The organism is Haloferula sargassicola (assembly GCF_040362925.1).
GTDB lineage: Bacteria > Verrucomicrobiota > Verrucomicrobiia > Verrucomicrobiales > Akkermansiaceae > Haloferula > Haloferula sargassicola.
On record NZ_BAABRI010000001.1, the window covers coordinates 57,672 to 114,261 of the forward strand.

The following is a 56,590-nucleotide window of genomic DNA, read 5'->3' on the forward strand; positions in this document are numbered from 1 at the left end:
CCGCCTTTAAGCTTCTTTCCGTGGAGACACACGGTGGCGTGTCCGTCCTTGAGGGCCTTCGCGAGGTCGATCTCCCCGCCGTCCTTCTCCGTGGTGTTTTCGAAACGACCGGTGTCCCAGACGATCACCTGGCCTGCGCCGTATTCGCCTTCCGGGATCGTGCCTTCGAAGTCGGCATAATCGAGTGGATGGTCTTCCACCTCGATCGCGAGCCGCTTTTCCCTCGGGTCGGTGGAGGGTCCTTTCGAAACCGCCCATGACTTGAGCGCGCCGTTGCATTCGAGACGAAAGTCGAAGTGGTGCCGGCTGGCGTCGTGTTCCTGCACCACGAAGATCGGCCTGCGGTTCGACTTCGAGTTCGCGGCGGGCTCGGGCGACTTCTTCAGGTCGCGCTTGGATCGGTAGTCGTCGAATGCGTGTTTCTTGCCCATGGTTTAGCCAAGATAGCGCATCTTCGGGAGATGTCAGGGACTGACGACCTGCGTCAGGTGTTCTTTCGTGGTCACCCTGAAAAACTTCCGTGCCGCATCGGCAGCCGTGCGGTAGGTCTGCGGCCCGGTGAGGGCGGTCTGGCCGGGGATCGCCTCCCAACTGGAACCGGGATCGAGGGTCTGAATCGTGGCTGAAACTCCGGGGTTGGGAGTGAAGCTGAGGGTGAACGTTCCGTTGTCCGCCGCGGGTGAAAGGCCGGGGGCATCGACCGTGGGGACGAGGATGAAGTCATCGATGCCGACATAGGCCTGGTTGGATACGCCGGACACAGGGAAGACCCGCAGGCCGACTTCTTCGATCGAGTTAAGGAATGCCGCCGACGGCGTAAACGACCGCGGCCCGGTTTCCTCGAAATAATACCAGAGATCGTCGAAGCGGATGCGGAGGCCATACCAATCGGGCTCGGTGCCGAGGTCTTCCGGAAGGTAGAGTTCGGAAAAGTAGTATCCCGGCCCGGCCGGGCCGTTGGCGTAGATGGCAAGATCGATGTTGTCGATTTCCGCAGGATCAATCGACACCGAGACGTCCACCGCCGAGATCTTCACGCTGCCGTAGTCTCCGACAAGAGCACCCCCGGCGGTGAATTCGTCGGCGAAGAACCAGACGCCCTCCCCACCGAGGAAATAGGAGTAGGCGTAAGGGTTCGGATCGACTTCGGTGTCCGCCCAGAGGGGAGGAGCCACCAGCTCGTCGTCGTAGGAGTAGAGATTCCAGGCGTCGTTGTTGTTTTGGGTGGGGAAGGTTTCCCAGGCACCCGCCAAGGCGTCGGCATGGGCGAAGGGGACGATGAGGAAGAAGAGAAGGCAACGCATGTCATGGACCGACGGGAGTCGGGGCGGATTTATTCACCTGGGACGATTCGCGCCGGCGGAAGCCTGCGCTCCGATGAGACAATTCTGGAGCACCGATCCAGGGTTTCCGGATTCTGGGAGAATCCCTGAATCCGTGGTTTGCATTTACTAACGACTCCACCCGCGGCTGGCGTAGTCGGAGGCGGTGAGGACGACGAGGATGAGCAGCCAGATCAATCCGGCCGTGGCGAAGAGGCGGACGCGGTTGGATTGCTGGTGGAGCTCCATGAAAAACCACGCGATGAGGCCGGCTTTCGCGGCGGCGATGCCGAGGGCGACCGGTGCGTGCAGGACGCCGAGCGGCAGGAAGTCGGCCGCGACGGTGAGGGCGAGGAGAGTCAGCAGGCCGGTGAAGACCCGCAGGCAGGTTTTCGTGTAGCCAGTCATGAGACGAGATAGAGAAGAGGGAAAAGAAAAACCCAGATGATGTCGACGAAGTGCCAGTAGAGCCCGGTGATTTCGACGGGATGCGAAAGATCGTCGCGATGCGGCGTGCGGAACCACAGCCAGCTCAGGAAAACGATGCCGGCCGTCATGTGCAGCGCGTGCAGTCCGGTCATCGCGAAGTAGAGGACGAAGAACAATCGCGCCTGCGGGGCATGCGGGCCATCGAACTCGAAGCTGGCGTTCGGCACGAGGTTCTCATGCGCTTCGAGGCCCCATTCGGTGAACTTGATGCCGAGGAACACGATGCCGAGAACGATCGTCGCGGCCAGCCAGGGCCGGACTTTTCCACTCTCCCGCGCGGCGCCGACGGCGAGGGCCATGGTGAGGCTGCTGCCGAGGAGGATGAAGGTATTGAGCGCGCCCAGCCCCATCTTGAGATGGCCGCTGGCCTCGGCGAAGGCATCAGGGTAGTGGCTACGATAAATACCGTAGGCGAGGAACAGGCCGCCGAAGAACAGAACCTCCGAGGCGAGGAAGGTCCACATGCCGAAGTAGTGGGTTTCGGACTCGTAGGCGTGGCGTTTGGCGGTGTCGCTGCTCATACGCGTTCCTCCTGCGGTTGCGATTCGCGGTCCGGGGGATAGTGGTAGGGGCCGCCATGGACCTCGGGCTGTTCCGCAAAGTTGTGTTTCGGCGGCGGCGAGGTGGTGGTCCATTCGAGGCCCGTCGCTCTCCACGGGTTGTCGCCCGCGGGTTTTCCGAAAAACCAGGACCAGGTGAGATAGACGAGCGGCAGCAGGTAGCCGATGGCGAGGATGGTCGCGCCAGCGCTGGATAGGACGTGGAAGATGCCGAACTCCTCGGGGTAAGCCCAGTAGCGCCGCGGCATGCCCATGTAGCCGAGCAGGAACTGGGGGAAGAAGGTGAGGTTGAAACCGAAGAAGATGGTGAGCGCGGCGATCCGGGCGAGGTTCTCCGGATAAAGGCGGCCGCTGATTTTCGGGAACCAGAAATGCAGACCGCCGAGGAAGGCCATGACCATGCCGCCGACCATGATGTAGTGGAAATGCGCGACGACGAAATAGGTGTCGTGCAGGTGGACATCGACCGCCAGCGTGGCGAGGAACAGCCCGGTCAGGCCGCCGATGACGAACAGGCCGATGAACCCGAGCGCGTAGAGCATCGGCGTCTCGAAACTGATCGAGCCGCGGTGCAGGGTAGCGGTCCAGTTGAAGACCTTGATCGCGGATGGAACCGAAACCAGGAAGCTGAGGAAGGAAAAGACCAGGCCCGCATAGATCGACTGGCTGCTGACGAACATGTGGTGGCCCCAGACGAAAAAGCCGAGCACGGCGATGGCGATGCTGGACGCGGCGATGAATCGGTACCCGAAGATGTTCTTCCGCGAGAAGCAGGTGATCAGCTCGCTGACCACGCCCATGCCGGGCAGGATCATGATGTAAACCGCGGGGTGCGAGTAGAACCAGAACAGGTGCTGAAAGAGCAGCGGATCGCCGCCCAGCGCGGGATCGAAGACGCCGACGCCGAACAGCCTTTCCACCGCGATGAGCAGCAGCGCGATGGCCAGCACGGGAGTGGCGAGGACGAAGATGAGGCTGGTGGCATACATCGACCACACGAAGAGCGGCAGCCGTCCCCAGCGCATCCCGGGCGCGCGGCGGCGGTGGATGGTGACGATGAAATTCAGGCCGGTGGCAATCGATGAGAAGCCGGAGATGAAGATCCCGGTCGCCATCAGGATGACGTGGCTGTTTGTATAAGTGCTCGAATAAGGCGTGTAGAAGGTCCAGCCGGTATCGACGCCGCCGCGGACGAGGGCGAAGAGCGTGAGCGCGGCACCGGCCATGAAGAGATACCAGCTCGCGAGGTTGAGGCGCGGGTATTGGAGGTCGTCGGTGCCGATCATCAGCGGAATCAGGAAATTCCCCAGCACCGTGGGGACGGCGGGGATCAGGAAAAACCAGACCATCACCACGCCGTGGAGCGTGAAGAGCTTGTTGTAGGTGGTGGAGGTGAAGAGGTCGCCGGGCGGGGTGGCGAGCTCGGCGCGCATGAGGCCCGCGGCGGTGCCGCCGATCAGGAAGAAGATCGTGATCGAGATGAGATAGAGGATCGCGATGCGTTTGTGGTCGCCGGTGAGGAACCACGATCGCAGGCCATGGGAGATGTTGAGGTAATTCGTCATCGGGGGTTGTCCGCGCGTGACTTGAGATAGGCGATGAGGGCAAAGAGGTCGTCCTCCCCGATCTGGCCGTCGAAGGAGGGCATGACGTCGTCGTAGCCGGCGACGATCTGTTTCTGCGGAAGCAGGATGGAGTCGCGGATGTAAGCGGCGTCGGCCTGGACCGAGGTGCCGTCCTGAATATGGACGACCGAGCCGTAGAGGCGGTTGAGCGAGGGGGCGTGGACGGTGGAGCCGGCCTCGTGGCAGCCGCTGCAGCCGTGGTCGTGGTAGAGCTGTTGGCCGCGCGCCGCGAGCGTGGGCTTGGCATTTCCCTGCTCGAGCCAGCGGGCATAGTCGGCCGGTGGCATGACCACGAGTTTCCCGCGCATCTGCGAGTGCTGGTCGCCGCAGTATTCGGCGCAGTAGATCGGATAGGTGCCGGGTTTCTCCGCTTCGAACCAGGCGGTGACGTAGCGGCCCGGGACGAGGTCGTGTTTCATCCGCAGGGCGGGAACGTAGAAGCTGTGGATGACGTCCTCGGAGATCATCGTCAGCCGGATCGGCGTGCCGGCGGGGACGTGGAGTTGGGCGAGTTCGGTCGGGCCGTCGTCGCGGTAGAACTCCCACATCCACTGCCGGCCCGTGACGTAGATCTCGAGGGCGTCGTCGGGCGGCGAGGCCATCTTGAGATAAGTCGACGCGCCGAGCGCGAAGATGACGGTGAAAGCGAGCAGCGGGATGGCGGTCCAAGTGATCTCCAATCCGATACTGGTTTCCGCGGCGGTGTGGGTGGCGGGCGAGTTGCGGCGATACTTGATCAGGAAGAATCCGATCACCACCACGAGCCCGAAGACGACCAGCGCGCTGAGACCGGTGAGGCCCCAGAAGAGCCAGTCGACGGGCTTGGCGAAGCCTCCGGCATCCGGAGGCAGGATGGCGGTGGGTAGGTTCATGATTTGCGGCGTTCGCGGTGGAGCGAGCGGATGACGAAGAGGGCGAGCGCGCCGAAAGTGAGTCCGCAGCCCGCCTTGATAAGTCGATTGATGGCGAGGCCGTAGCGGCCGGTCAGTGGGTCGTAGTTGCAGCAGAGGAGAAGAAGGTGGTCGGCAGGCGAGCCGATGGTGCCGTCGGAGGCCTCGACGAGGGCGAGGCGGAGGTCCGTGGGCGGGTATTCGATGCCAAGAAAGTATCTCGAAATGGTGCCGCCGGGGGTGAGGACGAGGACGCCGGAGGGGTGGGCGAATTCCTTGCCGTCGTCGGTCGGGACGAAGCCGAAGCCGGTGGTGTCGGCGAGTTGCTGGATGGCGTCGGGGTTGCCGGTGAGGAGATGGAAGCCTGCGGCGGAAGAACGGCGTCCGTAGTAGGTGACGTAGGACTTCTTCTTTTCGGCGGCGAGAGACGGAGATTCACGGGGATCGATGCTGACGAAGATGACGTCGAAGTCGGTGCCGACGCTCATGCGGATGTCCTGAAGCGAGCGGACGAGGCTTTTCATGACGACGCCGCAGAGCATCGGGCAACGGTAGTAGCCGAGGACGAGGAGAGCGGGGCGCTTTTCGGTGAGGGAGAGAAGGGAGACCTGGGTTCCGGTGGAGTTGGTGAACGTGAGATCGGGGAGTTGTTGGCCGAGATTTTGGGTGAAGTCGGTTTGAGGCGGGGCGGCTTGGAGAGGGTGGAGAAAAAAGAAGGCCAGGAGCGTGGCTTTTCGGAGCGCTGGCTTTAGCCGGCGCGTCACGGTGGAAATCGCGCGGGCTAAAGCCAGCGCTCCGATCGAGAGGCTTTTCATGGCGCGGGTGGGACGTTGGATGGACGCCAGGTGGGCAGTTGGCCGTCGGTGGCGATGCGGTCGATGGCTTGGTCGATGGGGATGGCGACGATGCCCTTCCCGCGGTCGATCCAGCGCGGGCCGGTGAGGTTCTTCGCGAAGCGCTCGTGGAGCTTCCGGCGGCCGGACTCGATGTCGGTGAGATAGGTCGGGCCGTGGCCGATGCCTTCGACAACGGGAATCGAGGCGCGGTCGAACTGATAGATGAGGGCCATGACGCCGAGGATGGCGAGCAGGCCGAGCAGCAGCGCGCCGAAGGTGATGACGATCGGCCGGACGGGGAAGTCGGTGGTTTCGACGCGGTCAGACATGGGTCGTCTTCCAGCCGAGGCCGGCGAGGGTGAGGGTGATGCCGACGGGATAGAGCAAGGCGGCGGCGGAGGCGTGGACGGCGCCGGGGGCGACGAGCCAGACGAGATAGAGGAGCTGGCACCCTAACAGCACGCCGGCGAGCACGGCGACACGGCGCGGGCGGAGCTTGAAGGGTGTGAAGATGAGCAGGAAAAACGGCAGCGCGAGGTGACAGAGCGCGAGCGTGATGACGACGCCGGTCCAGAAGGGCGTCGAGCGCAGGCGATACCACTCGATTTCGTGCGGCTGATCGCCGGACCAGATGATGAGGAACTGCGCGAAGACGACGTAGGACCAAAAGACGATGAGCGCGAGAAGTAGGTTTGAAAGCGGGCGGGCGACGGATTTCTCCGGCGGGTCGCGGTGGACGGCATCGAGCACCAGTGCGGCCGAGTAGCCGGCGACGGCTTGGGCGACCATGAGGATGGCGGGAAAGGCGGTGGAGATCCAGTGGGGCTCGAGCGCCATGATCCAATCGACCGCGAAGGGGAACATCGCGAGCGTGAGCGTGAGCAGGCCGATCACGCCGAGCCTGGGCGTGGCGGTGCCGCGTCGGTCGGCGCGGACGGTGACGATGGCGAGCGCCGCGATGACGAGCAGGACGATGCTTTCCCGGATGATGAAGGGAGTGATCGAGAGATAAGCGGACTTCTTGGCGAGGATGGAGCCGGGCTCGGGTTCGGCTCCGGCCCACTCGGGGAAAAGCACCGGCAGCACGAAAAAGAGCGGCACCAGAAGCGCGAGGAAGACCGGCAGGGTGGCGGCGAGCGCGGTGAGCGATGGGCGCAGGCGGTCGCCCCACCGACCGCCGGTGGTGAGGTGGATGAAGCGCATGGTGAGCGCCCCGGCGGAGATATGCACTCCGGCGAGGACGGCGACGAGCCAGGCATTGGCGAGAGTTTCAGCCATCGGGCAGGGCGTTTCGGGTTTCCTCGTCGAGCGAGCTGAGTGGCGTGTGCTGGCTGAGCTGGAGCGCGCGGATGTAGGCGGCGATCGCCCAGCGGTCGCGGCTGGGCACGCGGGAGGCGTAGGAGAACATGACGCCGTATCCCTGCGTGATGACTTCGTGAAAATAGCCGACCGGCGCGCCGCGGAGGCGATCGGTGTGGAAGGACGGCGGACTCGGGAATCCGCGCTGCGGGACGATGCCATCGCCGTAGCCGTCGTCGCCATGGCAGACGGCGCAGAAGATCTGATAGCGCTCGTGGCCGCGGTCGAGCAGGGCGCGATCGATGGGCATCGGCAGCGTGCTGAGAAGCTGGCCCGCCGCATCGCGTGACGTGAGCTCGTCGGTGGAGTCGCGGGTGAGCGTGCCGGCGGGCGGGTTCCGGGCGACTTTGCCGTCGTCGAAGAAACTGGAAGTATCGTAGGTCCGCTTCGCGGGGTCCTCGCGCATCTGGTCGCAGGCAGCGAGAACGAAAACCATGAGTGGAAGCAGGGCTTTCATTTCGGCACGGCGGTGACGGTGAGGGCTTGCTGCGATTCGAGAAAACGGCGGGCGTTTTCCGGCTGGAAATCCGCATCCGCGGCCTCGATGCAGAGGAAATAGCGGTCCTGGCTGGCGCGGGAGAACTCGGCGAGGTTGAAGACCGGATGATAGGGTTTCGGCAGTCGCGAGGCGATGAAGACGCCGAAGAAACCGGTGACCGCGGCACCGAGCACGGTCAGCTCGAAGGTCGGCGGGATGAAGGCCGGCCACGAGTGGAGCGGGCGGCCGCCGATGTCGATGGGGTAATCGACGACGCTGGCATACCACTGCATGAAGTATCCGCCGACGCCGCCGAGCAGGCCGCCGAGGAACATGAAATACGGCAGCCGTGAGCGGCGGTGGCCGAGGGCTTCGGTGAGTTCCTCGACCGGATGGGGCGCGTAGGCGTCGAGCGGGGAAAATCCGGCATCGCGCGCGGCGCGGGCGGCGGCGAGGAGATGCTCCTGCGTTTCGAAGGAGGCGATGATGCCATGGAGGTCGTCCGGTTTCATGACGCGTCCTCCTTTTTCTTTTCATGGATGAACTCGCGCATCTCGGACATCGAGATGACCGGCAGCGAGCGGACGAAGAGGAACAGCAGCGTGAAGAAGAGCCCGAAGGTGCCGGCGAGCGTGGCGTAGTCCCAGAAAGTGGGCTTGAACCCCTGCCACGAGGACGGCAGGAAATCGCGCTCAAGGCTGGTGACGACGATGACATATCTCTCCAGCCACATGCCGAGGTTGATGACCAGCGAGAGGATGAAGAGGATGAACGGCGACTGCCGTACTTTGCGGAACCAGAGGAACTGCGGTGAAAGGCAGTTGCAGACGATGAGCGCCCAGAACGAGACGGCCGCGGCGCCGCCGAGACGGTTGGCGGCCATGTAGCGTTCGATGGTTTCCCCGCTGTACCAGGCCATGAACATCTCGGAGAGGTAGCCGTAGCAAACGATCAGGCCGGTGAGCAGGAGCACCTTGGCCATCTTGTCGAGGTGGGCGTCGGTGATGTAGTCGTGCAGCCGGTGGAATCGGCGAAGCGGGATGCAGAGCGTGAGCACCATCGCGAAGCCGGAGTAGATCGCGCCGGCGACGAAGTAGGGCGGGAAAATCGTCGAGTGCCAGCCGGGGAGATTGGCGTAGGCGAAGTCGAGGCCGACGATGCTGTGGACCGAAATGACAAGCGGCGCGGCGAGCGTGGCGAGCACGAGATAGACGCGCTTGTAGTGTTCCCAGTGGCGGGCGGAGTTGCGCCAACCGAGCGCGAAGATGCCGTAGAGCCGTTGTTTCCAGCGGGGCTTCGCGGTGTCGCGCAGCGTGGCGAGGTCGGGCACGAGGCCGAGGAACCAGAACAGCAGCGAGACGGTGGCGTAGGTGGAGACCGCGAAGAAATCCCACACCAGCGGGCTGCGGAACTGCGGCCAGAGGTTCATCGTGTCCGGGTAGGGGATGAGCCAATAGAAGTACTGCGGACGTCCGAGATGGAGCAGCGGGAAGAGCCCGGCGCAGGCGACGGCGAAGAGGGTCATCGCCTCGGTGAAGCGGTTGATCGAGGTGCGCCAGTCCTGATGCAGCAGCAGCAGGATGGCGGAGATGAAGGTGCCGGCGTGGCCGATGCCGATCCACCACACGAAGTTGATGATGGCGAAGCCCCAGGCGACCGGGATCTGGATGCCCCAGATGCCGACGCCTTTCGTGAACAGCCAGACGACGCAGAACTGGAGCAGGATGAGCAGCGCGAACGAGACGGCGAAGCCGAACAGCCAGCCGCGGCCGGGGCGGCTCAGAGCGTTGCCGGCGATGCGGTCGTTCAGGTGGGAAACGGAGGCGTCCTTCCCGAGGAGTGGCGTGTCAGACGGCATCGGGAGAATGGTGGATGAGGCGGGCGCCGTAGGTGGTGCGCGGGCGGGTGTTTTCCGAAGCGAGCAGCGGGTAGTCGCGCGGCGAGGCCTTGCTACGGGAAACCTCGGAGTTCGGATCGGCGACATTGCCGAAACGGATGGCCTGCGCGGGACAGACCTGCTGGCAGGCGGTGACGATCTCGCCGTCGCGGACGTCGCGTTTCTCGATGGAAGCCGTCTGCTTGGCGCGGTTGATGCGCTGGACGCAGTAGGTGCATTTCTCCATCACGCCGCGCGAGCGGACGGTGACGTCGGGATTGAAAGCGAGGGCGAATGGCTCGCGTTTCGTGCGCTGCGGGTGGTAGTCGAGGAAATTGAAGCGGCGGACCTTGTAGGGGCAGTTGTTCGAGCAGTAGCGGGTGCCGACGCAGCGGTTGTAAACCATCTGGTTGAGGCCGTCGTGGCTGTGCGCGGTGGCGGCGACCGGACAGACGACCTCGCAGGGTGCGTGCTCGCAGTGCATGCAGGGCACGGGCTGGTGGAGGAAGCTCGGGTGGGCGGGGTCGCCGGCGTAGTAGCGGTCGAGCCGGATCCAGTGCATCTCTCGGCCCTTGATGACCTGATCGCGGCCGACGGTGGGAATGTTGTTTTCCGCCTGGCAGGCGGTGACGCAGGCGTTGCAGCCGATGCAGGTGTTGAGGTCGATGCTCATGCCCCACTCGTAGCGGTCGGGCTCCTTGAGCGGGTAGAGCGTCTCATCGCGTTCGGGTTTCTCTGCCTCGTGGGCGATAAATTCCGGCTTGCTACGAAACTCATCGTAGGTGGCGGCGAGGACGAGCGGGCGGCCGTGCATCGTCTGGTGCCGCTGGGTGACGGGAAGCTCGATGCGCCGGCCGAGTTTTTCGATCGTCGCGCCGCGGCGGGAGGTGGCGAGGAAACCGGTGACGTCGAAGCCGGAGTCGGCGACGAGGGCGCCGCCGAGCTTGCGGCCATAGCCGAGGTGGGCGGTGAGGCAGTCGTCGGCGTGACCGGGCTGGATGAGGACGGGGCCTTCGGCGCTGGTTTCGTGGATGCGGACGCGGATCAGGTCGCCGGATTCAAGCTCGTGCTTCTTGGCGAGCGCGGGAGAAAGGAGGAAGGCGTTGGTCCAGGTGAGGGTGGTGAGCGGGCGCGGGAGTTCGCGGAGCCAGGGGTTGTTGGCGTGTTCGCCGAAGCCGAGATAGGGGTCCGGGGCGAGGATGAGGTCGAGGCCGTCGGAGCGGGCGGGGATTTCCGGAGGGGAAACCGTGGTGTCTGTCGGCCGAAGGGCGGTGTTGGGGATGATGCCGGAGCGCAGGGCGGATCGCCAGGCGGGCTCGTCGAGGTTCCAGGTCTGCTGGACACGGTTGGGGCCGTTCGTTTCCCAATCGGCATCGCCGGCGAAGAGGGCGAGGAGTTGGTGGAGGGAGCGGCCTTGGTAGAAGGGCTCGATCAGCGGTTGTACGATGGACGCCGTACCGTCCCAGGCGCGGAGGTCGCTCCAGTGTTCAAGGAAATGGGTGGCGGGGAGCTGCCACTGGCAGGCGGTGGCCGTTTCGTCGGGGTGGAGCGACCAGGCGGCGGTGAAGGGGACGGTCTGAAGCGTCTGGGCGGAGAGGCCGGGGACTTCGTGGATGGGATTGATGCCGAGGAAGACGAGGGATTCGGGTTCGCCGGCGTGGAGGGCGTCGATCCAAGAGGGCGGCGGAGGAGCGAGTTCGTCGGAGCGGATGGGTGGGAGGACCGTGCGTGCGCGGCCACCGGGGGCACCGAGAATGAGGGCGGCGGGGGCGTTGAGGGCTTCGGCGAGTGGTTGCGGTGGATGGGCGAGGAAGTCGGCAAGTCTGGATGGCGCGACGGGCCAATGGTGATCGGCCATGCTGCCGGTGACGCTGGGGCAGCTTTCGACGACATGGAGGCGGTTCGGGTTTTCCGGCGCGCGGCGGGACGTGAACTCGCGGGTGTGACGGAGGGCGTCGGGGTGGTCGGTGAGGAAGTCCTGGCCGATGGAGACGATGACGTCGGGCTGCGAAAAATCGTCGAGGTATCGCGGGAGGCGCGGATAGGGGTCGTGGAAATGGATGGTGGCGCGGGGGAGTTTCTCGCGGATCTGGTCGAGCTGGCGGATCGTGGTGGGCGAGGTGGTGGGGGCGAGGACGAGGTGGATGCCCTCGCCCTGCGGGTGCTTCTTGATCTCATTTCGCCAGGCGGCGGCGAAGGCGGACCAGGTCGTCGGGCGGTTTCCGTGAAGCGGGGCGGTGCAGCGGTCGGGATCGTAGAGGGCGAGGATGGCGGCCTGCGTGACCGCATCGGTGGCGCCGAGGGAGGAGGGATGGTCGGGGTTTCCCTCGATCTTGGTCGGGCGTCCGTCGTTCGAGCGGACGACGATGCCGCGACCGTATCCGCGGAACGAAATACTGCTGGCGTAGTAGCTCGGAACGCCGGGCAGCGCTTCTTCCGGCGCGCGGACATAGGGTGCGATGTCGCGTCGTTTGTGCGGCTGGCAGCCGGTGAGGCCCGCCAGCGAGAGCGAGGCGGCGGCGAGCTTGAGGAAGGATCGGCGCGAGGTGTCACTTGGCCAGTCGGCGGCGCCGGATGGGAATTCGTCGCGGAAACCGGGGGAGTGGAAGAGTTCGTCCAGCGTCCGCCACAGGGCCGGACCGTGTTTTCCCGACAAGCGCGCGAGGTAGCGCTCGGGAAGGTCGATCGGCGGTGGTGGGAGGCTGGACATGGTGGAATTCGGGGAACAACGAAAAGGGCGAAAGGGGCGAAATTTGAAGAGGCGGGTGGGTCGCGGGTTTTGTTGTTAGATCAATGGTGGCAGGTGGCGCAGTCGGTGAGGCCGCGGGTTTGGACGCGGTAGGTCTTGAGGAGTTCGCGGCTGGTGTTTTCCGAGACGGGCTGGATGGCGGCGGCGAGGTCGTAGGTTTCCTCGGGCGGGCGGAGGCGCGGGCCGGGGTGCTCGTGGCATTCGAGGCACCAGCGCATGTGCAGGCTGTGGGCCTTGGAAACGGCGGGCATCCGGTCGACGCGGCCGTGGCATTGCACGCAGCTCACGCCCTTGTTCACGTGGGCGGCGTGGTTGAAGTAAACGTAGTCGGCGAGGTTGTGGACGCGCTTCCAAACGATGGGCTCGTCGTTCAGCCAACTGCGTCGGACGGGCTCGAGCATCGGGCTGTCGGTGAAGAGCTGCGAGTGGCAGGTCATGCAGACCTCGGTCGCGGGCAGGCCGGCGGTGGGGGAGCTTTCGACCGAGGAATGGCAGTAGCGGCAGTCGATGCCCAGCTGATCGACATGGTGCTGATGGGAGAACTGGACCGGCTGCTCCGGCGGGTTGCCGATGCCGGTGTTCCAGTCCGAGCGGGGCAGGACGAACCACGTGGTCGCTCCGGCTACGGCGATGAAAGCCCCGGTAGCGAGAAGCCAGCGGAGCTTGGAATTGGCGCGGGGGCCGAAAAGGGGGCTGTGCGAGGGTTCCGTCACGAAGGGTGAAGAAGGGCCGACGGAGTTCCAGCAAGGGACCCGCCAGATGAGGGCTCCGTCGAGCCACCCGCGGCGATGGTTGCTGGCTTGGCGGTTTGCGAGGTGAGGGGAGTGCCCTGATTTGCCTAAGCAGCTTTCGGAGGAATGCAGGAAGCACCAGGAATCGTGCGAATCGAGCGATGTGCACGGGAAGCGGAGGAAGCGGGAGCCGGCATGAAACCCACCTTGCGATCAGACCCAGCGCAGGGTTTCTCCTCCTGGCTCCAAGACCGTGAGGGCGATCATGACGGGACGCCTTGGAAATGCGCCCTCAACCATCCGCCGGAAGTTTGCTGGCGGAACGCCCGCGGCGAATTCGCATAGAGGGCGGCTCTTCTGATGATGAAAATCCGTCACTTCCTGCTCGGCATTGGCATCCCTATCACATCGGTCGTCACGTCGACGGCCTCTCCGGTAAGAGCGGTCTTTGTTGGCGGGGATTTCTATGTGCCTTCCTCTGCCAAAATCGAAGCGGCCAAGGCATCGGGCTTCAATACCCTGCTTTTGTTCACCCTGCACTTCCGGGCCAATGGCGACGTTTATTACAACGATACGCTGATCGTGGAAAACGGTGTCTATGTCGGGGATCCGAACTGGGGCGCATCGTTGGCGGCGTTGAGACCCACCATCAACCGCATCGAAATGTCCATCGCAAGCTGGGGCGATCCATCTTTCAGCTACATCAAGGATCTGATCGATGCCGAGGGCACCGGTCCAGACAGCATCATTTACAAGAATTTCCTCGCGCTGAAAGACGCCACGGGCGTGGATGCGATCCTTTACGATGACGAGCAGACCTACGATGTCGCTTCGGCCGTTGAACTCGGCAACATGATCGCCGGCATGGGCATGAAGGTGACGCTTTGTCCGTACACCGCCCAGTCCTTCTGGACGAGCGTCAAGTCACAGCTCGGCGACAAGGTGGATGCCGTCTATCTGCAATGCTACGATGGCGGGGCTTTCAACAATCCTGCGACGTGGAACGCCGCCTTCGGCGGATTCAAGGTTTATCCGGGCCTGTGGGGGAATACCAGCACCCCGCCGACCGTGACCTCGCGAATGCGCAACTGGCAGCAGAGTCTGGGCATCGAGGGCGGCTTCATGTGGCTTAATGGCGGGCTGCCGAACGACGGAGCCAAATGGGCCCAGGCGCTTGCTTATGGTCTGGAACCCCTCAACGGCTTGGTAGCCGCGGATTTCGGTGTGAATTACCTCGGTGTAGGATTCACAGGGAACCAGGGTTTTGGTTATGGCTCATGGGTGACGAGCACGGAAGGGGGCGGCAGCTACATAAGTGGAGATGCCGAACCTCGTTTCGCCATCTGGAACAGCGCCGCAAACGGCACGTCCTCCGCCGTCCGCCCCCTGGATTCACCTCTGGAGGAGGGGCAGTGCCTGATGGTGCGGCTCCAGATGACCAATTTGGACTCTCCTGCCAACACCAACCGTTTCGAACTCAGGGATGAGGCGGACCATATCCTGTTCAGTTACTGCCACCAAGGCGGAGACAACGCGGACGGTCACTACATCGATGCCGGTGGCACCCACAGCGCGCCCGGTTTTGCCTATCACTACCAGCAGCTGGACAGCTTCCAATTCACCCTTGATAGCCCCACGACCTTCACTTTCACCGATCTCACCACAGGTAGCAGCGTCAACGGGGTGTTGTCCGGGGCTCCGGTCTCGAAGGTTGCGTTTGTGAGGGCGAATGGTGCCGTGGCTCCCGGCAACGGTCAGGATTTCAAGTTCAACGGCTTGGTGGTGTACACGCCGACCGCCTTATCCTCAGGCATTGAGAAGGCACCCGCAGGCTGGACGGTCAATTTTTCCGCGACGCCCTGCCTGGACTATCGCATCCAGCGATCTTCCGATCTTGATGGAGACTGGACTGATATCGGCACGGTCTTTTCTTCGCTCAACCAATCATCATTCACCGACATCAGCGGCCCGCGGGACGGGGCGTTTTATCGGGTCGCCACTCCTTAAGTTGTCCCGTGGGAAACCGTTCTTTGCAGAAATCGAGTTGTCTTGTGGACTTCAAGCTGCGATCGAACCCCTTTCCACGAAATCCAGATCCCCTTTTCCCGCCCACCGGTCCGGCCCAACTATCGCCCGCCCAGGGCAAATCCCGGCCTCCATCCGGATAAATGAAATCGCTCCCGGGACCGTCTCCATGGATGGTTTTCCCCAATCGACACCTCCGCTTCTCCTGTGAAAAAGCCCCTCCTCACGGCGATTCTCGCTCTGCTGATCGCCTTTTTTGGGTCGGTATTCCTCAGACCAGCCCAGCCGGATTCCTTGGCATCGGAAGAGGCTTTTGGGGCCAAGACTCAGGAAAGATCCGACATCCCGCCCGCATCACGTGATCCGCGTTTGGCCGAAGCCGTAGCTGAGTCGAGCCGTCTCAGCGCCCGACCCGGACCGGTTTCGATCGGAAATTCCGTCCAACCGGCGCATGCGCGGGCGGAAAGGGTGCCGACGCTTTCCACCACCTCGGGATCGAACGATCCCGCTCCGCTCGCGGTTTCCGAAAAATGGCTCGACGAGATGGTGGATGCCGAGGGCGGCAAGGTGCGTTTCGCGCTGCCGGGCGGCGGCGAGGCAACGGGCTCGATCGATCTCATCGAGCGCACGCCGGATGGCGGGGTCCTGCTGGTTCAAGGCAGGCTCGCTGCACCCAGGGCAGGCTTTTTTGCGTTCAACCGCCAGACGATGCCCGGCGTGGCGGGGGCGTTTTTCGGGCATGCCCGATTCGACGAAGGCAACCTGGCCTATCGCGTCGAACCGATCGGCCCCGACGGTGCCCCGATGCTCGTCCAGCGCCGCCGCGACCAGGTGATCTGCGTGGGACTGCCACCCATGGATGCGGAAAATCCGGCGAAAGCCCAGGCTGCGAAAGGAAGCGCCGATCCCCAGTATGCGCCGCAAACCCATCCCACCGACATCCCCATTCCCGGCTCCCAGAATGGGATCGTGCCGTTGCAGAGCAAGCCGGGTGCGCTTGGTGTGATCTTTCTCGATTTCGAGGGCGGACCCGGCCCGTGGTACGGCTGGGGCGATTTCTACGCGCAGCCCGCCAACGTCAGCAACGACCAGATCAAGGAAGTCTGGCAGCGGGTTTCGGAGGACTTCCAGCCGTTCAATGTCAACATCACCACCGACCGTGCGGCCTTCCTCGCCGCGCCGCTCAACAGCCGGCAGCGGGTGATGGTCACGCCGACCAACAACCCTGCACCCGGTGCCGGCGGCGTGGCGGCGTACTGGTCGTTCAATTCCACCAGCGATCAGGTGTGCTGGGCTTTCTACACCTCCGGCAAGGGTTCCGCGGAAGTCATCTCCCACGAGGTCGGCCACACGCTCGGGCTTTCCCACGACGGCGACACGGGGAGCGAATACCACGGGGGATTCGGCACCGATCCGGTGGGCTGGGCACCCATCATGGGCGCGGGCTACTACAAGAACCTCACGCAGTGGTCCAAGGGCGAATACAACGCTCCTTCGAACACCGAGGACGACCTGGCGATCATCACGAACAACAACAACACCATCGATTTCCGCGACGATGACTATGGCACCACTTTCGCCAGCGCCGGCTACCTCGAAGTCATGGCGGACGGTTCGGTCTCCAACGAGGGCATCATCGAGGTGCGCACCGATGTGGACGCCTTCCGTTTCACCAGCACCGGAGGCACCGTGACGCTGACGGTCAACCCCGTCGCGCAGGGGCCGAACCTCGACATTCTCGCCGAAATCTACACCAGCTCGAACGTCCTTGTGGCCTCGGACAATCCGGACATGGACGTGAAAGCCACGGTGTCGGCCAACCTCGCGGCGGGCGATTACACGCTCCGCGTGAGCGGCGTCGGGCGCGGCAACCCGCTGGAGGACGGCTACACCGATTACGCCTGCCTCGGCGCCTATCTGATCACCGGCTCGGCCAACGACACGGTGAAGCCGGACCGCTTCACGATTCAGGAAAACGTGCCGCTCAACACGACCGTGGGGACGATCGTGCCCCGCAAGGCCCACGGCGGGAACTCGCTCGCCTACACGATTTCCGGAGGAAATCCCGCTGGTGCGTTCGCCATCCATCCCTCCACCGGCTCGCTGCGGGTGGCCAATGCCTCGGCGATCGATTACGAGGCGCTTTCCACCCAATGGGACGATCCCGCGACGATCGAGCTGTTCGTGACGATCACCGATGCGGCGAATCCGTCCCTCAACGAAACCATCCGCGTGGTGGTGACAGTTCAGGATCTCAACGAAGCTCCGCAGATCGTGGGTGGCCCGATCATTGCCTTTTCCCGCACCCGCCCGGGCGCGGAAATCCTCGATCTGCAGGGAACGGATCCCGACCGTTTCGATTTCATCACCTACTCGATCGCCGGCGGGAACGACGACGGCGTGTTCGGCATCGATCCCACCACCGGTTCGCTCCATTTCGAGAAGCTCCTCGACCTCGAGACCGAGGCGAGCTTTCCGCTCACGCTCCGGGCGTCGGACCAGCGCGAACCCGTGCTCCATACCGATGTGGGCGTCACGGTGACGGTGAAACCGCCGGCCGGAGTCTATGTGCCCGGCGGCATTCCCCGGACCTATTATCACGACATTACCGGCGGCGGGCTGTCCGCCCTCACGGGTGCGGCCAAGTTTCCGGACAATCCGGATGCCGAAGAAGCGCTCTACGCTTTCGACGGCGGAGATCATGGCAACGACTACGGCAGCACGGTCAGGGGTTTCCTCATCCCGCCGGTCACCGGAGCCTACACGTTCTGGATCGCCTCGGACGACGCCAGCGAGCTGCGCATCAGCACGAACTCGAATCCCGCCGGCGCCTCGGTCCGAGCCTCGGTGAACTCGTGGACCGACCGGTACGAGTTCGATCAGGACGCTTCGCAAAAGTCCGCGGCCATCAACCTCACCGCCGGCAAGGCCTACTTCATCGAAGCGCGTCACAAGGAGGGCAGCGGAGGAGACCATGTCGCCGTCGCCTGGCAGGGCCCCGGCATTTCCCGCGAGGTGATCCCCGGCAGATTCCTCGCACCCTGTTCCCCCGTGAACCGCGCTCCGGGCGTGCGCAACATCACACTGCAGGTCCGGGGCAATGCCGTGACCGGCGCCACGGTCGGAACGGTGGAGGTTTCGGACTTCAATCCGCTCGACCGTCACACCTTCCGGCCCGTCAGGGGTTCCGGTTTTCCGCTTTTCGATGTCGACCCCGCCACAGGCCGCATCTTCGTGAAAGACGCTGCGGCACTCGAGGCCGCGGCGCTGGGCAGCTACGAACTGGTGGTGGAGGCCTCCGACGATGGCTACCCTTCCCGATCGGGCCAAGGCTCGATCACGCTCAACCTGATCGAGGCCTCGTCCATCGCCGTCGACGGGATCGTCCGTCAGACCTGGCGGGGAGTCGATGGCGGCATCGCCCAGCTTCTCAACCATCCGGGCTACCCGTATCATCCGGATCTCAGCCAGACGCTCGATTCGTTCGATGCGGGATCGCAGAACTTCGAGTTCTACGGCTCGCGCATCCGCGCCTACCTGGTGCCGCCGACCTCCGGCAATTACCGGTTCTATATCTCGAGCGACGACCAATCGACTCTCGAGCTAAGCACCAGTTCGAACCCCAACGCGGCCACGCAGATCGCGAGCGTCAACAGTTGGACCGACCCGCACGTGTACGACAAGGAAGCCAACCAGACCTCGGCCGAACGCTCGCTGATCGGCGGTCGGCGGTACTACATCGAGGTCCGCCACTTCCAAGGCGTGGGCGGCGACAATCTTTCCGTGGCTTGGACCGGGCCGGGCATCTCCACTCCGACCGTGATTCCCGGCAGCGCGCTTGATCCTTTCAACATCAACGAGCTTCCCACCTGGAACGGAACGAGCACGTTTTCCGCCGTGGCGGGCTCCCGCAGCGGGACCTTCGTCGGCACCTGCACGGCGGTCGATCCCGAAGGGGAGGCCGTCAACTACTCCATCCGTAGTGGAAATGATGCCTTCGCGATCGATCCCGCCACCGGTGAAATCACGGTGGCCGATGGGGCCGCCCTGGTCCCCGGCCGCGATGAGGCCCTGTTGGTGAACGCCCAGGACGGAGGCCTCGGTGGCGTGTATCCGCTGCAAAGCCGCAACCTTTCAGTCATCATTCACGTCCCCGCGGACGCCTATGCCATGCGGGTCCGTCACGATGCCTACACCGGCTCCACCATCGGCACCCTCGTCACGCCGTCCTCAGGAAACACCTTCCAAGTCACCGGCGGCAGCGGGGCTGCTTTGTTCGACATCGAAGCCGGCACGGGGCGGGTGAAAGTGAAGGATCACGCCGCCTTGTCCGCCGCACCGCTCGCGAGCCGGACGCTCGTGGTTTCCACCTCGCTGGATGGCACGATCACCGTGACGATCGAAATTCTCGATGCCGGGTTCACCGACATCGCCGGCGTCGTGCGGGATGTCTTTACCGACTACGGTGCCACCCTGGCCGATCTGCCGAGCGACCCGCGCTTTCCGGATCATCCGACCTACAGCCGCGTTCTCGGATCCCTCGATGCCGGTTCGGAAAATCGTGACCAGCTCGCCACCCGGATCCGCGGTTACATCGTCCCGCCGGTGACGGGAGCCTATCGCTTCTACATATCGAGCGATGACGAATCGTCGCTGATGATGAGCACAAGCGAGAATCCGGCCGCCGCCACCCAGATCGCGGAAGTCGAGTCCTGGGTGGGGCCGCGCTCGTGGACGGACAAACCGAGCCAGGAATCCTCCACCCGCGTTCTGGTGGCCGGTCAGCGCTACTATTTTGAAGTGCGGCATCATGAGGGCTGGGGCGATGACGATCTCGCCGTTGCATGGACCACGCCGGACATTCCTTCTCCCGTCGTCGTCCCGGGCAGCGCAATCCAGCCGTTCAACGTCAATGACTCACCTCAGTGGTCGGCCGGCGCCAGCGCGTTCTCGGCCAGCTATGGGGCAGATCCCGGGACATCCGTGGGCTCGATCGCGGCTTCCGACCCCGAGGGAGACTCGCTATGTTATGCCATCCTCAGCGGAAACTCCGCCGGCGCGTTCGCCATCGATTCCACCACCGGGGAAATCACCGTCGCGAATGGAACCGCCCTGCCCGGCGGAGAAATCGCGAGCCTCACCGTCGGCGTGCAGGATGCCGGCATCGACGGCGTTTATCCGTTGCGGTCCGTGACCCGGACCGTCTCTATCCAGATCCTGTCGTCGATCGAAGGCTGGCGTCAGCAGCAGTTCGGCACGGATGCCGGGAACCCGACGGTCGCCGGCAATGACGCGGACCCGGACCATGATTCCATTCCCAACCTGGTGGAATACGCGCTCGGCCTTGATCCGCTCGCTCCCGATGCGGCGGTGGGCACCGTCGATCTGAACTCGATCGATTCCGACCGCTATTTCCGCCTCACCGTTTCGAAAAACCCGGAAGCGACCGATGTGACCGTGGCCATTGAGGGCAGTCACGATCTGGGAGGGTCGTGGAGCACAGAGGCCACCACGATCGAGGTCAACACCTCCATTCTGCTACGGGCGCGTCTCAGCACGCCCATCGGCTCAGGCGCTCCGGGCTTCCTGCGGGTGAAGGTCACCGAGCCCTGAATGGGAAGTAAGGAGGGGTCAGGTGCGGCTGAGATCGTGGTGGCGGAGGGGGAGGCTGCGGACGCGCTTGCCGGTGGCGGCGAAGATCGCATTGCAGACGGCCGGTGCGGTCGGTGGCAGGGCGGGTTCGCCGAGGCCGGTGGGCGGGTATTTTGAATCGACAAAGGCGACTTCGACTGCGGCGGCATCGGGCATGCGGAGGACGGGGTAGTCGCTGAAGTTCGAGTTCTTGATGGCTCCGTCGGCGATCGTGAGTTCCTGGAACCAGGCGGCGCTGAGGCCGTCGAGCATCGAGCCGCAGACCTGGTTGAGCGCGCCGCTGGGGTTGAGGACGGGGCCGACGTCGACGCCTGCGGTGAGGCGGGCGACCTTGAGTTTTCCCTCGGGGCTGACGGTGACCTCGGCGACGACCGCGACGTATCCCTGGTGACTGTAGTGAAAGGCGATGCCTTGTCCGCTGCCTTTGGGGAGCTTCTTGCCCCAGCCGGCTTTTTCGGCGGCTGCCTTGAGAGCTCCCTTCATTCGGCCGGCGTGGTAGCCGTCGACCTCGTCCCGGTCGCCGAGCAGGGCGAGCTTGAACTCGAGCGGGTCCTTGCCGGCGGCGTGGGCGAGTTCGTCGATGAAGCCCTGGATCGCGAAAGCCAGCGCGCAGGAGCCGGGGGCGCGCCACCAGCCGAGCGGGACGTTGCTCGGCATGACGGTTTGCGTGAGGCGGAAGTTCGGGACGAAGCTCGCGGGAAACTCACGGCCGTTGATGCCGGCGCCGTTGCCGGGGCGATCGCTACTATTGACGCCGTAGGTGATGAAGTGGTCGGTCCAGTGGGAGATGCGGCCGTTTTCATCCACCGCTCCGCGGAAACGGTGCCAGCCGCCCGGGCGGTAGCAGTCGTGCCGGAGGTCCTGCTCGCGGGTCCAGGTCAGCTTGACCGGGGTGCCATCGAGTTTCTTGGCGATGGCGGCGCACTCGAAGAGGTAATCGTTCATCAGGCGCCGGCCGAAGCCGCCACCGATGCGGGTCATGTGGAGGGTGATCTTTTCCTTGGGCACGCCGAAGATGCGCGAAACGCCATCGACCGCGCTGCCGCCGTTCTGGGTGGGTGCCCAGAACTCGAAGCCGCCGTCGCGGAAAACGCCGGTGCAGTTCTGCGGCTCGAGCGTGTTGTGGGCGAGGTGCGGGTAGCTGTAAGTGACATCGAGCGCGCCGTCGGGCAGCTCGGCCGGGCCGCTTTCGTGGAGGATGGCGCCGCCGTTTCCGGCGAGGGCTTCCTCAGCCGCCTTGGCGTGGGCCTCGCTGCTTTCACTTTCCTTGCCGCCGGTGTCCCAGGTGACCTTGAGGGCCTTCAGCGCTTTCATCGCGCGCCAGGTCGAGTCGGCGACGACCGCCACGCCCGGCAGCAGGCCGTAGAGGTCGCCATTGCCCTCGATGACGAAGGCATCGCTGACGCCGGGCATCTTCTGGATCTCGTCGAGGTTGGCCGCGGTCGGCTTGCCGCCGAAAACCGGGCAGCGCAGGTAGCAGGCGAACTTCATGCCCGGCTGGACCTGGTCGATCCCGAACAGCGGTTTGCCGGTGACGATCGCGCGGTTGTCGACGCCGCCAATCGGCTTGCCGAGAAGCCGGAAATCCTTGGGGTCCTTGAGCTGGACGGTCTTTTCAACCGGCACCGGGAGCTTGGCGGCGGCGCTGGCGAGTTCGCCGTAGGAAATGGTCCGTCCGTCGGCGTGGACGACCTGTCCGGCGTCGGCGTGGCACTCCTCGGGGGAGACGCCCCATTTTTCCGCCGCGGCGGCGACCAGCATCGTGCGCGCGACCGCGCCCAATCTACGGAGCCTGTCGTAGTTCGAAGGGACCGAGGTGCTGCCGCCGGCGGTCTGGCCACCGTAGACGGGATCGATCGAGGCCTGCTCGACGGTGACGGCCGGCCAGGGGATTTCGAGTTCCTCGGCGAGGATCATCGGCAGGGTGGTCTTCACTCCCTGGCCGATCTCCGGCTTGTGGGCCATGAGGGTGACCTTGCCGTCGGGCGTGATGCGGATGAAGGCGCTGGGCGAAAAGGTGCCGTCCGGGATTTCCTCAGCGCGGGTGTAGGAGGCGAGGATGAATCCGCCGCCGGCGAGGGCGGACACCTTGAAAAAGGATCTGCGGTTGAGCGTGTTCATCTTCCGGCGGCGGTGAGGATGGCTTTGCGGATGCGGTCGTAGGTGGCGCAGCGGCAGACGTTTCCGGCCATGGCCTGGTCGATCGCGTCGGCATCGGGCTCAGGCGTGTTTTTCAGCAGCGCGGCGGCGGTCATGATCTGTCCGCTCTGGCAGTAGCCGCACTGGGCGACATCGAGGTCGCACCAAGCCTGCTGGAGCGGGGTCAGCTGGTCGTCCTCCGCGAGGCCCTCGATGGTGGTGATTTCGTGGCCGACGCCGGCGGAAACGGGGAGTGTGCACGAGCGGACGGGCTGGCCGTCGAGGTGGATGGTGCAGGCGCCGCACTGGCCGATGCCGCAGCCGTATTTCGTGCCGCAGAGGCCGAGGGAGTCGCGCAGCACCCAGAGCAGCGGCGTGTCGTCATCGACCTCGGCCTCGCGGGCCTGGCCGTTCACCGTGAGTTGGAAGAGGGACATGAGTGGCGGAAATGATTGGGGGAGGAGTAGCGGAAGAGAGGGGGAAGGGCACGGGCAAAGAGTCGAAAATTCCTCCGCCCGATCTGCAATGAGGTCACACCGAACCGATAACGGGGGGCAGCAGACGTTTCAGTCCTGCGGCACGAACTCCTGCCGCAGGAACATCCGGGGGTTCCGGGCGGAATCGATGCGAAGACTGCGAACCTCCCTCGGGCCGGAACGGCCAATGGATTCTCCGGGAAGGAGGTCGGCAGGTTCCAGCTCGTTCCATTCGCGAAGATCGTATGATTTCCTGATTTCAACGGTAAAATCAGTCGCACCAAAGCGAAGCCCCGACGAAAAGATCGACTCGCGGAGTTCGGGCGTGAGGCAGTCGATGGGAGGTGCCGCTGGATTTCCGCCGAGTGCGTATTCGAGGAAGTTGTCGAGACCGTTTCTATTGTCATCTCCATCCTTTGTCAGCTCGGGGAAAAGAACGGAAAAGGACACGTCATGTCCGCCTTCGAGGGGGCCGAGATCGATCGTGCTTCCCTGAATCCGCGGTTGCCCGGCGAGATCGGTGGCGGTGGAAGGTTCAGTCAGTTCGCCGGCATCGATGGCAATGCTTCCGTTTCGCAGTCGGAAATCGGCGCCTTGCTGCGGGTCCAGCGTGGGATGAACGGGCACGAGGAAACCTGGCATTTCATCGTGGTTGTCTCCAGAGTCGATCCCGATGGCGGGATTCCATGCCACGGATGATCCACTCCCGGCGATCAAGCAGTGGGCAAAGGTCGGCGTGGCTCCGTTGACGTTTTCAACCGATGAAGCCGGCGTATTGAAACTCCCGTTTGCCGAATTGTCCCAGATGATCGTGTTGCGGCAAACGGGATGAGCGTTGTCGAGTTGGAGTGCCCCGCCACCGAGGTCGGCGCTGTTGCCACTCAGGGTGCAATTGGTAAAGGAAGGTGAGGCCCCGTAGTCGGCCTTGACGGCCCCACCCGTCGTGGAAGCAAGGTTCCAAGCGAAAAGACAGCCTTCGATGCCAGGGGATGAGGTGCCGAAGGTGAGGTGGATGGCCCCGCCCGGTCCCGCGGCTCGATTTTCCCGGAACTCGAGGTGGAGCATACTACCCCCGCTGGAGGAATGGTGGATGGCCCCGCCGGAGTCCTCGGCGAAGTTCCCTTTGAAGCTGCAGGATTCCAGCTCCGAGGTGGACCAGAGGCAGGCGATCGCGCCTCCACTTTGTCGGGAGTGGTTTCCCGTAAACATGGAGTCGCGAACGGTGCCGTCCGACTGATCGTGGTGGATCGCGCCTCCGTCTTCATAGGCGAAATTGTCTTCGAAGATGGTGTCGGCCACGCTGAGGTCTGAGGACAGATTGGCGATGGCACCGCCCTTGTCGGCACGGTTTTCGGAGAATCGGCAGTCCGAGATCGAGATCGGCGATCCATTGTTGAACATGGCACCGCCGTCGTCGCCCGCACGATTGCCGAGGAACTCGCAGCGCACGAATACGGGGGAGGAATTGCTATTGTAAACCGCGCCGCCGCGGTAGGTGCCCGAAGTGCTGCCGTTTCCCACGAAAATGCAGTCTTCGAAAAGAGGAGACGATATGCTGGAAAAAACGGCACCGCCGATGTTTCGGGCGATATTCCCCCCGAAATGACAGTTCGTGAACTTAGGTGACGATTCGATGATCTCCACGCCTCCCCCATCGAAGTCGGCGCGATTGTTTTCGAAATGACACGAAATGAAATGCGGAGATGAACGGTTGGAGCAGGTGACGGCGCCGCCCATGATATAGGAATAGCCATCGACAAAACGACATGAGGCGATGATGGGCGAAGCGTCGTTGCAGACGAGTGCCGAGGCGCGGTAGTCGGCAAACGTGCCGGAGGGCGGGGGCTCGCCGGGAAGGACAAAGCCGTCGAGGATCGCACGCTCGCCCACTGCGGTCGCGCTGACGATCGGACGAGAGGGAGCCCGGAGAGACGGATCGGAGTTTCGCGACAAGATGGTGGGATGGTCGTCCGGGTTCCGGTCCTCCCGGCGGGTTTCGGAGCCGGCGAAGCCACCGTAGACGGCCAACCCGTCGGACAGGGCGAAGGGTGATCCAGATTCAACACTTTCGTCGGGAAAATGAGAGCCGCCGCGCACCCATATCTCGCGGGGAGGGCCGGTCGTGGTTCCTTCGGATTCCTCGAGGATCTGGTGAAGGCTGGTTGCGGCATCCGACCAGGAGCTTCCGTCTTCAGAACCCACGGCGGTCGGATCGACCCGGATCACGGGAGAGATCGTTTCCACGGTGAGAAGCAGGTCATGGATGGCCGAGCCCTTGGTTGTGCGCAACGTGATCCACCCGCTGCCGATGGAACCCGTCGGCTCAAGCGAAACACGACCACGGGAGCTGACCTCCGCCGTGAAGGCGGCGCCGGGCGAGATTGTCAGAATCGAGCTGGAGTCGAGCTCCGTTCCGTAGGTCTCCGGCAAGTCGAGGATCGCCTCGTAAATGAGACCCGCCCGGGCAAGCAAAACGTGGTGGGTAGGCGTCTCCTCGTGGGGGATGAGACGGTGGGTGCCGAATTCGTAAGCACCGATGTCGATGCCATCGTTGTCGTCGATCCGAGGGAACCCGTCGAGGTCCAGGGCTGCACTTGCGACCGACTCATCTCCCGCTCCGATTGCTGGAGAGTCCGACATCAGATGAAGGTCGCCGCCTGTGTCCGGGGCCTCGACGGGGAGAATGGGAGAGAGGAAGCGAGGATCGATGTCGAGGTTGTTTCCGCGATCGGACCCGAAAGCGGAGTCCCAGTTTCCGCTGCCGCCCGAGTTGGCGACGATGCAGTGGGAAAACGGAGTGAAATGGGAGCCGTTGAAGTTGTAGAAACTCGATGAAGGGCTGGTGGTTGAACCGCCGCGCGCCGAGTTCTCCCAGAGGATGCAGTTGGTGAAGGTGCCCTTGGAGAAGATATTGAAGATGGCTCCGCCTTCGCTGCCCGCCCGGTTGCCGGAGATCGTCAGGCCCGTGAGTATCGGCTGCGAGTAGTAAAGGACCATGGCACCGCCGTCGCTGCCGGCGTGGTTGCCGGATATCAGGCAGCCGAGATAGGTGCTGGAGGTGGACTCGTTGTAGATCGCGCCGGCGTCAGCCCCGGCCTGATTGCCAAGGAAACGGCAGCGCTCGAGTCGGGAGGTTCCTCCTGCGAAGTGGGCTCCGCCCGCGTCCCAGACGGCCGAGTTTTCAATGAGACGGCAATCGACCACCGTCAAGTCGGATAGGGAGCTGGAAATTCCACCTCCATCCCGGCCGCTGGAATTTCCCGAGACACGGCACCTTTCCAGCGAAGCGGTGGTTTCGAGGAAACGAACGCCGCCGCCGCGTTCGGCAGCGTAACAGCTCTCAATCACGCATTCGCGGAGCGCGAGCGTGGCCGAGTTGGCCAGGATCCCTCCACCTTCCAGGTCTTCATCAGTGGGACCATCGGCTTGACCTCCTGTGACCGTGAAACCGTCGAGATGACAAGTCGTCCCGAAACCCGAGGCGCGAACCACGTGGTAGCTGTTGTCGGAAACCATCTCGGGATCCCCGATTTCGCCCGAGAGGATGGTCAGGTTCTTCGCAGTGTCGCGTTGTTCTCGGACCGACTCGTTTCCGGCGAAACCACCGTATAGGGAAACGCCGTCTGCCAGCTCGAACGACTTGGTGCGATCGTTATCTGCGGTCGGACGATAGGTCCCGCCGGCAACCCAGACCTCGTCGCCCGGTTGCGCAGCTGCAAGCGCCTCGCTGAGTGTGGAGTAAGCTTGTTCCCATGAGCTGCCATTTCCCCCACCGGCGACATCGACATCGACGAAACGGGTCGCACCTTCCGCCTTGGTCAGCATGACGACCAGGCCAACTTGAAGGAGGAACGATGGCTTCATGCGGATCACTCCTTCTTCTTCAATAACGGAAACAGCACCACATCGCGGATCGTCGGGGCGCCGGTGAGCATCATGATGAGGCGGTCGATGCCGATGCCGATGCCGCCGGCGGGGGGCATGCCGTGCTCGAGCGTTTCGATGAAGTCGTAGTCGATCTTCTGTTCCTCCTCGCCGCCGGCCTGGTGCTCGAGGCGCTCGCGTTGGACGTCGGGGTCGTTCAGCTCGGAGTAGCCCGGGCTGATTTCCTGGCCGTTGATGATGAGCTCGTACACTTCGACCGTCTTGCCGCCGGGCGTGACCTTGGCGAGCGGGATCAGCTCGCTGGCGACGCGGGTGACGAAGCAGGGGTTGAAGGTGTGTTCCTCGACCTTCTTCTCGAAGACCTGCTGGACGACCTCGTAGTCCTCCATTTCATCGGAGAGCTGCACGCCGAGTTCGTCGCACTTGGCGCGGCGCTGCTCGGGGGTGATGTCGAAGAAGTCGTTGCCGGCGACCTCCTTGACGAGGTCGTGGTAGTTGGCGCGCTTCCACGGGCGGGAGAGGTCGATGGTGCGCAGCACCTCGCCGTTCTCGTCCTTGTGCTCGATCTGGAGGCCGCCGCAGAAGGTCTCGGCGAGGTGGCAGACGAGGCTTTCCACCAACTCGGCCATGATCTCGAAGTCGGCGAAGGCCTGATAGGCCTCAAGCATGGTGAACTCCGGGTTGTGCCGGCGGGAGATGCCTTCGTTGCGGAAGTTGCGGTTGAGCTCGAAGACCTTGGTGAAACCGCCGACGAGCAGGCGCTTGAGGAACAGCTCGGGCGCGATGCGCATCGTGAGCGGCATGCCGAGCGCGTTGTGGAAGGTCTCGAACGGACGCGCGGCGGCACCGCCGGCGACGCTCTGGAGCATCGGCGTCTCGACTTCGAGGTAGCCCTTTTCGTGGAAGAAGTTCCGGATTTCCGCGACCATCCGGGAGCGGGTCACGAAAATGGCGGCGCTCTCCTCGTTCGACATCAGGTCGAGGTGGCGCTTGCGGTACTTGATTTCGCGGTCGGCGACGCCGTGCCACTTGTCGGGCATCGGGCGCAGCGACTTCGAGAGGATGGTGAAGTCGGAGACCTTCACGGTCGGCTCGCCGGTGCGGGTGATGAAGGTCTCGCCCTCAATGCCGATCCAGTCGCCACGGTCGAGGCACTCGAAGATGGCGAGCTGTTCCTCGCTGAGGGCCTTGACGGCGATGAAGCCCTGGATCGCGCCGAGCACGTCGGCGATGTGGAAAAAGCAGGACCGGCCCATGTTACGCAGGCCGGTGATGCGGCCGGCGACCTTGACCTGCAGGCCCTCGGAAAACCCGGCACGCAGGGCGTCGAGCGAGTGGGTCGTTTCAAAAGCCGCCCCGAACGGGTCCACGCCTAGTTCGCGAAGCTTGGCGAGCTTTTCGCGGCGCACGGCGATCAGTTCGGCTTCGGTCGATTGGCTTTGAGGAGCAGTGTCTTCGGACATGGCGGGGGTGGGATTAGAGCATCCCATCCCGGACGTCCAATGTTGAACGCGGAAAATCGACGGAGCCCGGGACCGACGCAGCGGCTGCTGCCGACCCATGTCGGCTCAGTCGGCTGCGGGCCCTTGGAACCGCAGTTCGATCTCGGTTCCGCCGCCAGCGTGGAGCCGGCCGGCGATGGAGCCTCCGTGGTTTTCCATGATCCGGCGGCAGATCGAGAGGCCCATGCCGCTGCCCTCGGTATCGCCGGTGTTGGCGCCGCGCTCGCCGTGGCGGAAGATGCGCTCCAGCTCGCCCTCGGCGATGCCGCGGCCGTTGTCGCGGACGAGAATCGTGGGACCGTTCCCGGAGGTGGAAACCACGGTGATTTCCGGCGGCTCGTCGCCGGCATATTTGACCGAGTTTTCGATCAGATTCCCGAACAACTGGACCAGCAGGACTTTCCGCCCGAGCACCAGCGGAAGCGGCCGCTCGACGTCCACCTTCGCTCCCGCCTGACGAAGGCGGCTGGCGAGACCGGCGAGGGTTTCCTCGAGCACCGCTTCGAGGTCGAGGGGCTCGAGAGCCGGATTTTCCTGCTGCGACAAGGCTTCGGCGTGCAGGTCGCGGATCAGGCGGCTCATGGGGCCCAGCGAGTCCAGCAGCGGCCCGACCTGGGTTCTGGCTTGGTCGAGGTCGCCCCGATCAAGCGTCTCGCGCAGCAGCTCGGCGGCGAACAGCGAACCGCTCATCGGGTTCTTGAGGTCGTGGGTGACCACGCCGGAAAAGGCCTCGAGGTTGCGATTGCTGCGGCGGAGGGCCTCCTCGACCTCCCGGTTCCGGGCGAGCTGCCGCTCCAGCCGCTCGTTCACGCGCCGCAGCCCCGGCAGCTCGAAGGCCTTCGGGGCGGCCCGCACCAGGGCGATGACCGTCGCCCACGACACGACCGCCGTGACGACCTTCATCAGAGCCGAGAAGCGGTAGATCGGGTGGTAGAAAATGATGGCTTCCACCAGATGGGTGGTGCCGCAGCTGAAAATGAAGGCCGCGAAGAGCCAGAACAACCGGGGAAAGGCGAGTTCGGATCGTTTCACCCACCAGAAGGCGGCCAGGGCGATCGGGATGGCCGAGTAGGCGGCCATGATCGAGACGTCGGAAATGATGTGGGTCCAGCCGTGGGCGGAGGTCCAGTGCCCGCAATGCCAGCGCGCTGGGAAATCCGAAGTATCGAAGAGTTTCTCGAGGAAGGCAGGCATAAGATCCTGAGTTTGCGATCGGGCGCGATGCTAGCAGAGAGCCGGGATTGCGAAACCGGATTCAGCTCGGATCGAGAAGACAAAGCACGCCGGTCCTGAGTTGCGGATTGCAATTTGCGGAAGGGTCCCGAGCATTCTGCCTTTTCTTAGGGGATCGCACACATCGCTCAGTGCGCGGAAGATCCCACAGAATCGAGGATTTCTCGGAAACGCCGACTTGGCGCAGCGGTTGCGAGGTGGGGAGGCGCTATGTCAGATTTTCAATCACCTTACGCACCTGAGGGGAATTCCCCGGAACATCCGCGCGGCGAGCATCCCAGCATCTCGTCGATTTCCTCCTCCGAACAAAGCCGGCTGAAGCGCGCCGCCGAGTGCGCCAATCACCGGCTTCACAAGCTTACCTGGCCCGAGATTGCCGTCGCGGCGCTTGCCGGCTTTGCTGTCGGTTGGTTGGTTGCATCGCCGCGACGGCATCCATCCCTGCATGACATTCTCGACGACTCGCTGCGCCCGTGGGCTTCCCGAGGACTGAGCCATGCCTCCGACTCGATCCGCCACAGCCGGCCCTTGAACCTGGTGCAGGAAGGAATCTCCAAGCTCCGCGCATCCTGATCCCCGCACTTCCATGAGTACGATCGATCCCAAGGAACACCCCGAAAAGTGGCTCGAGCAGAAGGCCGGCGAGGGAGCCGACAAGGCCCGCTCCTGCTGCGATGAAATCAAGGAAGCCGCTCGGGAAAATCCCGCTCAAGCCTTGGCCATCGCCTTCGGAGCCGGCTATCTCGCACGAAGCCTGCCGATTTTTCGAACCGCTTCGCTCACCTTGCGCGGCAGCCTTCATCTCTTGCCCTATGTGCTCGGTATCCTCGGCGCGGCCCGGGTTTACGAGGTGGTGCGCGATGAGTATCTCGAAGATAAACAACCGCAGCCCGAGGGGCCGGAGGTCGCGCCGTAGCGCGTCATTTCACCGCCCTGAAGCGGCTTCACGCCCGCGGGGTGGGTGCCAGTCAACTTTCCACGGGCCACCTCCTCGTCGGGGGTGGCCGGTTTTCGAGTAGGGGCATTCGGAAACGACGGTAGCTCTGCGGTCGGATCTTGCGTCAGGCGAGCGCCTCCAGCTCCTCCCAGCGGGCGTAGAGGCGGGCGGTTTCGTCGCGGGCGCGGTCGAGGTCGGAGACGATCTGCGGGACTTGGTCGAAGTGCTCGGTCTGGAAGATCGGGTCGTTGAGCTTCAGCTCCAGCGCCTCGACTTCCGACTCGGCGGCGGTGATGCGGTCTTCGATGCCTTCCAGCTCCTTTTTTTCCGCCAGGGTCAGTTTGCGCGGCTTGTCGGCGGGCTTTTCCGCGGCTTTGCGGCGGGCCTCGGCTTCGCGTGCGGCGGCCTGGGCCTGGGCGCGATGGACGGCTTCGCGCTGCTGACGTTTTTCGAGATAGTACGAGTAGTTGCCGGGCGTGATGTGGACGCCGTCGTCCTCGAAGGCGATGATCCGGTCGCAGATGCGGTCGAGGAAATAGCGGTCGTGCGAGACGACGAGCACGGTGCCGTCGAAGTCGGCGATGGCTTCCTCGAGCATGCGCAGGCTCGGCAGGTCGAGGTCGTTGGTCGGTTCGTCGAGAACGAGCAGGTTGCCGCCGGTCTTGAGCACCTTGGCGAGCATCAGGCGGGCGCGCTCGCCGCCGGAGAGGAGGTCGACGCGCTCGTTGATACGGTCGTCGGAGAAAAGGAAGCGCCGCAGGTAGCCGCGGGCGCCGATGAGCTGGTCGCCGAAGTGGAGTTTTTCATTTCCCTCGGCCACCTCGTCGAGCAGCGAGCCGGAGCCGTCAAGGATCATGCGGGCCTGGTCGATGTAGTTGATGCGGACGCGCTTGCCGAGCTCGGCCTTGCCCTCGCTGGGGGCGAGCTGGTCGAGGCAGAGCTTGAGCAGGGTGGTCTTGCCGACGCCGTTGCGGCCGACGATGCCGGTGCACTCGCCGGCGCGCAGCGAGAGCGTGAGGTGGCGGAACAGCCAGCGCGGCGAAGTACTGGATCCGACGTTGATGCCGGCGTCCTCGAGTTCCACGACCTTGTCGCCAAGAGGTGGCGGCGGCGGGATGAGCAGGTCCATTTCCCGCTCCTCGGGCGGGGCCTCCATGCCCTCGATCTCGTAGAACTTGTCGAGCCGGTGGCGGGACTTGGTGGTGCGCGCCTTGACGCCGGCGCGGACCCACTCGAGCTCCTCGCGCAGGAAGCGCTGGCGGCGGCGCTCGGTTTGCTCGGCGATCTGCTGGCGGATTGCCTTCGACTCGAGGAAGGCGGTGTAGTTGCCAGGGTGCGAGTAGGCTTTTCCCTGGTCGATCTCGATGATGCGGGTGGCGATGACGTCGAGGAAATAGCGGTCGTGGGTGACGAAGATGACGGCGCCGGTGTAGGTCTTGAGGAACTCTTCGAGCCAGCGGATTGAGTCGGCGTCGAGGTGGTTCGTGGGCTCGTCGAGCAGCAACAGGTCGGGTTGCGAGGCGAGCGCGCGACAGAGGGCGACGCGGCGTTTTTCCCCGCCGGACAGCGGACCGGTCTGCGACTCCAGCGGCGGGGTGCCGAGCGCGTTCGAGAGCGACTGGATGCGGGCGTCGAGGTTCCAGCCATCGGCGTGGTCGATGAGGTGGAGCAGGTCGGCCAGCTCGGCCTCGGAGCCGTCGCCATTCTCGTAGCGCTGGATGGCGGTGACGACGTCCTGCGCGCCGGCGGCGATGTTTTCGTGAACGGAGATCTCCGGATCGAGCTCGAACTCCTGGGGCAGGTAGCCGACGCGCAGCTGGCGCTGGCGGGAGATGTCGCCGGAGTCGGCTGAGTTCTGGCCGGCGAGGATTTTCAGCAGCGAGGTTTTCCCGCAGCCGTTGCGGCCGACCAGGCCGACTTTTTCGCCAGCCTCGACGGCGAGCGTGACGCCATCGAGCAGGATCTGGTGGCCGTAGCTGAGGCGGAGGTCTTTGGCGGAGAGGAGCGACATGGGTGAATGAATGGTGGCGGATCGCGGCGTCGGGGCGAGGGTGTTAGTCGCTGCGGGTCCTCCCGACAAGCGTCCCGCCCCGTGATGGACAAGCCGTTTTCCGAAAAAATCAAGAAGCCCGCCCTGCCGGTGATCGCCGCGCTGGGGGTGGTGTTCGGGGACATCGGGACGAGCCCGCTTTATGCCTTCCGCGAGTGCTTTGGGGGCGCGGGCTCGGCACCGGTTTCGCCGGAGAACTTGAGCGGGGCGGCTTCGTTGATCGTGTGGTCGCTGGTGTTCGTGATCTCGCTGAAGTACCTGATTTTCATTCTGCGGCTGGACCACCACGGGGAGGGCGGGATCCTGGCGCTGGCGACGCTGGTGGAGTCGAAGGTGGAGAAAAGCCATACCGCGGCCCGGTTCATTCTGTTGGGGATTGCGGGTTCGGCGCTGATTTATGCCGATGGCATGCTGACGCCGGCGATCTCGGTGCTGGGCGCGGTCGAGGGCTTGGCGGTGAGCGCGCCGGCGGTGGAGCATTGGATCGTGCCGCTGACGGTGGTGATCTTGTTGGGCCTGTTCGCGGTGCAGGCGAAGGGGACCGGCACCGTGGGGCGGTTTTTCGGGCCGGTGATCGGCCTGTGGTTCGCGAGCCTGGCGGTGCTGGGCGTGCGCGGCATCCTGATGGATCCGTCGGTGCTCGCGGGTCTGAGCCCGCATGCGGGCATCACGTTTCTGATCCGCGAGTGGCAGCATGGCCTGCCGGTTCTGGGTGCGGTGTTTCTGGCGGTGACCGGGGGCGAGGCCCTCTACGCGGACCTCGGGCACTTCGGTGCGCGGCCGATCCGGCTGGCGTGGTTCATCGTGGTGTTTCCCGCGCTGGTGCTGAACTACCTCGGCCAGGCGGCGCTGCTGTCGGTGGCGCCGGCGGCCTTGAAAAACCCGTTTTACCTGCTGGCGCCGGACGCGCTGAGGTTTCCGCTGACCCTGCTGGCCACGGCGGCGGCGGTGATCGCCAGCCAGGCGCTGATTTCCGGGGCTTTCTCGCTGACCAGCCAAGCGGTGCAGCTCGGCTGCCTGCCACGGATCCGGATCCGCCACACCTCGGCGAAGCAGCAGGGGCAGGTGTTCGTGCCCGGCGTCAATGGAGCGCTCGGGGTGGCCTGCGTGCTGGTGGTGCTGGGGTTCCGCTCTTCGGGAAACCTCGCGGGCGCCTACGGGATTGCGATCGCCCTGACGATGGCGATCACCTCCGTGTTGTTTTTTTCCGCCGCGCGGCGGGTCTGGGGGTGGCCGCTGGGGAAGGCGCTGGCGGTCTCGGCAGCGTTCCTGGTGGTCGACCTGGCCTTCCTCGTGGCCAACAGCACGAAGATTCTCCAAGGCGGTTGGCTGCCGATCGGAGTGGCCGTTTTCATGATGATCATGATGACGACCTGGCTGTGGGGGCGGCGTCGGACGCGCTTGCGGGAGCAGGAGGAGGAAACCGACATGGAGGCCTTCCTCGGTCAGGTTCAACGCGGGGAAATCCAGCGGGTCGAGGGGTTGGCGGTCTACCTGAACGGCTTCGCCGACACCATCCCGGGCGCGCTGCTCCACAACCTGAAGCACAACCATGTGCTGCACGAGTGCGTGGTCATGCTGCACGTGGAAATGCTCAACCGGCCGCGGGTGTTCGGCCACGAGCTGGGCTTCGCGCATGAGGAATCCGGGGCGGGGATCCACCAGGTGACGCTGCGTTTCGGCTTCCTCGACGAGCCGGACATCCCGGCGGCGATGGAGCGCTTCCTGCCGGAGGAGCTCGGCTTCGAGCCACGGGCGGCGAGTTATTTCCTCGGCCGGGAAACCTACGGCGTGCCGCCGCGGGAAGGGTGGCCGGGCAGGCTGCGCTGGCGGTTTTTCAACCTGATGTCGCGCAATGCCAGCTCCGCGGTCGATTACTTCAATCTGCCGACCAATCGCGTGGTCGAGCTGGGGGCGCGGATGTCCTGCGACGAGGAGTGAGGGCGGAATCGCCGGGTTGAGGATTGAAACATCCGGGCGGGCGCGGCGTTTAGGAATCGATGCGTATCTGGACGGTGCTGGTGATGATTTCGATGATCGGGCTGTTGTCCGCCCAGTGGCGGCGCGAGCCGCCGGTGCATGACCCCTCCACCGTGGTCCGCGAGGGCGGGGATGCCTGGTGTTTCGCGACCGGGCATGGGGTCGCGGTGCTGAAGCAGGATGGCCGAAACTGGAACTACGCAGGTTCGGTTTTTCCCCGCGGAAAATATCCCGAGTGGCACCGGGAGAAGGTCCCGGGAAACGAGGGGCACCTGTGGGCACCGGACGTGATCGAGCTGGGCAACCGCTGGTGCGTTTACTACTCGGTCTCGACCTTCGGGAAAAACACCTCCGCCATCGGCATGGCGAGCCGCAGGAAGCTGGGACCCGGCACCGAGGCCGAACCGTGGGAGGACCAGGGGATGATCATTTCCTCCGGCCGCGGCGACCCATTCAACGCGATCGACCCGGCGGTGATCGAGGACGGGCTGAAGCTGTGGATGAGCTTCGGCAGCTTCTGGGACGGGATCATGCTCATCGAGCTGGACGCGAAAACCGGTCTGCGAAAGGGCCATCGCAAGCCGATCCCGATCGCCAATGCACCGGAAATCGAAGCGCCGTTCATCTACCATCAGGACGGCTGGTTCTACCTCTTTGTGAACTGGGGCCTGTGCTGCCGGGGAAAGGACAGCACCTACGAAATCCGGGTCGGTCGCAGCAGGGACATCGAAGGGCCCTACCTCGACAAGGACGACACGCCGATGACGGCCGGCGGCGGCACGCTGGTGCTGGGCAGCAGGGGGCGTTTCATCGGTCCCGGCCATGCCTCGATCTACCAGAAAGGTCGCAAGCAATGGCTGGTCCATCATTACTACGATGGCGAGGACCGCGGACGGTCGAAGCTGCGTTTGATCGAGCTGGAGTGGAAGGACGGCTGGCCGGAGGTGGAGAGGTAGGAGTCGTCGGGCCCCGGCACGATCGATGCCGGAAACTCAGAACCGCAGGCCCAGGCCCACGGTGAATCCGAGGGCGTCGATGCCGGGGTTGGGCGAGGTCTGGCCGCCGTTGGAGTGGTGGACGAAGTAGGCACCGCCGAGGACGGAGAGATTTTCGCACAATTCGCGTCTCAGGCCCAGATTGGCGAACCAGTTGAGCGTGAAGTCCTGCCCCTGACCGCCGGGGACATTCGTCGAGTCGGTGAGTCCGAGTCCGCCGCCGATCGAGAAAAAGGCGGAGGTCTGCTCGTCGGGGAACCAGTATTCGATCGAGGGAGCGCCGGACACGCCGAGGTAGCCGGTTTCCGGGCCCACGGTGAAAAGCTCCATCATCAGCGAGTAGCGGCCCCGGACAATCAACCGGGCGCCGTTTTCCCCCTCCCACCAATGCAGCTGGGCAGGTGTGCGGAAAGTGAGCTGCGTGGGGACGATCTCATAGTCGATCGGCGTGTTCGAGCCGACGTTCCAGAGGTAGCCGGTTTCCAAAGTGAACTCCCAGGATTCGGAGGGGTGCTCGGCGGCCTGCTGGAATCCCGGGCCGGGAATGCAAGCTGTGGACATGCTTTCGCGGGTAACGGCGGCGGTGTCCGCGGCGAAAGAGGCCGTGGCGCCAGCGGCAAGGAGAATGAGCGGTTTCATGCAGAAATCGGAAATCGGAAATCGGAAATCTTCAATCGGCAATCGAATCACGGCGTATCGTCCTCATCGCCGGGAACCGGCGGGATGAGGTCCTCGCGGAGCAACAGGCGCTCGATGTCGAGGTCGTCGAGGAGATCTTCCGGCGTGCGGACGACGGTCACGGCGTAGGGCGTGAGGCGGTCGAGCTCGGCGACGGTGCAGTGGACCATGGTGGCGACGATGTCGGCGTCGTATTTCTCGCGGTCGAACAGGTTGGTGATGCGAAACACCAGCCGGCCGCGGTCGAGGTCGAACTCGAAGCCGCCGAGATTCAGCGTCTTGTTGGCGCGGGCGAGCAGCTCGAGCACGGAGTGCTGGTGGTCTTCATCGACCGGCAGCGGCACTTCGCCGATGATCGCCAGCGCGTTGAGTGGCGGATAGGCTTGGGCGATGATCTCGATCCGCGTGTGGTGGCCGGTGAAGGCGGCGCGCAGGACGTCCTTTCCCTCCACCTGCTCGCAGTGCCAGCTGTTGCGCCCGAAGGCTTCTTCGACGGAAAGGATCTGCAGCGAGGGTGGGCGCATGGCGGGAGCTTGGAGGAGGGGATCGGGAAGGGAAATGCCGAAATCTGCCGCAAAGCCGCGCCGAAGGGCCGCCTGCGGGCTTGCTCCCTTGGAAATGCAGGGCTAGCGTCGCCCATCGGATCCGGGTCCGTCGCGTCGGGCCCACCCAAACTCGAAAAAAACAACCTGAGATGAAGAAAACCCCAATTGTCCCGGCCAAGCGCCGTGGTTTCACCCTGATCGAGCTGCTGGTGGTGATCTCGATTGTGGCCGTGCTGGCCGCGATGAGCTTTGCCGGTGTCACGGCTGCCATGAAGAAGACCCGGACGACGACTTCCCTCACCTATGCGACCTCGGTGGAGAAGGCCGTGAATGACTTTTATACCGACTACAACCGCCTGCCGGACTTCACGCAGGACGAGATCAAGACCGACTCCGCCCAAGGCGAGGATTTGCTCAAGGTTCTCATGGCGGAGGAAGACGGTCAGCGCGATCTCGATAACAGCCGCAAGGTCCGTTATCTGGAGGTTCCGGAAGGCAAGGCGAACCGCAATGGCCTGATCCGCAGCACCGGTGGCCGCCAGGGTCCGAAGGCGCTCTACGATGCATTTGGTCAGCCCTACACCGTGGTGCTCAATCTTGACTACGAGGACGAACTTGGTTTCTCGATGGGTGGCAAACAGTACCGCCTCCGCGGCAAAAACGTGGCGGTTTTTTCGCCGGGTGCTGATGGCGAAGAGGGCACGTCGGACGACGTCGCCACCTTCCAGAAGAAGCACTAAGTCCTCTCGACCGATTGATCCCCGCCGGCCAAGTGCCGGCGGGGATTTTTTATGGAGTGATAGGCCGGGGGCGGCGGGCAAAGGGGCGGCGGGCATCGACCGCCGGGCAGGTGGGTGGAGCGGGCAGTTCGGGGCGTGGCTTCGAGGTGGCCTCGGGTTGAAGAGCCGCAGGGGGGCGAGGTGGCCTGCTCTCCAACCCGCCCGAACAACTGCGGGCGCGCGCCGCCCCCGTCCGGCGGTCAGAGCCCGCCGCCCCCGTCGGCGGTCAATGCCCGCCGCCTCCGTCTCAGTATCCCGTGAAATGTGCGAGCTTCTCGCGCAGGGTCGTGCGACCTCGGAAAATGAGGCTTTTTACCGAGGAAACGGAGGTCCCGAGCACCTGGGCGATCTCCTCGTAAGGCAGCGACTCATACGCGTAGAGCACCACGGCCGCGCGCTGGTTTTCCGGCAGCTCGGCGATGGCGTGGTCGATCTCGTCGTGCATCTCGTTGCGCAGCGTCTCCGAGTCCGGCTCGATGCGGGCGTCGGCCGCGGTTTCCGCACCGAATTCCTCGCTGCGCTGGTCGGCGGAGACTTCCTTTTTCCGCGAGCGGCGGCGGCTTTCGTTGTAAACGAGATTGCGGGCGATGGTGAAAAGATAAGTCGTGAACTTGGCCTCGGGCTTCCAGCGCTTGGCGTGCTTCCACACGCGCAGGAAGACCCGCTGGGCGAGGTCCTCGGCCTCGATCGGGTCGTTGAGCATCTTGGCGATCATCCCGATGACCACATGCTGGTGGCGCTCGACGAGGGCACGGAACGCCGCCTCGTCGCCGGTGGCGATGCGCGACATCAGGGCGATGTCGCGCTCGTTCTCGGGGTCGATCGACTGGGATTGGGGCTCCGCCATGGGGAACAGCCCGGCGTTCGGGGCAACGGCATCCATGCTTCACGCCGACAACCCGGGGGCGAGGATGAAGTTGCGAGCTCAGTCGGTGAAGTAGGCGATCTGCTCGCCGGGGCCATGGACGCCCTCGATCAGGATGCCCTCGACGTCGGCGGTCTTCGACGGACCGGTGACCCAGATGACGTTGCGGCTCGGGCCGAGCTGCGCGAGGGCGTCGGGGATCGAGCGGTGGATCTGCGACCTGCTCAGCACGGCGACATGGACCCACGGGGAAAGCGCGGCGAGTCGGTCGGCGGTGTGGGCGTCATCGAGGATGATCGAGCCCGTTTCCGCGATCGCTCCGGAGGCGCGGGTGATCCCGAAACGGTAGTCTTCGTAATGGGCGCGATCGTAGCGGGTGAGCACCTCGATGCCGGCTGCGGAAAGGGCTTTTCCCAGCGGAATCATCAGCGTGGGATCGCAGTAGCCGGTCGTGCAGCCTTGCTCCTTGAGGAAGACGGCGAGCGTTTCCGGCGAATCCATCGTCCGGCCGTGGACGGCACCGAGGTTGCGCTCGAAGGCTTCCTTCAGCGAGCCCCGAAGTCGGGTGGGGGAAACGATGGCTTCCCTTTCGAAGCCGGGGTGCGCGGCCTTCTCCGGGATGGGTTCCAGGGCAGCGCGGATTTTGGCGAAGATGGTGTCGCGGGACATGGCGGGGTGGGGGCGGGCTTTTTATTTCCTCTGGGTCGCTGTGGAAGAAATGCCCGCATCACCCTTGCCGCGGTCTTTCATCCAGCGGCGGAAATCCCCGCCGTGGGAGTCGGGGAGGGTGCGCTGGCCGAGCCAGTCTTGGAGAGGGCGCACGGGAGCGGCTTCGAGGGGGAGGTGGTTCATGGTCTTGCTCGCCTTCATGGCGGTGCGCCAGAGCATGGGCGAGGTGGCCAGGGTGGCGAAGGGCGCCATGGGGAGGTCGCCGGGCTGGGGGATGTGCTCTTGTTTGGCCTTGTGGCGCAGGCGCAGCAGGAGGTCGGGGATCGGGATGTCGACCGGGCAGACTTCGTTGCAGGCCCCGCAGAGCGACGACGCCTTCGGCAGGTCGGCGAGGGCCGGGAAGCGGTCGCCGAAGAGGAGCGGGGAAAGCACGGCGCCGATCGGGCCGCCATAGGGGCTGCGGTAGGCGTGGCCGCTCGCCTGCCGGTAAACCGGGCAGACGTTCTGGCAAGCGGAGCAGCGGATGCAGCGGAGGATTTCCCGGCAGTTCGACGCGAGCACGTCGGTGCGGCCATGGTTCATGAGAACGACGTGCATTTCCTCCGGTCCACTCGGTTGGGCGTCGTCCTTCGGGCCGGCGATGAACTCGGTGTAAACGGTGAGCTGCTGGCCGGTGGCGGAGCGGCCGAGGAGGTTGAGGAAGACGCCGAGGTCGCGGTCGGTGGGGACGATTTTTTCGATCCCGATCAGCGCGATGTGGAGCTTCGACGGAGCCATGCCGAAGCGCGAGTTGCCCTCGTTGGTGACCAGCACGACACGGCCGCTTTCCGCGGAAATGAAGTTGCCGCCGGTGATGACGGCCTCGGCCTGCATGTATTTTTCCCGCAGGAAAACCCGGGCGCGGCGGGTGATCGTTTCCGGGTCGTCGTTGTAGTCATCGGCCAGTCCGGCGCGCTGGAAGGTGCGGGCGATCTCGCGGCGGTTCTTGTGGATGATCGGGCGGACGATGTGGGAGGGCTCGTCGCCATCGAGCTGGAGGATGAACTCGCCGAGGTCGCTTTCGAGGACCTCGATGCCGTTCTCGATGAGGAAGGGGTTGAGGTGGATTTCCTCGGAGGCCATCGACTTCGACTTGGTCAGCCGGCTGACCTCGTGCTCGCGAAGGATGGAAAGGACGGCGTTGCGGGCGTCGTCGCCGCTGTCGGCGAAGTGGACCGTCACGCCGTTTCGCGTCAGCGAGGCCTCGGCCTGCTCGAGGTAGCGGTCGAGGTGGTGGAGCGTGTGGTCCTTGATGTTTCCCGCGAGGCGGCGCAGCGCGTTCGGATCCTCGAAGTCGGTGAACAGGGCGGACTTCCGCTTGTCGGTGCTGGCGATCGAGCCGCTGTGGACGGAGGTCTGCTTTTCCTCGCCGATCTCGCGGGCGTAGGTGTCGATGGGTTGGCGCAGGCTCAAGATGGTAGGTGGTGGATGGTGGTGGATGGCCCCTTGCTACTTGTTCCTCGCTACCAAGGTATCCCGCAGGACTTGGATGACGTGCCGGTGCTCGATGCCGCGGCCCTGGACCCGGGCGAGGCCGGTGAGGTGCATGAGGCAGGACATGTCGGCGGAGACGAGGAGGTCGGGACGCTGCTCGAGGATGTGGTCGAGCTTCAGCGAGCCCATGCGGCCGGAGATGTGGGGGAAGGTGACGGAGAACGTGCCGCCGAAACCGCAGCACTGATCGTCCTGACCGAAGCTGACCACCTCGGCGTGGCGGATCGACGACAGCAGCGTGTTCGCCGCCTCACCGGTGTGGGTGCCGCGGGTGTGGCAGGAGCGGTGGAAAGCGATGCGGGTGTGCTTTTTGAAAGCGCCGTCCCAGCTTGTGATGCCGAGGCCGTTGACGATGAAGTCGATGATTTCCCAGGTCCGTCCAGCGAGCGAATCGATGGCGGAGTCCGGGCATTCCTCGAATTGCAGCCGGTTGCCGTGGAAATGCATGGCCGCGCAGGAGCCGCTCGGGACGATGACCGGCAGGTCGCCGGCGAAGACCTTGGCGGTGTGACGGGCGACCTTGCGGGAGGACTTCCAATCGCCCGAGTTGAAGGCCGGCTGGCCGCAGCAGGTCTGGTTTTCCGGGAAAATAACCTCCACGCCCAGGTACTCGAGGACCTCGACCGAGGCGCGGGCCGCATCGTCGTAGAAGGCGTCACAGAGGCAGGTGGCCATGAAGAGGACCTTGTTTCCGACGGGGCGCTGGGTGGCGGGCATTGGGATGAGGCTAAAGAAGGAAAACGGGCCCGGCAATTTCGCGAAGGGGCATCGGAGCCCAAGAAAAAAGCCGTGCCCGGGGGCGGGCACGGCTTTTCTGAATGATACGTTTTGGAAACGTAAGTTACCCGTTAGAGGGAAAAGGTATCCCCCTCCGGGGTGTCCCCGAGGGCGATCTGGACCTCGCCGTTGGCGGCGAGGTGGTTGAGGCAGTGGTAGACGTCCTCAGGGTCGCCATCGACCTCGTAGGCCACCTCGGCGGCGTTCTTCGGGTCCGCGGTGAGGCGGCCGCGGACGGCGTTGAGAAGATCGAGGAAGGTGGCGGCGGCCTTTTTCCCAGCCTCCACACCGGGCTGGTGGTAGGCGTTGATGTTGACCAGCGAGGCGTAGAAGGACACGGCGCGCTCGAAGAGGGCGATCAGCATGCCGAGGGTGAAGGGGTTCACCTCGCCGATCGAGATCGTGATCGACTTGCGGCCGGACTCGTAGAGCGCCTTGCGGGTGCCGCGGAGGAAGCCCTGCAGGTAGTCGGCGGAGGTGTTGCCGGGCTCGACCTCGATCGTGTCGCCGTCGCGACCCTTGCGGACCTCGATGAAGGTGGCGAAGAAGTTCGGGACGCCGTCGCGCAGCTGCTGGACGTAGGCGTGCTGGTCGGTCGAGCCCTTGTTACCGTAGACGGCGATGCCCTGGTGCACCGTGTTGCCGTCGAGGTCCTCGCTCTTGCCGAGCGACTCCATGACGAGCTGCTGGAGGTATTTGGAAAACAGGACCAGCGAGTCCTTGTAGGGCAGGACGACCATGTCCTTTTCGCCCTTGCCGTTGCCGGCGGCATGCCAGGCGAGCGCGAGACGCATGGCGGCGTTGGTTCCGGCATCGGCCTTGCGCGTTTCCTCATCCATCGCGGCGGCGCCGGCGAGGAAGTCGTCGATGTCGATGCCCTGCAGCGCGGCCGGGACCAGGCCGACGGTGGACATGACGGAGGTGCGCCCGCCGACCCAGTCCTCCATCGGGAACTTGGCGAGGAAGCCCTCTTCGTCGGCGAACTTGTCGAGCTTCGAGCCCTCGCCGGTGATGGCGACGGCGTGCTTGCCGAAGTCAAGCCCGGCAGCGTCATAGGCGGCCTTGGCCTCGACCATGCCATTGCGGGTTTCCGGGGTGCCGCCGGATTTGGAGACGACGAGCACCAGCGTGCGCGAGAGCCCGGTCTGGCCGATTTCGGCCAGGGTGCGGTCGATGCCGGCCGGGTCGGTGTTGTCGAAAAAGTGGATGTTGAGCTGCGAGTCGTGGCCGAGGGCGTCGTTCACCAGCTGAGGGCCGAGAGCGGAGCCGCCGATGCCGATGAGCAGCAGGTTTTCAAAACGCTCGCCACCCGGTGCGGCGACCTCGCCGCCGTGGACCTTCACGGCGAACTCCTTAAGCGCGGCGAGCGGCCCGGTGATGGCGGCGCGGAGTTCGTCGGTGGGGGCGAGCTCGGGCTTGCGCAGCCAGTAGTGGCCGACCATGCGCCCCTCGTCCGGGTTGGCGATCTCGCCGGCTTCGAGCTTCTGGAGGTCAACGAAGGCCTTCTCGATTTTCCCGGACATGCCCTCCAGCCAGGAGGCATCGAGGTCCATCAGGGAGGTGTCGAGCGAGAAGCCGAGGTCGGGGTAGCGGATCAGGGAGGCGGAGTAGTTGCTCAAGGACATGGTCGGATGGGTCGTTGGACGGAACCTAGCGGGGGAGGGGAGCCGGGCAAGCCGCAGGGATGGCTTAATCGGGCATCGCGCTCGTTAGTGACATGAGGGCCCCTCATTCATAGGCCAGGATCGATTCGATCCGGTGGTCGCCGAGCGCCTGGCGACCATGGAGAAACGAGAGCTCGATGAGGAAGGAGGCGGCGACGAGGTGGGCGCCGAGGCCATCGATGAGCTGGACGGCGGCCGCTGCGGTGCCGCCGGTGGCGAGGAGGTCATCGACGAGCAGCACCTTTTCACCGGTGGCGAGGGCGTCCTCGTGGATCTCGACGGTGGCCTCGCCGTATTCGAGGGAATAGGCGAGCCCGCGGGTCTGCCAGGGCAGCTTGCCGGCCTTGCGGATCGGCACGAAGCCGGCCCCGAGGCGATCGGCCACGGCGGCGGCGAAGATGAAACCGCGGGCGTCGATGCCCACGACCTTGTCGATTTTTTCGCCGCGGGCGGTGTCGCAGAGCAGCGAGATCGACTGCCTGAAGTGGGAGGGGTCGGAGAGGATGGGGGTGATGTCCTTGAAGACGATGCCGGGTTTCGGGAAATCCGGGACATCGCGGATGGCGGAGCGGAGGGAGTCGGTGCTCATGGGCGCACGCTGAAGGAATCCGTCTGATCGGCAAGCGTGGAACGCCGGTGTTTGCTACTGACAGGAATGGCCTGGCGTGTAGCCTCGTCGCGCACCCCTTACTGTTGTTTCACCCCCACATGCCGGATGACTTCCGCCAGCCGGATCCGGATGCCGACCTCGTCGAACGCGCACGGCATGGGGACACGCGCGCCTTCGACGCGCTGATCTTGAAGTATGGCGACCGGCTCTACGGCCTGATTTACAACATGACCTCCCACAAGGAGGACACGCATGACCTGCTGCAGGATGTGTTCGCCAAGGCCTACCATTCGCTGCCGCGCTTCAAGGGCAAGTCGTCGTTCTACACCTGGATCTACCAGATCGCGGTGAACATGACCCTGAACTTCCTCAAAAAAAGGAAGCGGCGCAGCGGGCTGTCCCTCAACGATCTCGACTCCTCCGTGCAGCAGGACCCCGCGCTGGTGGACGTGACGAACGAGTCCAATCCTGAAAAGCAAAGCAATCTGAATGAATTGCAGAAAAGATTGAACGAAGCCATGCAGCGTCTGTCTGAATCCCACAGAACGGTGGTGACCCTGTTCGACATCCAGGGGGTGCCGCATGGGGAAATCGCCGCCATTCTGAAAGTGTCGGAGGGCACCGTGAGATCCCGTCTGCACTATGCCCACCAGCAGCTTCAGACCTACCTTCAGGATTTCTGGGATCGTTGAATTCTAAAAAAATCTTGCGGCGGGCGCGAAAATTTAGGATTTATTAACCAATCACCGCCGTGAAACCGACCGAGCAACAGCTAAGTGATCTTCTGGCATTGAAGCGCCACGAGCGCCCGCCGCAGGGTTACGTGGAGGATTGCCTTCGTGAATTCCACGCCCGTCGTGCGGCCGAATCCCGGCGTGCGCCTGCCGGCCGTGGCTGGTGGGAGAAGGTTTCCGAGTGGTTCGTGGAACGCAGCGTCGCCCGCTGGGTGTATGGTGCGGGCGTGGCCTATGCGGCCATCGTGGCGGTGGTGTTCCTGTTGCCGCGCGAGCAGGCGACCGATGCCATCCGGCCCCAGCCGGCCGGCAACCTGAAGGTGTTGCCCATCGAGCCCGTCAACGGGCCGGCCCAGCTTCCGAACCTTGACCTGGCGGACGACGCCAAGGCCGAGGTGGGCGATCCGGTTCCGGAATTCTGAACCCCGGAGCTGCGATGAAGCTCCGGATGGCGGGTTGCCTGTGGGGGGCTGCCCTCATGGTCGGGCTCTTGCCGCTGGATCGTGCACGAGGCCAGGGAGGCTGGCGCCTTGCCGAGAATGGCGGGGCGATTCCCAGCCAGCCGGTGGCGGTCTTCGAGGCCGGTGGTTCCGGCATCCGAATCACGGCCCTGCCGGCGGGCATGGAGCTGCAGCAGTCGCCCGGGCTGGGTCCGGGCTGGAGGAAATGCGGGGTGGACCCGGTTTCCCGGCTGGTGGCTTATGTCCATGGCAGCCCAAGTTTCGATCCCTCCGGTTTTTCCCTGGCCTGCACGGTCGGGAACCTGCTGCAGGCTCCGGACGGGGCGCCGATGAAGGTGATCAAGAAAGTCCAGCAGTGGCATGGGAACTTCCTGCCGTTCACGCTGTATCTCGCCGAGGGACCGAATCCCTTGCCCGTGGGCGCTCCTCTGCGCGACGGCTCCGGCCGGGTGGCCGGCGTGGTTTCGCGGGTGGAGAGCCGGGGGCGGGTGCTGCTGGTTCCGGGAGAGGTGGTGGAAAGGGTGGTGGCCGACCTGGTGGAGCACGGACGGCTGCGCCGCGCCCATCTGGGGGTATCGATGTCGCCCGCCCGGCCGGAGGCGAGCCTCACCCAGGTGATGGACGGCGGTGCGGCGGCGCGGGCCGGGCTGAAAGCGGGGGATCGCATCCGCAAGGTCGATGGAGCCCCCGTTTCAGGCTACGCCGATGCCGTGCATGCGTTTTTTCTCATGAGACCCGGCCGCCAAGCGGCGGTCGAAATCGCCCGAGACGGTCGGGTGATGGTCCTCGAAGTGAAGCCGGATCTGGCGACGAAGTGATGGTCGAAGTCCGAACCTTGGTGGGCGCTGAGATCGAGCCCGCGCTGCCGGAACTCGCGGCCCTCCGGATCGAGGTTTTCCGGGAGTTTCCCTATCTCTACGAGGGCAGCGTGGAATCCGAGCAGGAATACCTGGCGGAGTTCGCGTCGGCTGACCGGGCGGCGTTGGTGATCGCGACCATGGAAGGCGCGATCGTCGGCGCTTCCACCGCCTTGCCTCTCGCGGCGGCGAACGATTCCTTTATCGAGCCTTTCAGGAACGCGGGGAAAGATCCGGCCGACTGGTTTTACTTCGGGGAGTCGGTCCTCCGGATAACGCTGCGGGGGCAAGGGGTCGGGGCCCGGTTTTTCGAGCAGCGGGAACGCCACGCGGCCGACCTCGGCTTTCGCAAGATGGCCTTCTGCGCGGTGGATCGGGAGCCGGAGCACCCCCTCCGCCCGTCCGGCTACCGCCCGTTGGACGGGTTTTGGGGAAGGCGGGGCTTTGAAAAGCAACCCGGCTTGGTGGCGAGGCTCGCCTGGCGACAGGTGGACGGATTGGAGGTCGCGAACCGCCTCGTGTTCTGGACCAAGGAACTTGCGGATCCTCAGATGTAGAACATGGGCCCGGCGCTGCGTTCGGCGAGGGTGCGCAGGTCCATTTTCGCGAGCTCCTTGCGGGTCTGCTCGAGAACCGATCCCCAGGCCAGCCGGACCACGTTTCCGCTTTCACCCTCGCTGCCGTTGGTCCCGGCCAGCATGGACGGCTCGACGGCATTGACCACGTCGAGCAGCGAAATGTTCACCGGGGATCGCCCCAGCAGATAGCCGCCGGCTTTTCCGCGGCGGCTGTCGACCAAGCCATCGCGCTTGAGGTCATTGAGGATCTGGACCAGAAAGTTCGAGGAAACTGCTTCTCGTTGCGCCAGTTCATCGAGGCGTGTAAGGGTTTTCCCGTCATGCCGCTTGGCGAGCTGCACCATTGCTCGGCAGGCGTAGTCGAGTTTTTGAGAGATCCTCATGGAGTCAACGCAACACACTCAGGCCAAGGCGGGAAGCGCGAAGCATGTCCGTATTTGCGAATCTCGTGACATTGACGTGGCGGAAATCTGGCGGGAGGTCGTGGAACGGGCACGCCTGACCGCCGGCACCGAGCCGGGTTTGAGCAAGCTCGTTGAGGATATCGTCCTTTCCCGGTCGGGCCTCGGTGAGGCACTGGCGGTTCGACTGTCGCGCAAGCTGGCCCGGGAGGACATGACCCGGGAAGAGCTGCACCCGTTGCTTTTCGATGTCCTGAACGAAAACCCGTGGATCGTGGCCAGCGCCGCCCGCGACCTTCAAGCGATCGTCGAACGCGATCCGGCCTGCGATTCGCCGCTCCATCCGCTGCTCTTTTTCAAGGGTTTCCTCGCCATTTCCACTTACCGGATTTCCCACCAGTTCTGGCGGGCCCGGCGCTGCGCGCTGGCGTATTATTTCCAGAGCCTGGCCAGCGAGGTCTTCGGCGTGGACATCCACCCCGCGGCCGAGATCGGCTGCGGGATCATGCTCGATCATGCCACCAGCTTCGTGGTCGGGGAAACGGCGATCATCGAGGATGATGTGTCGATCCTCCACGAGGTCACGCTCGGGGGCACGGGCAAGGCGACGGGCAACCGCCACCCCATCGTTCGCAGCGGGGTCCTCCTCGGGGCGGGTGCCAAGATCCTCGGCCGGGTGGAAATCGGCGAAGGAGCCAAGGTCGGAGCCGGCAGCGTGGTGCTCAATGATGTGCCGCCCCACTCCACCGTGGCCGGCGTGCCGGCGGTGGTGGTCGGTCTGAGTTCCAGCTTCTCACCGGCGCTCGATATGGACCAGCGCTTGGTTTGCGAGGCCGTCCGGCGCCGCGAATCTGAGGCTAGCCAAAGTTAACAAACCCTGATATTTGACGGGTCATGGACTGCGCCCGGTATCTTTTTCTCATCGCGATGCTGCTGGTGTCGGGGTGCGAAAAGATCAGCGGGCTTCTGGGAAAGGAGGGGACTTCGGTTGGCCTGACCACGCCGGTTCCAGGGGGTGAGGTCGATCCGACCTATGGTGCGCTGGTGAAGCGGTCCGCCGATGGCGTGAGTTTCCGCCGCGACCTGCCATTTCCCTCGGAGATCCGGGGCAAGGTGCGGATCGTGGAGGATCGCGACCACGTCCGGGTGGTGGGGCAGTCGGCGATCGGGCGGGAAACGGAGGTCCTGAACGGCAAGGTCGAAACCCTGGTGACCTATCTCAAGCGCTCGGGGGAGTTCCTCCTGACCCTCGACCAGGCCGAGCGCCTGATCCTCGACAAGGACGACGAGGAAGTTCGCGACGTGGTCAAGCCGGCCTCGTCCGGAGCCCCCGAAGGCAAGACCCTGCATTACCTTCTCGGCGAAAAGGGCTGGTATCACAAGGGCGCGCGCAGCGAGACCGACTTCGAGGTGATCGTGTGGGCCGATGCGGTGGGGGACGACCTGCCGAACCTGATGGTCGAGGCGGGTGCCCACCCTCGCAGCCAGTGGTTTTCCTCGGCCCGGTCGTGGAGAAAGGACGACCGAATCGTCCTCACAGGAAACACCATCAAGCTGCTCGAACCCTTCAATGTGGGCGGGCGGGTGACGCTGGTCTTCGAGGCGGAGGAAGCCGTCGGTGGCCATCCCTGCGGGCGCTTCGCGGTGGAGGGCGCGTATTCGGTGAAAAACCGGCCCAGCCTGCAAGGCGACCGTCACGACATGGAGGTGACGATTACCGGCGGCCACATCTGGGCATCGCTGCTCTACCCGGTGATCCTCTACGAGGATCTTGAGGAAATCCGCACCGTGACTTCCCGTCGCGGCAGCATGCAGAAGCACCTGCAGGGGTCCGTGAGGTTGACCCGCTCGCGGGCTTGGGATCCGGCGCAGAAATAGCCGTTGCCCGAGGCGGCAGGGGACGGTCCGCACCGTTGACCGGACGGTTCCGGGCCCTTATGTCGGGGCCATGGATCTGACCACCACGGCATACGGGACTTGGAGCGGCGGCCGCTTCATGCATTTCGGCGAAACGCTCGACGAGGCACGTTACCGGAGCTGCATTCAGCTCGCCTACGAGGCGGGCTTCCGCACCTTTGTGACGGCCGACGTTTATGGCAATGGCAAGGCCGACGAGCTGCTGGGCGAGGCCCTGGAAGGCATCGACCGCGACAGCTACTGCCTGGTGGGCACGCTGGGGCACGATTTTTACCAGGGCCAGCGGCAGGGAAACCGGGGATATCCGCGTTTTACGGATCCCGAGCTGCGCGGGCCCGAGGGCTACCTGTCCTACCTCCGGATGGCCTGCGAAAAGTCGCTCGAGCGCTGCCGCACGAACCACTTCGACCTCGTCATGCTCCATAATCCCGACGAAGCCGGATACACCAACCCGGCAGTGTGGGAAGGCATGGAAGCGCTGCGGGGGGAAGGCCTGGCCGGAATGCTGGGGATCGCGCCGGGGCCGGCCAACGGCTTCACGCTCGACCTGATCCATTGTCTCGAGCAATTCGGCGATTCGATCGATTGGGCCATGCTGATCCTCAACCCGCTCGAGCCGTGGCCGGTCGGGCTGGCGCTGCCGGCGTGCGAAAAGTTCGGTACGAAGGTGCTGACGCGGGTGGTGGATTTCGGCGGGCTGTTCTTTGGCGACATGAAGGAGGGCCACGAGTTCAAGCCCGGCGACCACCGCGCCTATCGCCCGGACGGCTGGGTGGAGCACGGGCTGGAAAAAATCGAGCGCATGCGGCCGATCGCGGACCGGCACGGGCTGACCATGGTGCAGTTCGCCGCGATCTGGAACCTGAGCCAGAAGCCGGTCGAAAGCGTGGTGCCGACCTTCATCCAGGAAGCCGGCGACCAAGCCCGGCCGATCGAGGACCGGATCCGCGAGTTCGCCGTCATGCCGGAGCTGCGCTTGTCCGCGGAGGAAATCGAGGAGGTCAAGGCGATCGGCGACAACACCGGCTGCATGATGCTCAAGGGCGCAAGCAAGCGCCACGAAACCAGCGAACGGCCCGACGAATGGCCAATGCGCGCCGATCTCCTGCAACTCGCGGGACGCTACGGGCTGGGCGAGGATTGGTGAGATCGCCGCGCTGTGCCATGTTCCGGCATGGCGCATGTGGTGGTGAGGAAGGCTGAAACCGAAGATGCCGTGGCCATGTCCCGGCTCTCCGGTTTGCTTGGATATCCCCAGGGCCCTGCCCGAATCCTAGGGCGGCTGGAGGTCTATCGCAGGTCCGGTGGCGAGGTCTGGGTGGCGGAGGTCGACGGCCAGGTCGTGGGCTTTTTGAGCTTCCACACCCAGCCGTGCTTCCACGCTGCCGAAATGCTCGGGCGGGTGACGGCGATGTGCGTCGATCGCAAACGTTGCGGTGCCGGCAGGGCGATGATCGAGGTGATGGAAGCCGCTGCCCGCAAGCTGGGCTGCTCAAGAGTCGAGGTGACCAGCGGCGAGCACCGGGCGCAAGAGGCTCATCTGTTCTATGAGGCGATGGGCTACCAGCGCACCTCGGTGCGGTTCGTGAAACCGCTCACCCGCCCCCGCTGATTCCTATCTGCCGGCGAGGTGGCGGATGCAGGCCTGCGACCAGGTTTCCAAGCGCTCGAAAAGCGGTCCTGCCAGGTCGCCAAGCGAAGTGAAGCTCAAGTCGGCCAAGGCGTCCTCGTTCGAGCGCACGCCGTCGTGCTCGACCTCGATCAGGTGGACGACCCCGAGGTGGACCTGGCCCACCGGGTTGGTGTCGTCATTGAGCAAGGCGACGATCCGGTTCGTGTGCGGCACATCGAAGACGAGTTCCTCGGCCAGTTCGCGTTCGACGGCGGCATTGTAGGCCTGGGGGCCGGTGCGGCCCTCGCCGGTATCCACCGGGTTGATGTGGCCGCCGACTCCGACCGAACGCAGCGCGTGGAGCCGCGACTCACCGCCGGCCTTGCCGCGGGTGTAGTTGAGCACGCGGTCCCCGCAGCGGATGATGCAGTAAGGGATGATCTGTTTGTGGCCGGGATCCTCTTCGGCCAGCGCACGATCCATGAAAAAGTGGTTGGCCGGGTCGAGGAGCTTGTCGATCGCGGACCCGATGCCGTCCGTCCGGATGCCTTCGAAAACCCCGATTTCCTCGAACAGTGCCCGCGGAACGACCAACACCTCCTCACCTGCATACTTCGACATGCCGCGGACCGTGAAGAGGCGCCAGGGAACTTCCAAGTGCCAATGTGCCGGACGGGGCCGGCGTCAGTGGTCGAGCTTGAGCTTGCGCAGCTTCGGCTCGATCACCGCCCGGCAGTAGGGATTCTTCGACTTGTTCTCGAAGTAGTAGTCTTGGTGATATTTCTCCGCAGGGTAGAAGGTTCCGGCTTTCGTGATCTCGGTGACGATCGGGTCCTTGAAATCTTTCTGGGCCGCTTCCTTCGAGGCCTCCGCGATCTTTTTCTGATCCGGCGTGTGGTAGAAAATGGCCGACCGGTACTGGGTGCCCACGTCGGCACCCTGGCGGTTCAGCGTGGTGGGATCGTGGAGCTCCCAGAACCAGTCGAGGATATGGCCGGTGCTGATTTTTTCAGGATCGTAAACGACCTGCACTACCTCGGCATGGCCGGTGGAGCCGGTGCAGACCTGCTCGTAGCTGGGATCTGCGACCGTGCCGCCCATGTAGCCGGAGGTGGCGGAGTAGACCCCATCGACCTGCGCGTAGACAGCCTCGGTGCACCAGAAACAGCCGGCACCGAGGGTGATCACTTCGGCCCCCTCAGGGACCTCGGGCTTGGCGGCGGGCTTCTTGTCTTCTTCGGACATGGCGGTGCAGGAGGTGAGCGCGGAGGCGATGACGATGGTGAGAAAAGCCTTCATGGGTGACACTGGGAGGAAAGCGCAAACGCGATATTCCCGGAACTTCAGCTTCCCGGCGACCGCAGCAGGCGGAAAAACCGTTTTTCCGGAGACTCGCCGACGATCTCAAGCTCCACGAGCCTGCCCTCGCCCGCAACCACTTCTTCCAGTGCCTGCCAATGGCTGAGGTCGGTCGAGGACTGCACTTCGTAGTCCACCCCGGCAGCCGCGTAGAAGCGGATTGAGATGGCTTCCGGAGTCTCCATGTCGATGGCGGGCTCGCCCTCGGCGGGCTCGCCGGGATCGGTGGGGGAAAGGCCGGCTCCGACCTCGAAACCATCGTCGAAGCCATCCCCATCCGTGTCGGCGAGGTCGGGATCGGTGCCATATTCGTCCTCCTCGGCCGTGTCGCCGAGCCCGTCGCCATCGGAATCGAGGTCCAGGACCAAATCGACCGAGGTCGACTCATCGAGGGTGAGCGTGGTTTCCGGCAAGCCCACCCAATTCCCGAGCGAGGCCCTGAAGGTATAGGTGGAGCCGCGGGAAAGATAAAACAGGCGGGTGATCGGCCCTCCGGACATCGGGCCGGTCATCGTCACCGGGATCGAATCGCCCTCGGCGGTGACCGTGGCGATCATCTCGCTGCCAAGCCGCAGTCCCTCGGCCAGCCGGACATTCACGCGGACCACCACCGGATCGATGACCGCCGCCTGCCCGCCGCCTGCGATCAAGCTGGACCAGCCGCGAACGACCCAGCCGTTCGCCGTGCCGCCTGGGGCGATTCCGTTTCCGACCAGAACGTCACCATCGTCGGAAATCGCGACGGCTTCCGTGAGGGACCACGCGGCGAGGTCCATCCCCGCGTCGGCGAGCAGTTCCGAGATCCTCCGCAGGCCGTGGGCCGGATCCCAGATCACCGCCTGCCGGCCCGAGTCGTCCGTGCCGTAGCCCACGGCCATCGAGCCATCCGCGGTGACGTCCAGCAGCTGCGAATCCGTCTCTCCGCCGTCCAGGTCGCCCACCGGTTCGGGCCAGCCCGGGTGAAACACGACACCCGTCGAACCGTCGAAGTCAGTGCCCCAGCCCACGATCACCGATCCGTCCGCGGAAATGCCGGTGGCCGCCGATCTCATGTCGCCACCCGGCAGGTCGCCGAGCGAGGTCATGGTGTCGTCGGTCCATTTGAAGGCGACCGTGTTGCTGCCCGCGGTGCAGGCACCGACCGCGATGGTCCCGTCTCCGGAAATGGCATAGCCCGTGGAGGAAAGGTCGCCGGAGCCGATCGGCAGGGTGCCGAGATCGACCGTGAGGGCACCCGGGGTCCACAGCGCCGCGTGGACACCCGATTGGGTCGAGGACTGACCCACGACCCGGCCCCCATCGGACGAGATGTCGAAGCCGTTGGAAAAACTGAATCCGAAGCTGGGCAGGGGCAGCAGATCGTCCAAGCCGTCCGTCGAACTCCAGACCGACCCCGCAGCTTCGCTGAAACGGCTCACCACCCCCTGGGAGCCATCCGCGGAGAGCGCAACGAGCGAGGACGAACCGGCCGACGAGGCGATGGCGTGCGGACTGGAAATGCCCTCGTCGGCGGTCCAGATGAAGGCTTCCTCCGTCTGGGAGTCGGTGCTGGAGCGGCCCGCGACGACCCGGCCATCGCCGGAAACGGCCAGCGCCGTCGAGGTAGCGAAGCCTTCCGGCAGGCCGTGGATGATTTGAAAGGTCAGCGGCTGGGGTTCGGCACCGGACAGGCATCCGAGCGGCAGGATCAACGGGGCAAAAATGGAAAACTTCAGCAAAACGGGATCTGGACGGTCAGACTACCAAGTCCTCACGGGACCGAGTGCCCGTCAAACGCCAAAAGGGGGCGAAACCTCGCCGCGGTCGGGCCGGGCATCGTTTTCCTTTCGGCCGGCTGCCGCAGGCGTTAGGGAGGGGTGTGTCCGGACCGGCGATCGAAATCGAGACCTTGTCGAAGCGCTACGGCGCGTTGACGGCCCTGTCGGAGGTGGCCTTCGAGGTGCCGAGGGGATCGGTGTTCGGCCTGCTGGGGCCGAATGGCGCCGGCAAGAGCACCCTGGTCAAATCCCTGCTGACCCTCGTCCGGCCGACGCGCTGCGCCGGGCGCTTGCTCGATCGGCCGATCGGTGACCGCCGGACGCTTGCCAGGATCGGCTACCTGCCCGAGCACGCCCGTTTCCCCGACTATCTGACGGGCCGCCAGATCCTGCGCATGTCGGCCGGACTGTCCAAGGTGCCGAAAAAAGCCGCCCTCGCCAAGGAGGGGCCGCTGCTTGAGCGGGTGGGCATGGCGGAACGCGCGGACGACCGCCACCAGGTCTATTCCAAGGGCATGAAGCAGCGCATCGGCATCGCCCAGGCGCTGATCAATGACCCGGAACTGGTGTTTCTGGACGAGCCCACCGACGGCGTCGATCCCGAGGGCCGCGTGGCCATCCGGCACATCATCGAGCAGATGCGGGCGGAGGGTCGCACGGTGTTCGTGAACAGCCACCTTCTCGGCGAAGTCGAGCAGGTCGCCGACCACGTCGCCATCCTCAGTCAGGGCAGGTTGGTGGAAATCGGTCGCACCGAGGAGCTGACCCATCGAAAGACCTCCTACCAGCTGCGCACGATCGGTCCGGTCCCCTTCGAGTTGAAGGATCGCTTCCAGGCGGAGGGCATGACGGTGGCGGGCGATACCATCGAGCTGGTGACCGAAAACCCGGCCGAGATGCAGCCGGTCATCGACGCGCTGCGCGCCACCGACACCGGCATCCGCGAGATTTTGGAGCGGCGGCAGTCGCTCGAGCAGGTGTTTCTCGACGCCATCCATGGAAAGGGGGGCGCGTGAGGCAGTTCGCCGTCATCTTCGTCGATGCCCTCCGCCTGCTGCGGGCGCGGGCACTGTTCTGGATCACGCTCGGCATTTCGCTGCTGGCCGGCGTGACGTATCTGTCGATCGGTTTTTCCGACCATGGCATGACCGTCATGTTCGGAGCGATGGAACTGGAAAACCCCGCCATCACTCGCGGGTCGGAGATGGCGGGCATGGTCTATTTCGGGGTGTTCGCCATGTTCATCGTCCCGATCTGGTTGTCGTGGGTGGCGGTGATCCTGGCCTTGATCAACTGCTCGCCGGTGTTTCCCGAATTCATGGCGGAAGGCGCGGCGGGAACCGTGCTCAGCAAGCCGATTCCGCGTTGGAAGCTGTTCCTCTTCAAATACCTCTGCGGCCTGCTTTTCGCGCTGCTGCAGACCAGCGCCTTCTGTCTGCTGGTGTTTTTCGCCATGCGATGGCGGGTGGGGACCTGGAACCTTTCGGTCTTCTGGGCGGTGCCGCTGGTGACCCTGATGTTCTCCTATCTCTGGTCGGTGATGGCGGCGGTGGGCGTGAAGACGAAGTCGGTCATGGCCTCGATGCTGGCCTCGCTCCTGTTTTGGCTGACCTGCTGGACGGCGAAGCTATCCGAGGAAATCGCATGGAGCGCGGCTGAAACCGGCATGGTCGGCAATCTCCAGCTCTCCGCCGGGCAGCAGGCCAAGTGGAAGCAGAACCAGCTCTTGATGGAGCTGCCCTACCGGATCCTGCCGAAGACGAGCGACACGGTGAACCTGCTCCAGCGCTTCGTCCGCCTGGAGGGCGACCGCGAGTTCTCGCTGAGCGAAATCGTCAGCGCGCTGGAGGACGGGGCACCCCGCAAGGACCCGGCCATCGACGCCGCCGTGGAGCGGCGTTCGACGGGTTTCATCCTCGGGAGTTCCCTCGCCTTCGAGCTGGTGGTCCTCGGCTGGGGGGGCTGGATGTTCTGCCGGCGGGATTTCTAGTCGAGCCGGACCAGCAGGTCGTCGCTGTCCACCTGATCGCCCTTCTTGACCAGCACTTCCTTGACCGTTCCTGCCTTGGCAGCGCTCACAGTGGTCAGCATTTTCATGGCCTCCAGCGTCACCAGCTTGTCGCCCTCCGCCACTTCCTGGCCGGGGGAGACCGCGACTTCGGAAACCATGCCCGGCATCGGCGCGCAGGACTGCGAGCTGTCCCCCGGATCGCCCTTGGCGCGGGCCGAGCCACCGGGTTTCGCCAGCGAGGTGTCGGTGACCAGGCTCTCCCGCGGCATGCCGTTCAGCTCGTAGAAAAGCGTTCGGCGGCCCTCGGAATCGGCCTCGCCGATCGAGACCAGCTTGATGAAGAGCGTCTTGCCGGGATCGATCTCGACTTCGATTTCCTCGCCGGTGCTTAGCCCGTAAAAAAACGACGGAGTCGGCAAATCACTCAGGTCATCGTACTTCGCCAGGCTCGCCTGGAAGTCCGAAAAGACCTGCGGATACATCAGGTGGGAATAGAGGTCGTCATCGCCGGCCGGACGCTTCAGTTCCTCCGCCACCTGGGCGCGGGTCTGCTCCAGGTCCACGGGAGCGGCGAGTTCGCCGGGGCGACTGGTGGTCGAGGGCTTGTGGTTGAGCACCACCCGCTTGACGTCCTCCGGGAAGCCGCCGTCGGGCTGGCCGAGGCCGCCGGCCAGCATGTCGATCACGCTCTCCGGCCAGTCGATCGAGCCCGGCTTGAGCTTCGGCACGTCGGCCGGCTTGATCCCGCGGGTGATGAGGAACATCGCCATGTCGCCGACCACTTTCGAGGACGGCGTGACCTTCACGATGTCGCCGAAGAGCTGGTTGACCTCGGCATAGGTGCGGGAAATTTCGCGCCAGCGGTGGCCGAGGCCCATGGCGTTGGCCTGCTCGCGGAGATTGGTGTACTGGCCGCCGGGCATCTCGTGTTCATAGACCTCCGCGGTGCCCGCGCGGGGCGCGGAAATGAAGGGCTCGTACTGCGCCAGCACCT

Annotated in this window: 50 protein-coding genes (2 of these 50 only partly in view); 17 read left to right on the forward strand and 33 right to left on the reverse strand. The window is 64.5% G+C overall.

Translation table 11 applies throughout. The features are described from left to right. From ABXH26_RS00220 to ABXH26_RS00285, 14 genes are all read right to left on the reverse strand, one after another. On the reverse strand, nt 1-431 hold the 5' portion of the coding sequence (locus tag ABXH26_RS00220) for a DNA polymerase ligase N-terminal domain-containing protein (RefSeq protein ID WP_353565001.1). The gene continues 163 nt to the left of window position 1, outside the view; only the first 431 of its 594 coding nucleotides appear in the window; it begins with the start codon at nt 429-431; its stop codon lies beyond the left edge, outside the window. Nucleotides 432-464: 33 nt separating this feature from the next. Then, nucleotides 465-1,304, reverse strand: a complete 840-nt coding sequence (locus ABXH26_RS00225) for a hypothetical protein (protein WP_353565002.1) — start codon at nt 1,302-1,304, stop codon at nt 465-467. A 147-nt stretch (nt 1,305-1,451) separates the two neighbouring features. Next, a complete protein-coding gene (locus ABXH26_RS00230) occupies nt 1,452-1,730 on the reverse strand; it encodes a cytochrome C oxidase subunit IV family protein (RefSeq protein ID WP_353565003.1) in 279 nt (92 codons plus the stop codon). Further along, nucleotides 1,727-2,332: a cytochrome c oxidase subunit 3 gene (locus ABXH26_RS00235; protein ID WP_353565004.1), complete on the reverse strand. Its 606-nt coding sequence runs from the start codon at nt 2,330-2,332 to the stop codon at nt 1,727-1,729. Before ABXH26_RS00235 ends, ABXH26_RS00230 begins: the two co-directional genes overlap by 4 nt. Next, nucleotides 2,329-3,936: a cytochrome c oxidase subunit I gene (ctaD, locus tag ABXH26_RS00240; RefSeq protein ID WP_353565005.1), complete on the reverse strand. Its 1,608-nt coding sequence runs from the start codon at nt 3,934-3,936 to the stop codon at nt 2,329-2,331. The genes ABXH26_RS00235 and ctaD overlap by 4 nt, the downstream gene beginning before the upstream one ends. Continuing rightward, nucleotides 3,933-4,868, reverse strand: coding sequence for a cytochrome c oxidase subunit II (coxB, locus tag ABXH26_RS00245; RefSeq protein WP_353565006.1), 936 nt, complete (start codon nt 4,866-4,868; stop codon nt 3,933-3,935). Before coxB ends, ctaD begins: the two co-directional genes overlap by 4 nt. After that, nucleotides 4,865-5,701, reverse strand: a complete 837-nt coding sequence (locus ABXH26_RS00250) for an SCO family protein (protein ID WP_353565007.1) — start codon at nt 5,699-5,701, stop codon at nt 4,865-4,867. The genes coxB and ABXH26_RS00250 overlap by 4 nt, the downstream gene beginning before the upstream one ends. Next, entirely contained in the window at nt 5,698-6,051 is a 354-nt protein-coding gene (locus ABXH26_RS00255) for a hypothetical protein (protein ID WP_353565008.1), read from the reverse strand. The genes ABXH26_RS00250 and ABXH26_RS00255 overlap by 4 nt, the downstream gene beginning before the upstream one ends. After that, entirely contained in the window at nt 6,044-7,000 is a 957-nt protein-coding gene (locus ABXH26_RS00260) for a hypothetical protein (protein WP_353565009.1), read from the reverse strand. The genes ABXH26_RS00255 and ABXH26_RS00260 overlap by 8 nt, the downstream gene beginning before the upstream one ends. Further along, a complete protein-coding gene (locus tag ABXH26_RS00265; protein WP_353565010.1) occupies nt 6,993-7,517 on the reverse strand; it encodes a c-type cytochrome in 525 nt (174 codons plus the stop codon). Before ABXH26_RS00265 ends, ABXH26_RS00260 begins: the two co-directional genes overlap by 8 nt. Nucleotides 7,518-7,534: 17 nt before the next feature. Further along, entirely contained in the window at nt 7,535-8,071 is a 537-nt protein-coding gene (locus tag ABXH26_RS00270; RefSeq protein ID WP_353565011.1) for a DUF3341 domain-containing protein, read from the reverse strand. Next, nucleotides 8,068-9,417 carry an NrfD/PsrC family molybdoenzyme membrane anchor subunit gene (gene nrfD / locus ABXH26_RS00275; protein ID WP_353565012.1) on the reverse strand — a complete coding sequence of 450 codons (1,350 nt, stop codon included), beginning with the start codon at nt 9,415-9,417 and terminating at the stop codon, nt 8,068-8,070. Before nrfD ends, ABXH26_RS00270 begins: the two co-directional genes overlap by 4 nt. Further along, complete coding sequence (locus ABXH26_RS00280; protein WP_353565013.1) at nt 9,407-12,145, reverse strand: TAT-variant-translocated molybdopterin oxidoreductase; 2,739 nt, start codon at nt 12,143-12,145, stop codon at nt 9,407-9,409. Before ABXH26_RS00280 ends, nrfD begins: the two co-directional genes overlap by 11 nt. An 80-nt stretch (nt 12,146-12,225) precedes the next feature. Further along, a complete protein-coding gene (locus tag ABXH26_RS00285) occupies nt 12,226-12,897 on the reverse strand; it encodes a cytochrome c3 family protein (protein ID WP_353565014.1) in 672 nt (223 codons plus the stop codon). A gap of 378 nt (nt 12,898-13,275) precedes the next feature. On the opposite strand from ABXH26_RS00285, the gene ABXH26_RS00290 reads away from it, so the two are divergent. Together ABXH26_RS00290 and ABXH26_RS00295 are read left to right on the forward strand one after the other, a co-directional pair. Beyond that, on the forward strand, nt 13,276-14,922 hold the full coding sequence (locus tag ABXH26_RS00290; RefSeq protein WP_353565015.1) for a hypothetical protein: 1,647 nt from the start codon (nt 13,276-13,278) through the stop codon (nt 14,920-14,922). A 486-nt stretch (nt 14,923-15,408) separates the two neighbouring features. Further along, nucleotides 15,409-20,553 (forward strand): cadherin domain-containing protein, encoded by a 5,145-nt coding sequence (locus ABXH26_RS00295; RefSeq protein WP_353565016.1) that lies wholly within the window; start codon nt 15,409-15,411, stop codon nt 20,551-20,553. Between the two features lie 18 nt (nt 20,554-20,571). Here ABXH26_RS00295 and ABXH26_RS00300 read toward each other — a convergent pair whose 3' ends face one another. The 5 genes from ABXH26_RS00300 to ABXH26_RS00320 form a co-directional block, all read right to left on the reverse strand. Beyond that, entirely contained in the window at nt 20,572-22,713 is a 2,142-nt protein-coding gene (locus tag ABXH26_RS00300) for a xanthine dehydrogenase family protein molybdopterin-binding subunit (protein ID WP_353565017.1), read from the reverse strand. After that, on the reverse strand, nt 22,710-23,168 hold the full coding sequence (locus ABXH26_RS00305) for a (2Fe-2S)-binding protein (protein ID WP_353565018.1): 459 nt from the start codon (nt 23,166-23,168) through the stop codon (nt 22,710-22,712). The genes ABXH26_RS00300 and ABXH26_RS00305 overlap by 4 nt, the downstream gene beginning before the upstream one ends. 129 nt (nt 23,169-23,297) lie before the next feature. Then, complete coding sequence (locus tag ABXH26_RS00310; RefSeq protein ID WP_353565019.1) at nt 23,298-27,071, reverse strand: choice-of-anchor Q domain-containing protein; 3,774 nt, start codon at nt 27,069-27,071, stop codon at nt 23,298-23,300. 5 nt (nt 27,072-27,076) lie between these two features. Beyond that, nucleotides 27,077-28,555, reverse strand: coding sequence for a lysine--tRNA ligase (gene lysS / locus ABXH26_RS00315; RefSeq protein ID WP_353565020.1), 1,479 nt, complete (start codon nt 28,553-28,555; stop codon nt 27,077-27,079). 105 nt (nt 28,556-28,660) lie between these two features. Further along, nucleotides 28,661-29,788, reverse strand: coding sequence for a sensor histidine kinase (locus ABXH26_RS00320; RefSeq protein ID WP_353565021.1), 1,128 nt, complete (start codon nt 29,786-29,788; stop codon nt 28,661-28,663). A gap of 249 nt (nt 29,789-30,037) precedes the next feature. Here ABXH26_RS00320 and ABXH26_RS00325 point away from each other — a divergent pair, with 249 nt between their 5' ends. Both ABXH26_RS00325 and ABXH26_RS00330 read left to right on the forward strand, forming a co-directional pair. Beyond that, complete coding sequence (locus tag ABXH26_RS00325; RefSeq protein ID WP_353565022.1) at nt 30,038-30,400, forward strand: hypothetical protein; 363 nt, start codon at nt 30,038-30,040, stop codon at nt 30,398-30,400. 13 nt (nt 30,401-30,413) lie between these two features. Next, a complete protein-coding gene (locus ABXH26_RS00330; protein WP_353565023.1) occupies nt 30,414-30,743 on the forward strand; it encodes a hypothetical protein in 330 nt (109 codons plus the stop codon). A 145-nt stretch (nt 30,744-30,888) separates the two neighbouring features. On the opposite strand, the gene ABXH26_RS00335 is transcribed toward ABXH26_RS00330, so the two are convergent. Continuing rightward, nucleotides 30,889-32,775, reverse strand: a complete 1,887-nt coding sequence (locus ABXH26_RS00335) for an ABC-F family ATP-binding cassette domain-containing protein (RefSeq protein ID WP_353565024.1) — start codon at nt 32,773-32,775, stop codon at nt 30,889-30,891. An 84-nt stretch (nt 32,776-32,859) separates the two neighbouring features. Between ABXH26_RS00335 and ABXH26_RS00340 the strand changes: the two genes are divergently transcribed. Together ABXH26_RS00340 and ABXH26_RS00345 are read left to right on the forward strand one after the other, a co-directional pair. Continuing rightward, nucleotides 32,860-34,755: a potassium transporter Kup gene (locus tag ABXH26_RS00340; RefSeq protein ID WP_353565025.1), complete on the forward strand. Its 1,896-nt coding sequence runs from the start codon at nt 32,860-32,862 to the stop codon at nt 34,753-34,755. 59 nt (nt 34,756-34,814) lie between these two features. Beyond that, nucleotides 34,815-35,750: an arabinan endo-1,5-alpha-L-arabinosidase gene (locus ABXH26_RS00345; protein WP_353565026.1), complete on the forward strand. Its 936-nt coding sequence runs from the start codon at nt 34,815-34,817 to the stop codon at nt 35,748-35,750. Between the two features lie 36 nt (nt 35,751-35,786). On the opposite strand, the gene ABXH26_RS00350 is transcribed toward ABXH26_RS00345, so the two are convergent. Beyond that, nucleotides 35,787-36,428 (reverse strand): acyloxyacyl hydrolase, encoded by a 642-nt coding sequence (locus ABXH26_RS00350; protein WP_353565027.1) that lies wholly within the window; start codon nt 36,426-36,428, stop codon nt 35,787-35,789. 47 nt (nt 36,429-36,475) lie between these two features. Then, nucleotides 36,476-36,991 (reverse strand): YbjN domain-containing protein, encoded by a 516-nt coding sequence (locus ABXH26_RS00355; RefSeq protein ID WP_353565028.1) that lies wholly within the window; start codon nt 36,989-36,991, stop codon nt 36,476-36,478. A 170-nt stretch (nt 36,992-37,161) separates the two neighbouring features. Here ABXH26_RS00355 and ABXH26_RS00360 point away from each other — a divergent pair, with 170 nt between their 5' ends. Then, the gene (locus ABXH26_RS00360; protein ID WP_353565029.1) at nt 37,162-37,752 is read left to right on the forward strand and encodes a prepilin-type N-terminal cleavage/methylation domain-containing protein; all 591 of its coding nucleotides are present in this window, start codon (nt 37,162-37,164) and stop codon (nt 37,750-37,752) included. 286 nt (nt 37,753-38,038) lie between these two features. On the opposite strand, the gene ABXH26_RS00365 is transcribed toward ABXH26_RS00360, so the two are convergent. The 6 genes from ABXH26_RS00365 to ABXH26_RS00390 form a co-directional block, all read right to left on the reverse strand. Next, on the reverse strand, nt 38,039-38,674 hold the full coding sequence (locus ABXH26_RS00365) for an RNA polymerase sigma factor (RefSeq protein ID WP_353565030.1): 636 nt from the start codon (nt 38,672-38,674) through the stop codon (nt 38,039-38,041). 42 nt (nt 38,675-38,716) lie between these two features. Then, complete coding sequence (locus tag ABXH26_RS00370) at nt 38,717-39,325, reverse strand: LutC/YkgG family protein (RefSeq protein WP_353565031.1); 609 nt, start codon at nt 39,323-39,325, stop codon at nt 38,717-38,719. A gap of 21 nt (nt 39,326-39,346) precedes the next feature. Next, the gene (locus ABXH26_RS00375) at nt 39,347-40,777 is read right to left on the reverse strand and encodes a lactate utilization protein B (protein ID WP_353565032.1); all 1,431 of its coding nucleotides are present in this window, start codon (nt 40,775-40,777) and stop codon (nt 39,347-39,349) included. A 36-nt stretch (nt 40,778-40,813) separates the two neighbouring features. Further along, nucleotides 40,814-41,575, reverse strand: a complete 762-nt coding sequence (locus ABXH26_RS00380) for a (Fe-S)-binding protein (protein WP_353565033.1) — start codon at nt 41,573-41,575, stop codon at nt 40,814-40,816. A gap of 131 nt (nt 41,576-41,706) precedes the next feature. Continuing rightward, nucleotides 41,707-43,260 (reverse strand): glucose-6-phosphate isomerase, encoded by a 1,554-nt coding sequence (locus ABXH26_RS00385; RefSeq protein ID WP_353565034.1) that lies wholly within the window; start codon nt 43,258-43,260, stop codon nt 41,707-41,709. A gap of 103 nt (nt 43,261-43,363) precedes the next feature. Then, nucleotides 43,364-43,888 (reverse strand): adenine phosphoribosyltransferase, encoded by a 525-nt coding sequence (locus tag ABXH26_RS00390; RefSeq protein ID WP_353565035.1) that lies wholly within the window; start codon nt 43,886-43,888, stop codon nt 43,364-43,366. A 119-nt stretch (nt 43,889-44,007) separates the two neighbouring features. Between ABXH26_RS00390 and ABXH26_RS00395 the strand changes: the two genes are divergently transcribed. From ABXH26_RS00395 to ABXH26_RS00410, 4 genes are all read left to right on the forward strand, one after another. Then, complete coding sequence (locus tag ABXH26_RS00395; RefSeq protein ID WP_353565036.1) at nt 44,008-44,601, forward strand: sigma-70 family RNA polymerase sigma factor; 594 nt, start codon at nt 44,008-44,010, stop codon at nt 44,599-44,601. Between the two features lie 59 nt (nt 44,602-44,660). Next, on the forward strand, nt 44,661-45,065 hold the full coding sequence (locus ABXH26_RS00400; RefSeq protein WP_353565037.1) for a hypothetical protein: 405 nt from the start codon (nt 44,661-44,663) through the stop codon (nt 45,063-45,065). A gap of 14 nt (nt 45,066-45,079) precedes the next feature. Next, nucleotides 45,080-45,922, forward strand: coding sequence for a S1C family serine protease (locus ABXH26_RS00405; RefSeq protein ID WP_353565038.1), 843 nt, complete (start codon nt 45,080-45,082; stop codon nt 45,920-45,922). Nucleotides 45,923-46,032: 110 nt separating this feature from the next. Next, nucleotides 46,033-46,518: a GNAT family N-acetyltransferase gene (locus ABXH26_RS00410; protein WP_353565039.1), complete on the forward strand. Its 486-nt coding sequence runs from the start codon at nt 46,033-46,035 to the stop codon at nt 46,516-46,518. Here the strand turns inward: ABXH26_RS00410 and ABXH26_RS00415 are convergent. Further along, nucleotides 46,509-46,922 carry an RrF2 family transcriptional regulator gene (locus ABXH26_RS00415; RefSeq protein WP_353565040.1) on the reverse strand — a complete coding sequence of 138 codons (414 nt, stop codon included), beginning with the start codon at nt 46,920-46,922 and terminating at the stop codon, nt 46,509-46,511. The genes ABXH26_RS00410 and ABXH26_RS00415 overlap by 10 nt on opposite strands. On the opposite strand from ABXH26_RS00415, the gene cysE reads away from it, so the two are divergent. The 4 genes from cysE (at nt 46,921) to ABXH26_RS00435 (ending at nt 50,469) form a co-directional block, all read left to right on the forward strand. Then, a complete protein-coding gene (cysE, locus tag ABXH26_RS00420; RefSeq protein WP_353565041.1) occupies nt 46,921-47,811 on the forward strand; it encodes a serine O-acetyltransferase in 891 nt (296 codons plus the stop codon). The two genes, ABXH26_RS00415 and cysE, sit on opposite strands and share 2 nt — an antisense overlap. A 23-nt stretch (nt 47,812-47,834) precedes the next feature. After that, entirely contained in the window at nt 47,835-48,818 is a 984-nt protein-coding gene (locus ABXH26_RS00425) for a hypothetical protein (protein ID WP_353565042.1), read from the forward strand. Between the two features lie 70 nt (nt 48,819-48,888). Further along, nucleotides 48,889-50,004: an aldo/keto reductase gene (locus tag ABXH26_RS00430; RefSeq protein WP_353565043.1), complete on the forward strand. Its 1,116-nt coding sequence runs from the start codon at nt 48,889-48,891 to the stop codon at nt 50,002-50,004. A gap of 75 nt (nt 50,005-50,079) precedes the next feature. Further along, nucleotides 50,080-50,469, forward strand: a complete 390-nt coding sequence (locus ABXH26_RS00435) for a GNAT family N-acetyltransferase (protein WP_353565044.1) — start codon at nt 50,080-50,082, stop codon at nt 50,467-50,469. Nucleotides 50,470-50,472: 3 nt separating this feature from the next. Here ABXH26_RS00435 and ABXH26_RS00440 read toward each other — a convergent pair whose 3' ends face one another. Genes ABXH26_RS00440 through ABXH26_RS00450 form a run of 3 tightly spaced genes read right to left on the reverse strand, consistent with a single transcriptional unit; the run spans nt 50,473 to nt 53,519 of the window. Continuing rightward, the gene (locus ABXH26_RS00440) at nt 50,473-51,126 is read right to left on the reverse strand and encodes a hypothetical protein (RefSeq protein WP_353565045.1); all 654 of its coding nucleotides are present in this window, start codon (nt 51,124-51,126) and stop codon (nt 50,473-50,475) included. A gap of 27 nt (nt 51,127-51,153) precedes the next feature. Beyond that, on the reverse strand, nt 51,154-51,768 hold the full coding sequence (msrA, locus tag ABXH26_RS00445; RefSeq protein WP_353565046.1) for a peptide-methionine (S)-S-oxide reductase MsrA: 615 nt from the start codon (nt 51,766-51,768) through the stop codon (nt 51,154-51,156). 44 nt (nt 51,769-51,812) lie between these two features. Next, nucleotides 51,813-53,519: a hypothetical protein gene (locus tag ABXH26_RS00450; RefSeq protein ID WP_353565047.1), complete on the reverse strand. Its 1,707-nt coding sequence runs from the start codon at nt 53,517-53,519 to the stop codon at nt 51,813-51,815. A gap of 167 nt (nt 53,520-53,686) precedes the next feature. Between ABXH26_RS00450 and ABXH26_RS00455 the strand changes: the two genes are divergently transcribed. Both ABXH26_RS00455 and ABXH26_RS00460 read left to right on the forward strand, forming a co-directional pair. After that, nucleotides 53,687-54,601, forward strand: coding sequence for an ABC transporter ATP-binding protein (locus ABXH26_RS00455; protein WP_353565048.1), 915 nt, complete (start codon nt 53,687-53,689; stop codon nt 54,599-54,601). Beyond that, a complete protein-coding gene (locus tag ABXH26_RS00460; protein ID WP_353565049.1) occupies nt 54,598-55,575 on the forward strand; it encodes a hypothetical protein in 978 nt (325 codons plus the stop codon). Before ABXH26_RS00455 ends, ABXH26_RS00460 begins: the two co-directional genes overlap by 4 nt. Here the strand turns inward: ABXH26_RS00460 and ABXH26_RS00465 are convergent. Then, nucleotides 55,572-56,590, reverse strand: partial view of a pyruvate carboxylase gene (locus ABXH26_RS00465; RefSeq protein WP_353565050.1) — the end only. 2,431 nt of this gene lie beyond the right edge of the window; only the last 1,019 of its 3,450 coding nucleotides appear in the window; the start codon falls outside the window, past its right edge; the stop codon is at nt 55,572-55,574. The genes ABXH26_RS00460 and ABXH26_RS00465 overlap by 4 nt on opposite strands.

Excerpts from the sequence above, each read along its gene's own strand:
- ABXH26_RS00350 (WP_353565027.1), bottom strand. The coding sequence starts at position 36,428 with ATGAAACCGCTCATTCTCCTTGCCGCTGGCGCCACGGCCTCTTTCGCC.
- ABXH26_RS00260 (WP_353565009.1), bottom strand. The coding sequence starts at position 7,000 with ATGGCTGAAACTCTCGCCAATGCCTGGCTCGTCGCCGTCCTCGCCGGA.
- nrfD (WP_353565012.1), bottom strand. The coding sequence starts at position 9,417 with ATGCCGTCTGACACGCCACTCCTCGGGAAGGACGCCTCCGTTTCCCAC.
- ABXH26_RS00415 (WP_353565040.1), bottom strand. The coding sequence starts at position 46,922 with ATGAGGATCTCTCAAAAACTCGACTACGCCTGCCGAGCAATGGTGCAG.
- ABXH26_RS00235 (WP_353565004.1), bottom strand. The coding sequence starts at position 2,332 with ATGAGCAGCGACACCGCCAAACGCCACGCCTACGAGTCCGAAACCCAC.
- ABXH26_RS00290 (WP_353565015.1), top strand. The coding sequence starts at position 13,276 with ATGATGAAAATCCGTCACTTCCTGCTCGGCATTGGCATCCCTATCACA.
- ABXH26_RS00310 (WP_353565019.1), bottom strand. The coding sequence starts at position 27,071 with ATGAAGCCATCGTTCCTCCTTCAAGTTGGCCTGGTCGTCATGCTGACC.
- ABXH26_RS00430 (WP_353565043.1), top strand. The coding sequence starts at position 48,889 with ATGGATCTGACCACCACGGCATACGGGACTTGGAGCGGCGGCCGCTTC.
- ABXH26_RS00345 (WP_353565026.1), top strand. The coding sequence starts at position 34,815 with ATGCGTATCTGGACGGTGCTGGTGATGATTTCGATGATCGGGCTGTTG.
- ABXH26_RS00230 (WP_353565003.1), bottom strand. The coding sequence starts at position 1,730 with ATGACTGGCTACACGAAAACCTGCCTGCGGGTCTTCACCGGCCTGCTG.
- ABXH26_RS00250 (WP_353565007.1), bottom strand. The coding sequence starts at position 5,701 with ATGAAAAGCCTCTCGATCGGAGCGCTGGCTTTAGCCCGCGCGATTTCC.
- lysS (WP_353565020.1), bottom strand. The coding sequence starts at position 28,555 with ATGTCCGAAGACACTGCTCCTCAAAGCCAATCGACCGAAGCCGAACTG.
- ABXH26_RS00365 (WP_353565030.1), bottom strand. The coding sequence starts at position 38,674 with ATGGATGCCGTTGCCCCGAACGCCGGGCTGTTCCCCATGGCGGAGCCC.
- ABXH26_RS00270 (WP_353565011.1), bottom strand. The coding sequence starts at position 8,071 with ATGAAACCGGACGACCTCCATGGCATCATCGCCTCCTTCGAAACGCAG.
- coxB (WP_353565006.1), bottom strand. The coding sequence starts at position 4,868 with ATGAACCTACCCACCGCCATCCTGCCTCCGGATGCCGGAGGCTTCGCC.
- ABXH26_RS00335 (WP_353565024.1), bottom strand. The coding sequence starts at position 32,775 with ATGTCGCTCCTCTCCGCCAAAGACCTCCGCCTCAGCTACGGCCACCAG.
- ABXH26_RS00360 (WP_353565029.1), top strand. The coding sequence starts at position 37,162 with ATGAAGAAAACCCCAATTGTCCCGGCCAAGCGCCGTGGTTTCACCCTG.
- ABXH26_RS00395 (WP_353565036.1), top strand. The coding sequence starts at position 44,008 with ATGCCGGATGACTTCCGCCAGCCGGATCCGGATGCCGACCTCGTCGAA.
- ABXH26_RS00300 (WP_353565017.1), bottom strand. The coding sequence starts at position 22,713 with ATGAACACGCTCAACCGCAGATCCTTTTTCAAGGTGTCCGCCCTCGCC.
- ABXH26_RS00340 (WP_353565025.1), top strand. The coding sequence starts at position 32,860 with ATGGACAAGCCGTTTTCCGAAAAAATCAAGAAGCCCGCCCTGCCGGTG.
- ABXH26_RS00265 (WP_353565010.1), bottom strand. The coding sequence starts at position 7,517 with ATGGTTTTCGTTCTCGCTGCCTGCGACCAGATGCGCGAGGACCCCGCG.
- ABXH26_RS00225 (WP_353565002.1), bottom strand. The coding sequence starts at position 1,304 with ATGCGTTGCCTTCTCTTCTTCCTCATCGTCCCCTTCGCCCATGCCGAC.
- ABXH26_RS00320 (WP_353565021.1), bottom strand. The coding sequence starts at position 29,788 with ATGCCTGCCTTCCTCGAGAAACTCTTCGATACTTCGGATTTCCCAGCG.
- ABXH26_RS00330 (WP_353565023.1), top strand. The coding sequence starts at position 30,414 with ATGAGTACGATCGATCCCAAGGAACACCCCGAAAAGTGGCTCGAGCAG.
- msrA (WP_353565046.1), bottom strand. The coding sequence starts at position 51,768 with ATGAAGGCTTTTCTCACCATCGTCATCGCCTCCGCGCTCACCTCCTGC.
- ABXH26_RS00405 (WP_353565038.1), top strand. The coding sequence starts at position 45,080 with ATGAAGCTCCGGATGGCGGGTTGCCTGTGGGGGGCTGCCCTCATGGTC.
- ABXH26_RS00390 (WP_353565035.1), bottom strand. The coding sequence starts at position 43,888 with ATGAGCACCGACTCCCTCCGCTCCGCCATCCGCGATGTCCCGGATTTC.
- ABXH26_RS00370 (WP_353565031.1), bottom strand. The coding sequence starts at position 39,325 with ATGTCCCGCGACACCATCTTCGCCAAAATCCGCGCTGCCCTGGAACCC.
- ABXH26_RS00385 (WP_353565034.1), bottom strand. The coding sequence starts at position 43,260 with ATGTCCTTGAGCAACTACTCCGCCTCCCTGATCCGCTACCCCGACCTC.
- ABXH26_RS00305 (WP_353565018.1), bottom strand. The coding sequence starts at position 23,168 with ATGTCCCTCTTCCAACTCACGGTGAACGGCCAGGCCCGCGAGGCCGAG.
- ABXH26_RS00255 (WP_353565008.1), bottom strand. The coding sequence starts at position 6,051 with ATGTCTGACCGCGTCGAAACCACCGACTTCCCCGTCCGGCCGATCGTC.
- cysE (WP_353565041.1), top strand. The coding sequence starts at position 46,921 with ATGGAGTCAACGCAACACACTCAGGCCAAGGCGGGAAGCGCGAAGCAT.
- ABXH26_RS00425 (WP_353565042.1), top strand. The coding sequence starts at position 47,835 with ATGGACTGCGCCCGGTATCTTTTTCTCATCGCGATGCTGCTGGTGTCG.
- ABXH26_RS00325 (WP_353565022.1), top strand. The coding sequence starts at position 30,038 with ATGTCAGATTTTCAATCACCTTACGCACCTGAGGGGAATTCCCCGGAA.
- ABXH26_RS00435 (WP_353565044.1), top strand. The coding sequence starts at position 50,080 with ATGTCCCGGCTCTCCGGTTTGCTTGGATATCCCCAGGGCCCTGCCCGA.
- ABXH26_RS00355 (WP_353565028.1), bottom strand. The coding sequence starts at position 36,991 with ATGCGCCCACCCTCGCTGCAGATCCTTTCCGTCGAAGAAGCCTTCGGG.
- ABXH26_RS00380 (WP_353565033.1), bottom strand. The coding sequence starts at position 41,575 with ATGCCCGCCACCCAGCGCCCCGTCGGAAACAAGGTCCTCTTCATGGCC.
- ABXH26_RS00280 (WP_353565013.1), bottom strand. The coding sequence starts at position 12,145 with ATGTCCAGCCTCCCACCACCGCCGATCGACCTTCCCGAGCGCTACCTC.
- ctaD (WP_353565005.1), bottom strand. The coding sequence starts at position 3,936 with ATGACGAATTACCTCAACATCTCCCATGGCCTGCGATCGTGGTTCCTC.